This window comes from Streptomyces sp. S.PB5 (assembly GCF_030403745.1).
GTDB lineage: Bacteria > Actinomycetota > Actinomycetes > Streptomycetales > Streptomycetaceae > Streptomyces.
In genome coordinates this window covers 113017-169070 of sequence record NZ_JAQMWP010000004.1, presented here as the reverse complement: position 1 = coordinate 169070, position 56054 = coordinate 113017, and the positions used below count along the sequence as shown (strand labels likewise).

The following is a 56054-nucleotide window of genomic DNA, read 5'->3' as shown; positions in this document are numbered from 1 at the left end:
GAGTACCTGGCCCAGCAGTCCATCCGGACCTTCTTCAACAAGTCCAACCCCGAGAAGCACTACGTGAAGACGGCCCTGTCCGTCATCAACATGGGCTTCATGCGCGGCCTTTCGGCGGCGTACATGGAGGCGACCCCGGCCATCAACGACTGGCTCGCCCAACTCATCGACAACGACCCGGTGTTGAAGTCGACGGGCCTGTCGATCATCCGCGAGCGTGCCGCCGTCGGCTACCGCCACCTGGAGTACGAGGCCGCGACCGACCGCTACTCGCCGTACCGCAAGATGCTGGCGGCCCTGTGGCGCGAGAGTCCGGTGAACTCCCTCCAGGACGGCGAGTCGTTGGCGACGATGGCCTCCCTGGTCCACGTCGACCACGAGGGCAGGTCCTTCGCGGGCGCCCTGATCGAGCAGTCGGGCCTGGCCCCGAAGGAGTGGCTGCGCCGCTATCTGACGGCGTACTTCACCCCGCTGCTGCACAGCTTCTACGCCTACGACCTCGTCTACATGCCGCACGGCGAGAACGTGATCCTCGTCCTGAAGGACGGCGCCGTCGAGCGCGCGGTCTACAAGGACATCGCCGAGGAGATCGCGGTCATGGACGTCGACGCGGTACTGCCGCCGGCGGTCGAACGGCTCCGCGTGGACGTCCCGGAGGACAAGAAGCTCCTGTCCATTTTCACGGACGTCTTCGACTGCTTCTTCCGCTTCCTCGCCGCGAACCTCGCCGACGAGGGCATCCTCACGGAGGACGACTTCTGGGGCACGGTCGCGGACATCACCCGCGAGTACCAGGCTTCGATGCCCGAACTCGCGGACAAGTTCCGGCAGTACGACATGTTCGCCCCGGAGTTCGCGCTGTCCTGCCTCAACCGCCTCCAGCTGCGCAACAACAAGCAGATGGTGGACCTGTCGGACCCGGCGGGCGCGCTGCAGCTCGTCGGCAACCTGAAGAACCCCATCGCAGGGCTGTAGTACATCGCAGGGCGGTGGTACACGGCCCCACAGACAGACGGGCGCCCCGGGGTACGGTCCCCCGGGGCGCCCGTCCGCATCCGCGTCTACCGTGCGGGCCAGGGCACTTGAGGCGACCGGTAGTAGTCGATCCCCAGCGCCTCCCACCGCGGCCCCTGCGCCGCGAGCCGCACCTTGTAGGTGTCCCAGTCGTGCGTGGCGGCCGGCGACCACCCCAGCTCGGCCGCCCCCGCCAGCCTCGGGAAGGCCATGTACTCGATGTCGTCCGACTTGGTGATCGTCTCGGTCCACAGCGGCGCCTCGACACCCCGGACCGCCGAAGCGGGTACGCCCGGCAGGTAGTTGCCGGGATCCCAGTCGTAGGACCGCTCGACCTCGACCAGGCCCGCCCAGTCCAGCCCCAGCGGAGTGTCCGCCGTGTACTTCATGTCGAGGTAGATCCGGTCGGCGGGCGAGAGAACGATCCCCGTCCCGTTCCGGGCGGCGGCAGCGACCCGCTCCTTCTCCTCGGCGCTCGTGCCGTCGAGCCCCCAGTACTGGGCGACGGCCCCCTTCGCCGGGGTCGCCCCGGTCAGCTGATGCCAGCCGACCACGGTCTTGCCGTACTTGGCGACGACCGGCTGCACCCGTGCCATGAACGTCACATAGTCCTCGTGACTCGTGGAGTGTGCCTCGTCCCCGCCGATGTGGAGGTACCTGCCCGGTGTGAGCGCGGCCAGTTCCCGGATCACGTCGTCGACGAAGTCGTACGTGACGTCCTTGGACACGCACAGCGAGCTGAACCCGACGTCGGTGCCCGTGTACAACGGCGGTGCCACGCCGTCGCAGTTGAGCTCGGCGTACGAGGCGAGGGCCGCGTTGGTGTGTCCCGGCATGTCGATCTCGGGCACGACCTCCAGATAGCGCGAGGCCGCGTACCGCACGATCTCCTTGTAGTCGGCCTTGGTGTAGAAGCCACCGGGCCCGCCGCCGACCTGTGTGGAGCCGCCGTGGGTGGCGAGCCGCGGCCACGAGTCGACGGCGATCCGCCAGCCCTGGTCGTCGCTGAGGTGCAGATGCAGCTTGTTGACCTTGTACAGGGCGAGTTGGTCGACGTACCGCTTGACCTGGTCGACGGTGAAGAAGTGCCGCGAGACGTCGAGCATCGCGCCGCGCCAGCCGTAGCGCGGGGAGTCCTTGACGGTGCCGCCGGCGATCAGCCAGGGGCCGGGCTGCACCGAGTCCTTCTCGACGGCGGCGGGGAGGAGTTGGCGCAGGGTCTGGACACCGTGGAAGAGCCCGGCCGGCTTGGCGGCGGTGATGGTGACCCCCTTGGCTCCGCTGTCGAGCCGGTACCCCTCGGCACCGAACGCGCCCTTCGCCAGCCGCAGTCGGATGCCGTCCTGGCCGCCGGAGGCGGTGACCGGCAGCGGGTAGCCGGTCGAGGGCCGCAGCACCTTCGCGGCGTACTCGCCGATACGGCGGACCTCCTGGGAGGCGCCGACACGGATGCGGGTGTCACGGGTGATGCGGTACGGCGATCCGCCGGGCGCGACCGAGGCGGGCGCGGGGACGACCTCGCCGAGCGGCCGGGCCTTCCGCGCCGCCTCCTCCGCCGCGACCTCCGGCGTGGGCGCCGCTCCCGCGACGAAGGTGCCCGCGGCCGCGACGAGCAGCAACGAGCCGAGCAGTCGGGTCACACGGGGAGTTGGTCTGTGGTGCGGTCTCACATCTGGCTCCCTTCACCCTGGATTGGTAGAGACCACTCTGCCATGGTCCCGCGACGACGGACCGGCGAAGACGCTGTTCGGCTGGGTCCGGGGCCGGTGAGCAACTGGGCCTGGAATGACAGACTTTGCCCATGGCGGAAATCATCCAGAAGGACGGCACATGGGCCTTCGACGGCGACGCCCTGCGACTGACCCCCGGACGCGACAAGAACGTCAGCCTGCTCCGCAAGACACTGGGTGAACTCGTCGTCCCCCTGGGCGCGTTGGCGGGCATCTCGATCGAGCAGGGCCGCAAGGCGGGCCGGCTCAGACTGCGGCTGCGCGACGGCGCCGACCCGCTGCTGCACGCCACCGGCGGCCGGCTGACCGAACCCAACGACCCCTATCAGCTGATCGTGGAGTCCGACCGCTACGGCGTCGCCGAGTACTTCGTGGACGAGGTCCGCAACGCGCTCCTGCTGGACGAGGTGCCGTCCGCGCCGGTCGCCGAGTATCTGCTGCCGGGCCCGGCCGTCCCGCTGTCGGTCTCCGCCGGGGACGGCACCGCGAGCTTCGACGGCGAGCACATCCGGCTGGAGTGGAACTGGAAGACGGAGGACGCCAAGGCGGCCGCCGGTATCCGCACCCTCGCCCTCACCGATCTCTCCGCCGTGGAGTGGCACCCGGCGGTGGGCCTGGACAACGGCCATCTCCGCTTCACGGTGAAGCACGCGCCCACCAAGGCCCCGCCGAAGTACGACCCCAACTCGGTCGAGCTGTGGGGCTTCAAGAAGGACCCGTTGATGGCCCTGATAGCGGCGGCCGTCCAGGCCAGGCTTCCGCACCCGGCCAGGACGGCCACCTCGGACGTAAGAGAACCGCACGGCGTACGCGACGCCCGACCGGAAGTGCCCTCTCCCCCGGTCGCCCCCGCCGAGGACGACCACGACGCGCTCCTGCGCCGTCTGCGCGAGCTCGGTGAGCTGCGCCGCACGGGTGTGCTGACGGACGAGGAGTTCACCCTGGCCAAACAGGCGGTCCTCAAGCGGATGCAGTGACCCGCCCGGTGCGCTCTACCGGACCTTGCGGGCCACGGTGAAGCGGTCGATCTCGGCCCCGGTCTCGGCGATGCCCCGCACGGTCAGCGTGGCCGTGCGGCCCCCAGGCGCGGGGTGGACGTCCACACGCAGGAAGGAGTAGTCGAGGTAGCGCACCCGGGACCAGGCGACCGTCTCGTCGACCTTGCCGTCCTTGGTGTTGATGAAGGAGTCCACCGACTCGACGTCGTTCTCGTGCCCCTCGTACGTCTGCGGCGCGCTGAACGCGTACAGGCTGCGCCCCGCCGCCCCCGCCGTCACGTACACGACTCCGTCGGTCTCGGGATGGGCCGTGCCGCCGATGGGCAGCTTCCTGGTGACCTCGCCGCCCTTGATGACGTCGGTGCGCTCGTACTGGTGGTTGTGGCCGTTGATGACCAGGTCCACCGTGTACTTCTCGAACAGCGGCACCCACTCCTGGCGCACACCTCCCTCCGAGGCGTGCGCGGTGGAGGTGCAGTACGCGCAGTGGTGGAAGAAGACCACGATGAAGTCGACGTGCTTCGCCGCCCGGTACTTCTTCAGCTGGGCTTCCAGCCACTTGGTCTGGGTGCCGCCGGAGATCCCGAGGTTGGCGGGGATCTCGTACGAGATGTCGTTGGCGTCGAGCGAGATGACCGCTGTGTTGCCGTAGACGAAGGTGTAGACGCCCGGGAGGTTCTTGGCGTCGGGGCCGTTGGCGGGGAGGTTCCAGCGGGCCTCCTCGCCTCCGTAGCCGCCCGGCGAGTACCAGGCCTCCATGTCGTGGTTGCCGTACGAGACCATCCACGGCACGGACTTGGCGACCGACTCGGTCTGGGCGAGGAACTGGTCCCAGATCCGTGAGTCGAACCCGGTGTCGCCGCTCTTGCCCTGCCCTGCGGGGTCGGCGTACGCGATGTCGCCGGCGTGCAGATGGAAGGCCGGGTTCTGGCCGAGGACCAGGCTGTCGTTGGCGAGGCCGTGGTAGCCGACGCCCTCGTCACCGAAGGCCGTGAAGGTGAAGGGCTTTGCGGTCGCGGGGGCGGTGGTGAAGGTGCCGAGGGTGCCCAGCAGATGCGGTGCGGCGGGGTCGAAGCCCTGGTGGCCGACGCCGTAGTAGTACGTGCGGCCGGGCTTCAAGTGGGTCAGCTCGGCGTGGACGTAGTACTGCGTGTGATCGGCGCCGGCCCCGACACCGGCCGGGGTGTACAGGGTGCGCACCTCGGCCTCGATCTTCCGGGAGAGGTCCCAGGGGTGGGCGCCGACCCGGATGAAGGGCTTCTTGACGGCGACCGGGACCTGCCAGGAGACGCTGATCTCCGTACGCGGGTCGGCGCCGAAGGCGAGGTGGCGGCCGAAGGGGGCGACGAGCGAGCCGTCCACCGTCTCGGCGCTCGGGTAGGTCCGGGTGCTTGCGGGGGCCTGGGCCGGCGTGGCCGCCTGAGCGGTGCCGCCGGGCACGAAGACGCCGCCGGCGACGGCGCCGAGGGTCACGGCACCGCCTCTGATCATCGTGCGCCGGGAGAATCTGGCGCGCAGGTACTCGTGCTGCTCGGCCATGCTCATGCGCTCGGCGAGCTGCTCGGGTACGCCCATACGAGGAATGTCCATGGTCCACAAGCTGCTCGCCGGACACATCGCCCCGGGGAACGGCCGCCCAACGGACTCCCATGGCCGTCCCATAAGTGTTCTAAGAGAGGCGTTCCAAGAGCCTCCACCGGCCCTTGCCCGATATCGGGCAGGATTCTTGCGAAAGCCGACCTCATACCTCAGGATCTACCGAGTGCACGACGACCTTGTTGATCATCTGATGCGGTCCACGCCCCTGGGACGGGGCGAGGCGCTGCGGGTCATCCAGGACGTGCTCGCCTACTTCGACGAGACGACCGAGGACTACGTCCGTCGCCGCCACCGCGAACTCCAGGCCCAGGGCCTGGTCAACGCACAGATCTTCGAACGGATCGAGGCGGACCTGAAATACCGGGCGGTCGCGCCGCCGGAGCTTACGCTCAGGCAGCTGCGCCGCATCGTCTACGGCTGAGACGGCTGACCGTCGAGGCCGGGGAACGGAATACATATATATGTGCGGAATCGTCGGATACATCGGCAAGCGTGACGTGGCCCCCCTCCTCCTGGAGGGCCTGCAGCGCCTGGAGTACCGCGGCTACGACTCGGCGGGCATCGTCGTCACCTCCCCGAAGACGGCCGGCCTGAAGATGGTCAAGGCCAAGGGCCGGGTCCGTGACCTGGAGGCCAAGGTCCCGGCGCGCTTCAAGGGCACCACCGGCATCGCCCACACCCGCTGGGCCACCCACGGCGCCCCCTCCGACGTCAACGCCCACCCGCACATGTCGGCCGACCTCAAGGTCGCCGTCGTCCACAACGGCATCATCGACAACGCCTCCGACCTGCGCCGCAAGCTGGAGGCGGACGGCGTCGAGTTCCTCTCCGAGACCGACACCGAGGTCCTCGTCCACCTCATCGCCCGCTCCCAGGCCACCACCCTGGAGGAGAAGGTCCGCGACACCCTGCGGGTCATCGAGGGCACCTACGGCATCGCCGTGATGCACGCCGACTTCAACGACCGCATCGTCGTCGCCCGCAACGGCTCCCCGGTCGTCCTCGGCATCGGCGAGAAGGAGATGTTCGTCGCCTCGGACATCGCCGCGCTGGTCGCCCACACGCGGCAGATAGTCACTCTCGACGACGGCGAGATGGCCACCCTCAAGGCCGACGACTTCCGCACGTACACGACGGAGGGCACCCGTACGACGTCGGAGCCCACCACCGTCGAGTGGGAGGCCGCCTCCTACGACATGGGCGGCCACGACACGTACATGCACAAGGAGATCCACGAGCAGGCCGACGCCGTGGACCGCGTCCTGCGCGGCCGCATCGACGACCGCTTCTCCACCGTCCACCTCGGCGGCCTCAACCTGGACGCCCGCGAGGCCCGCCAGATCCGCCGGGTGAAGATCCTCGGCTGCGGCACCTCGTACCACGCCGGCATGATCGGCGCCCAGATGATCGAGGAGCTCGCCCGCATCCCCGCGGACGCCGAGCCGGCCTCGGAGTTCCGCTACCGCAACGCGGTCGTCGACCCCGACACCCTGTACGTGGCGGTCTCCCAGTCCGGTGAGACCTACGACGTCCTCGCCGCCGTCCAGGAGCTCAAGCGCAAGGGCGCCCGGGTCTTCGGCGTCGTGAACGTCGTCGGCTCGGCGATCGCCCGCGAGGCGGACGCCGGCATCTACGTGCACGCGGGCCCCGAGGTCTGCGTGGTCTCCACGAAGTGCTTCACCAACACCACGGTCGCCTTCGCCCTCCTCGCCCTCCACCTCGGCCGCACCCGCGACCTCTCGGTCCGCGACGGCAAGCGCATCATCGAGGGCCTGCGCAGGCTCCCCCAGCAGATCACCGAGATCCTCGACAACGAGGCCGAGATCAAGAAGCTGGCCGAGCAGTACGCCGACGCCCGCTCGATGCTCTTCATCGGCCGTGTCCGCGGCTACCCGGTGGCCCGCGAGGCCTCCCTGAAGCTGAAGGAGGTCTCCTACATCCACGCGGAGGCCTACCCGGCCTCGGAGCTCAAGCACGGCCCGCTGGCCCTGATCGAGCCCGCGCTCCCCACGGTCGCGATCGTCCCCGACGACGACCTCCTGGAGAAGAACCGCGCCGCCATGGAGGAGATCAAGGCCCGCAGCGGCAAGATCCTCGCGGTGGCCCACCAGAACCAGGAGAAGGCCGACCACACGATCGTCGTCCCGAAGAACGAGGACGAGCTGGACCCGATCCTGATGGGCATCCCGCTCCAACTCCTGGCGTACCACACGGCTTTGGCCCTGGGCCGGGACATCGACAAGCCGCGGAACCTCGCGAAGTCGGTGACGGTCGAGTAGTCATCACGGCATGAACGGACCCCTGCGTGTGCCACCCGCACGCAGGGGTCCGTTTTCATCGCCGGGGCCGCCCAATACCCCGGCGGCGGCTGCCAGTTAGCCGGTGGCCGTCACCCCCCGGCCGGCAGCACGTCGGGGAAGCACCGTGGGCCAGTGCGCCAGGGCCGCGGTCGCCGCGTACCAGGCCACCGCACCGGAGGCGACGGCGAACCAGCCGCCCACCTTGGCGAGTCCGTCGTTGTCGGCGAACTGGGCGATGGCCATCAGCACCAGCGCCACGAAGAACAACCCGTAGGTCGCCTGCCCGAGCTGGTCCCCTCCCGCGAGGGTCAGGGACAGCGCCACGAGGGCGAACAACAGCAGGAACAGCCCGGCCGCGTTGGCGGATCCGGCGTCGGAGACGGCCCAGGTGAACCACAGCGCACCCAGCGCCGCGAAGGCCGTACCACCTGCGGTGTCACGGTCGCGGAAGGCCATGAGCCCCGCGACGAAGAGGGCAATTCCGCCCACGTACTGGGCGATTGATACGGCGTCAGCGGCTGTCACACCGTCGATCACATCGGTGTGGCCGAGTCCGAATGCCAGGAGGGTGATCCCGAGAGCGAGTCGGCCGACGATCGTGGTGGTTGCTCCCGCAGAGACGTCGTTGTCCACGGCGGGCTCCCTTCATGCTGTGCAGTTGCGCGGTGAGCGATATATGCCCTTCACAAAGGCACAAACACCTCTACGCGCGAGTAGATTTATGCGCGGCACAAGGGAGTTCGAAAGGGGGCCGGGCCGTTCCCCCGGCGCATCTCACCAGGGACAACGCCGAGTCACGGAATCACAACGACAGGCCGCTTCGCCCGCTTCGCGAGCCGCCCCGCGACGGACCCGAAGATCCGCCCCACGATCCCGTGCGTCGAGCCGACGACGATCGCGTCCGCCTCGTACTCGCGCCCGACCTCTTCGAGTTCATGGCAGATGTCACCGCCGCGCTCGACGAGGATCCAGGGCACCTCCGCGAGATAGTCCGCGCAGGCGAGCTCGAGTCCGAGCACCTCGGTGCGATGATCCGGCACATCCACGAAGACCGGCGGCTCACAGCCGGCCCACACCGTGGTGGGCAGCCGGTTGGCGACATGGACGATGATCAGGCCCGAGCCGGAGCGGTGGGCCATGCCGATGGAGTACGCGAGGGCACGCTCGCTGGACGTGGAGCCGTCGAAGCCGACCACGACGCCGTGCTTGAAGGCGGGGTCGCAGGAATGGCGTGGCTCTTCCGCCGCGAGGGGCTCGGCCGCCGTGGGGTCGGCGACGGGCCGCTTGCGGTCCGCGGGTTCGAAGAATTCGTGACCGGCCATGGCTGTCTCGGCGTTGTGATCCTTGTGTGGGAGGGACGACAGTGTGCGGCGGAGCTGTGTCCGGGAATCATCTTCCCAACCCCATACCCCCAAGGGTACGGCGGCACGCCTCCTTAGCCCAGATCCCGCAGCACGGTCGGCAGGGATTCCAGGGAGCATGCACGAGTGCACGCCCGTAACGCAATGGTTGCTGCGCTGTACAGGCGGTTTGCACATGATTCACGCGCCCGTACGCCCCGCCTGGCCGCCCGCGCAGTGACCGACCGCTCGAACACGCGTTGAACCTGGACAGTCACCTCCCAGGGAGCACCGCATGTCCGGACACCGCCCGCCCTCCGAGGAATCCGCCACGGACGTGGTCCGCTGGGCGGCGTTCAGTTGCGTTCTCGTCCCCGTGGTCCTTGTCTGGTACGGCACCTCGCTCGCCGGCGCCGCGGGCACGGCCCTCGGCCTCGCGGCCGTCACGGCCGTCTGCTGGATCCTGCTGCGCCGGTCCGAGCGCGGTGCGGCCCGTCTGCCCGCCGAGGAACACTCCCCGCATCGTGGCCGTCATCACAGGACCGGGACCGGGGCACACCGAGGCGGTCGTCACACTGGTGGAAACTCACCGGTCGCTTGACCGGTTTCCGCGCACGGACCCGTATCTTTTCAGCCAACTTCTCGCCCCTGCGCATCACTTGCCCGGACCACCCCCCACCCCCCGTTCGACCTGCACGGAAAGGGTCCCAAAGACCCTGCGCACCCTACGTGGATTGGCCACTGCGACGAGGCGCACTTCCCTGCACGGCCCGCGAGTGCAACGCTTCGTGATCGAATGCTTCACGCCAAGTTGCCATGTCGACAATGTGCCGGTTGCCGAACTGGTCACCCCGGCACCACGGGACACAGTAGATTCGATCTTGACGTCTTACGGCGGGGGACTCGTGCAGGACCGAGGGGAAACGTGCAGGAGCGACACAACCGAGGAGCCGCGACCACCGAGGGGGGCTTAGCAGTATGAGCCACGACTCCACTGCCGCGCCGGAAGCCGCGGCCCGGAAGCTTTCCGGGCGACGCCGCAAGGAGATCGTCGCGGTGCTGCTGTTCAGCGGCGGCCCCATCTTCGAGAGTTCCATACCGCTGTCGGTGTTCGGGATCGACCGCCAGGACGCCGGCGTACCGCGCTACCGACTGCTGGTGTGCGGCGGCGAGGAAGGCCCACTGCGGACCACAGGGGGCCTGGAACTCACCGCGCCACATGGCCTGGAGGCGATCTCACGGGCGGGCACGGTCGTCGTGCCGGCCTGGCGTTCGATCACCTCACCGCCGCCGGAGGACGCGCTCGACGCACTGCGCCGGGCGCACGAGGAGGGCGCCCGCATCGTCGGGCTGTGCACAGGCGCCTTCGTCCTGGCCGCGGCGGGCCTGCTGGACGGCCGTCCCGCGACGACACACTGGATGTACGCACCGACGCTGGCCAAGCGCTACCCGTCGGTGCACGTGGATCCGAGAGAACTCTTCGTGGACGACGGAGACGTCCTCACCTCCGCAGGCACGGCGGCCGGAATCGACCTGTGCCTGCACATCGTGCGGACGGACCACGGCAACGAGGCGGCCGGCGCGCTGGCCCGCCGCCTGGTGGTCCCCCCGCGCCGATCGGGCGGCCAGGAGCGCTACCTCGATCGATCTTTACCGGAGGAGATCGGCGCCGACCCGCTCGCCGAGGTCGTCGCCTGGGCGCTGGAGCACCTCCACGAGCAGTTCGACGTGGAGACGCTGGCGGCGAGGGCGTACATGTCACGCCGCACCTTCGACCGCCGCTTCCGCTCGCTGACGGGTTCGGCCCCGCTCCAGTGGCTGATCACGCAGCGCGTGCTGCAGGCCCAGCGCCTGCTGGAGACATCGGACTACTCGGTGGACGAGGTCGCGGGCCGCTGCGGCTTCCGCTCACCGGTGGCGCTGCGCGGCCACTTCCGCCGCCAGCTCGGCTCGTCCCCCGCGGCGTACCGCGCGGCCTACCGCGCCCGCCGCCCCCAGGGCGACAAGCCGTCCGACAGCGACGGTGCGGGCCCGGTCGGCCCATCCCCGCTCCTCCCGGAAGGCGGCCCGGTCCCGTTCCAGACCCGCCGCACGGCAGCGGCAAGCGCGGTAGGCCCGGGCCCCCAGCTGTCGGCAAGCCTGCCGGGCCAGCGAAGCGGTTCGTAACAGCACCTGGGACGCCGGGCGGGTTGACCGACTCGACCCGCCCGGCGTCCGCCGAAGCGGTGGGGGCTGGGTGGCGGGATCGGCTGAGCAGGGGCGGCTGAGCCACGGGGTGGGCTGACCTACGGGATCGGCCAACCCACGGGATCGACTGAGCCACAGGGCAAGCCGAGCCTCTCCACGCCGGGCCGCATCACCCAGCCCGTCTGGGAGTGCCCCCTCTGGGGGAGTTTGAGGACGAGGCCCGTTCAGGGCCGACAGCGGGGGTCTGGGGGGCGGCAGCACCCAGGGAAGGGACGGGAAGGGGCGGCGGGGGCGATGAAGAGCCCGGCCCGCACCGACACCGGGCCTCCCAAAAGGCGACGCCAGCTTTAGGGTGGTCGCATGAACGATCGCATGGTGTGGATCGACTGCGAGATGACCGGCCTCTCGCTGTCCGACGACGCGCTCATCGAGGTTGCCGCCCTCGTCACCGACTCCGAGCTGAACGTACTCGGCGAAGGAGTGGACATCGTCATCCGCCCGCCGGACCGGGCGCTGGAGACGATGCCGGAGGTGGTGCGTCAGATGCACACCGCATCCGGCCTGCTCGACGAACTCGCCACCGGCACCACCCTGGTCGACGCCGAGGAGCAGGTCCTCTCCTACATCCGCGAGCACGTCAAGGAGCCCGGCAAGGCCCCCCTGTGCGGCAACTCCGTCGGCACGGACCGCGGCTTCCTCCTCCGCGACATGCCGACGCTGGAGGACTACCTCCACTACCGCATCGTCGACGTCTCCTCGGTGAAGGAACTGGCCCGCCGCTGGTACCCGCGGGCGTACTTCAACAGCCCCGAGAAGAACGGCAACCACCGCGCCCTCGCCGACATCCGCGAGTCCATCGCGGAGCTGCGCTACTACCGCGAGGCCATCTTCGTCCCCCAGCCCGGCCCCGACTCGGACACCGCGAGGACAATCGCCGCGAAGCACGTCCTGCCTGCTCAGTAGGTGTTTCAGGGTCCGTTCGAAGGGGCTGCACCCGGCACCGCAAAAGCCGTGCGCGAGCACCCCTTCGGACCCTGTACACTTTTTCTCGGCCGGGGGAAACCACGAAGCAAGTTCCCGGTCATGGTGGGTGTAGCTCAGCTGGTAGAGCACCTGGTTGTGGTCCAGGATGTCGCGGGTTCGAGTCCCGTCACTCACCCTGAGTAATCAGCCGGTGGCCTCGGTTCAGAGGTCACCGGCTGATTCATTTGCCTTCCCGGGAGCCCGCGTGCACGCCGACCCCATCCGCACGGCCCGTCTCGACCTGGTCCCCCTGCGCGTGGACCACGCCGAGGAGATGGCGGCCGTCCTCTCCGACCCCGCCCTGCACACGTTCATCGGCGGAACCCCTCTGACGCCCGCGCAGCTCCACACCCGCTACGAACGCCTGGTGGCCGGCTCCCCCGACCCCACCACCACCTGGCTCAACTGGGTCCTCGCCCTCCACACCGACGCCACCCTCATCGGTACCGTCCAGGCCACGATCACCGGCAAGCACGAGGCCGAGATCGCCTGGATCGTAGGCACCCCCTGGCAGGGCCAGGGCCTCGCCTCGGAAGCGGCCCGCGGCCTGGTGACCTGGCTGGTCCGCCACTACGTCCGCACCATCACCGCCCACATCCACCCGTCCCACACGGCATCCGCCGCGGTCGCCACAGCAGCGGGCCTGACCCGGACAGAGGAGGAGCACGACGGGGAGACGGTATGGAGGCTCTCACTGAGCGCGTGAGGCCGGCCGCCAACTCCGGGGATCAACTGGTGACCCCCGCCTACGACGAAGCCCGTCCCACCAGCTCCGTGGCCAGTACCACCTGTCGTGGTTCCAGGCCCCGGGACGCCGCCGGGCGCCGGTCCGCGATCTCCGTGAGCAGGAGGTCGATCATGTGGCGGCCCATCTCCGCGATGGGCTGGCGGACGCTGGTGAGGGGCGGCTCCATGTGGCGGGCGATGGCGGAGTCGTCGTAGCCGACGAGGGCGACGTCGTCGGGGATACGGCGGCCCGCCTCGCGGAGCGCCTGGCGGGCGCCGGCCGCGGTGACGTCGGAGGCGGCGAAGACGGCGTCCAGGTCGGGGGCCCGGGCGAGCAGCTTCGCCATGGCCCGGGTGCCGCCCTCCTCCGTGAAGTCACCGGGCTCGATCAGCGCCTCGTCCACACCGACGCCCGCGTCGCGCAACGCCGCCCGGTAGCCGTCGATACGGCGCTGGGCACCGTACACGTCGAGGCGTCCGGTGATGTGCGCTATGCGGGTGCGACCGCGGGAGAGCAGGTGCTCCACGGCCTGGCGGGCGCCGCCGTAGTTGTCGGAGTCGACCGAGGGGAGCGTTTCCGCGGCCGAGCGCGGGCCGCTGATCACGGCCGGTATCTCCAGCTGGGCCAGCAGATCCGGCAGCGGGTCGTCGGCGTGGACCGAGACCAGCAGGACGCCGTCCACGCGGTGCGCCGCCAGATACTGGGCCAGTCGCTGCCTCTCCCGGTCGCTGCCCGCGAAAATCAGCAGCAGCTGCATCTCCGTGTCGGAGAGCTCGGCCGCGACACCCTTGAGCATGTCCGAGAAGTACGGCTCCGCGAAGAAGCGGGTCTCCGGCTCGGGGACCACCAGCGCGATCGCGTCCGTACGGTTCGCGGCCAGCGCCCGCGCCGCCGTGTTCGGGACGTAGCCGAGCTCCGCGACCGCCGCCTCCACCGCCGCGCGGGTCGCGTCACTGACCCGGGGCGAGCCGTTGATCACCCGGGAGACCGTGCCGCGGCCGACTCCGGCACGCGCGGCCACCTCTTCGAGGGTCGGCCGGCCACCGCTCCGGCCCCGCGCTCCGTGGCTTGCCATGGGCTCCGCCTTCCCGCCGTATGTTCACGCTGGCCTGGAATCTAACAGTCCCGTAGGGCACGTGAACGCCTCCGGGGGCTGCCGCCCCCAGACCCCCGCTTCGGCCCGAGGGGCCTGCCCTCGAACTCCCCCACGCTCGACTTCGCTCGCGCGAGGGGGGACCCTCAGACGGGCTGAAACGCATCGGCCGGTCTTCGACCCCCGAGTTTGTTAACAGGCCGATAACCGAAGACATATCTCCTTGCCGACTCCCTTGACACCCCCGCCCGGACCCGCGAGTCTTCAACTCATCACTGGTGGGAGCGCTCCCACAGTACCTGACACATACACATCCCGCACGTTCCCCGCCCGAGCCGCCGCGAGAACTAACGGGCCCAACAATGCAGTTGGCCGGGGGGTCGGCACGTCAGGGCAACAGGAGGACGCAATGCGAGCACGTACCCGAACCGCCCGTCGCAGGGTGGTGGTCCTGGCGGCCGTGGCGTCGCTGGGCACCGGGCTGCTGGCCGGCTGTGCCGACGACGGCAAGGACAAGGACAACTCGTCGTCGGAGGGGGGCGGCGGCAAGACCAAGATCACCCTCGGGCTCTTCGGCACCGCCGGCTTCGAGGAGTCCGGGCTGTACAAGGAGTACGAGAAGCTCAACCCGGACATCGACATCCAGCAGACCGTCGTCGAGCGCAACGAGAACTACTACCCGGCGCTGCTGAACCACCTGACCACCAACAGCGGCCTCCAGGACATCCAGATGGTCGAGGTCGGCAACATCGCCGAGATCGTCCAGACCCAGTCCGACAAGCTGCTCGACCTGTCGAAGTACGGCAAGGAGAGCGACTACCTGGACTGGAAGTGGAAGCAGGCCACCACCTCCGACGGCCAGACCGTCGGCGTCGGCACCGACGTCGGCCCGATGGCCATCTGCTACCGCACCGATCTGTTCAAGGCGGCCGGTCTGCCCACCGACCGCGAGGAAGTCGCCAAGCTGTGGGCCGGCAGCTGGGACAAGTTCGTCGACGTCGGCAAGACGTACCAGAAGAAGGCCAAGGGCACGACGTTCCTGGACTCCCCCGGCGGTCTGCTGCAGGCGATCCTCAGCAGTGAGACCGAGCGGTTCTACGACTCCTCCGGCAAGGTCATCTACAAGACGAACCCGGCCGTGAAGTCCGCCTTCAACCTCACCGCCGACGCCGCCGAGGCCGGACTGGTCGGCAACCAGACGCAGTTCCAGCCCGCCTGGGACACCACCATCGCCAACAGCAAGTTCGCCGCGATGTCCTGCCCGCCGTGGATGCTCGGCTACATCAAGGGCAAGTCGAAGCCCGACGCGGCCGGCAAGTGGGACGTCGCCCAGGCGCCGAAGTCCGGCAACTGGGGCGGCTCCTTCCTGACCGTGCCCAAGTCCGGCAAGAACACCGAGGAAGCCGCCAAGCTGGCCGCCTGGTTGACCGCTCCCGAGCAGCAGGCCAAGCTCTTCGCCGTGCAGGGCAGCTTCCCGAGCACCCCGGCCGCGTACGACTCGACCGCGGTGAAGAACGCCAAGAACGACATGACCGGTGACGCGCCGATCGGCACGATCTTCGCCGAGGCCGCCAAGAACATCCCGGTCCAGACGATCGGCCCGAAGGACCAGATCATCCAGCAGGGTCTGACCGACAACGGCGTGGTCCTGGTGACCCAGGGCAAGTCCGCCAAGGACGCCTGGGACAACGCCGTCAAGACCATCGACAACAACCTGGACCAGTGACCCGTATGACCACTGGGCACGACACCGCCGCCGCGTCCCCCGCCAAGGGGGGCGCGGCCCCGGCCCGCCCGTCCGCGGCGCCCCCGGACGACGAGCGCCGCCGCGCGCGGCTGTCCCGCCGCTGGCAGCGGGACGTGCGCTGGAGCCCGTACGCCTTCGTCTCGCCGTTCTTCCTGCTGTTCCTGGCGTTCGGCCTGTTTCCGCTGATCTACACCGGCTGGGCCTCGCTGCATCAGGTGGAGCTGACCGCGCCCACCGACATGAGCTGGGTGGGCTTCCGGAACTACACCCGGATCTTCGACGACGACTTCTTCTGGAACGCGGCGAGGAACACGCTGACCATCGGGATCATCTCGACGGTCCCGCAGCTGCTGATGGCGATGGGCCTCGCGCACATCCTCAACTACAAGCTGCGCGCCTCGACCTTCTACCGGGTCGCGATGCTCGCCCCGTACGCGACGTCGATCGCCGCCGCCTCGCTCGTCTTCGTCCTGCTCTTCGGCCGTGACTACGGCATGATCAACTGGGCGTTGAACCAGGTCGGCATCGACAACATCGACTGGCAGAACGACAAGTGGGCCTCGCAGATCGCGATCTCCTCGATCGTCATCTGGCGCTGGACCGGCTACAACGCGCTGATCTATCTGGCGGCGATGCAGGCGATCCCGCAGGATCTGTACGAGTCCGCGGCCCTGGACGGGGCCAACCGCTGGCAGCAGTTCTTCCATGTGACCCTGCCGTCGCTGCGGCCGACGATCCTGTTCACGGTGGTCGTCTCGACCATCGGCGCCTCCCAGCTCTTCGGCGAACCACTGCTGTTCGACGCGAACAAGGGGGCCTCCGGCGGATCCCAGCACCAGTTCCAGACGCTCGGCCTGTATCTGTACGAGCAGGGCTGGGTCAACCAGCACCTGGGCCGTGCCTCCGCGATCGCCTGGACGATGTTCCTGATCCTCATCGTCATCGGGATCGTCAACTACGTCATCTCGCGCCGGCTGCGCGCCAGTAGTTAGGAGAACCGGCCGTGACGACGACACTGACCCCGCCGGACGACGAGAAGAGCACGAAGAAGACGCCGCGCGTACGACGCCCCAAGGCCGCCCGCGCCGGTGGCACCCTGCACGCCGGTCCGATCGCGTATCTCATCCTCGCGCTGTTCACCATCGGCTCGCTGTTCCCGCTGGTGTGGACGGCGATCGCCGCCTCGCGCGACAACCAGCGGCTCGCCCAGACCCCGCCGCCGTTCTGGTTCGGCTCGGGCCTGTTCGACAAGCTGGAGATCGCCTGGAACGACGCCAACCTGGGCGAGGCGTTCCTCAACACCACGATCGTCGCGGGTGTTTCTGCGCTGACGATCGTCGTGCTGTCGACGATCGCCGGGTTCGCCTTCGCCAAGCTGCGGTTCAAGGGCCGCAACGCCCTGATGCTGATCGTCATCGGCACGATGATGGTGCCGCCACAGCTGAGTGTGATCCCGCTGTACATGATGGTCGCCAAGCTCGACTGGTCCGACCAGCTGCAGGCGGTGATCCTGCCCTCGCTGGTCAGCGCGTTCGGGGTGTTCTTCATGCGGCAGTACCTGCTGCAGGCGCTGCCGGACGAACTCATCGAGGCGGCCCGGGTCGACGGCGCGAGCAGCTGGCGGGTGATCTGGCACATCGTGTTCCCGGCGGCCCGCCCCGCGATGGCCGTCCTCGGCATGCTGATGTTCGTGCAGACATGGAACGACTTCCTGTGGCCGTTCCTGGTCCTGACCCAGAACGGCAATCCGACCGTGCAGGTCGCGGTCGCGGGTCTGGGCCGCGGCTACACCCCGGACCAGTCCCTCATCATGGCGGGCGCGCTGCTCGGCACGCTGCCGCTGCTGGTGGTCTTCGCGATCTTCGGCAAGCAGATCGTCGGCGGCATCATGCAGGGCGCCGTCAAGGGCTGAACCCGTGCTTTCCCAGGGGCCGGGTCACCGCCGCCTCGGCCCCTTTCCTTCCCCCATCTCTACGTCGGTCTCCACGACCTCCAATGGGAGCGCTTCCATGCCTGAACCCGCAACGCCGGCGACCCCGGTGACCTTTCCTCCCGCCTTCCTCTGGGGCGCCGCCACCTCCGCGTACCAGATCGAGGGGGCGGTGCGGGAGGACGGCCGCACCCCCTCGATCTGGGACACCTTCAGCCATACGCCGGGCAAGACGGCCGGTGGTGAGACCGGTGACATCGCTGTCGACCACTACCACCGGTTCCGGGACGACGTGGCGCTGATGGCCGAGCTGGGCCTCAGCGCGTACCGCTTCTCGATCTCCTGGTCCCGGGTCCAGCCCACCGGCCGGGGCCCCGCGGTCCAGCGCGGTCTGGACTTCTACCGCAATCTCGTGGACGAGCTGCTCTCGCACGGCATCAAGCCCGCCGTCACGCTCTACCACTGGGATCTGCCGCAGGAGCTGGAGGACGCGGGCGGCTGGCCGGAGCGCGACACGGCGTACCGGTTCGCGGAGTACGCGCAGATCGTCGGCGAGGCGCTCGGCGACCGGGTGGAGCAGTGGATCACGCTCAACGAGCCGTGGTGCAGCGCGTTCCTGGGCTACGGCTCCGGTGTGCACGCCCCCGGCCGCACGGACCCGCTGGCCTCGCTGAAGGCCGCGCACCACCTCAACCTCGCGCACGGGCTCGGCACTTCGGCGCTGCGCTCGGTGATGCCGGCCCGCAACTCGGTGGCACTGAGCCTCAACTCCTCGGTGGTGCGCCCCGTTTCGCAGGACCCGGCGGACCTGGCGGCGGCCAGGAAGATCGACGACCTGGCCAACGGGGTCTTCCACGGCCCGATCCTGCACGGGGCGTACCCGGAGTCGCTGTTCTCGGCGACGGAGTTGATCACCGACTGGGCGTACGTCCAGGACGGCGACCTCGCCGCGATCAACCAGCCGCTGGACGCGCTGGGCCTCAACTACTACACGCCCACGCTGGTCTCGGCCGCCGACACCGAGCTGAGCGGTCCGCGCGCGGACGGCCACGGGGCGAGCGAGCACTCGCCCTGGCCGGGCGCCGACGACGTGGAGTTCCACCAGACCCCGGGCGAGCGCACGGAGATGGGCTGGTCCATCGACCCGAGCGGACTGCACGAGCTGATCATGCGCTACACCCGCGAGGCCCCGGGCCTGCCGCTCTACATCACCGAGAACGGCGCCGCCTATGACGACAAGCCCGACCCCGACGGCCGCGTCCACGACCCGGAGCGCATCTCCTACCTCCACGGCCACCTCGCCGCCGTGCGCCGCGCGGTCACCGACGGCGCGGACGTCCGCGGCTACTACCTGTGGTCCCTGCTGGACAACTTCGAGTGGGCGTACGGCTACGAGAAGCGCTTCGGCGCGGTCTACGTCGACTACACGACCCTCGCCCGTACGCCGAAGTCGAGCGCCCTGTGGTACGCGCAGGCGGCACGGACGGGGACGCTGCCTCCGGTGCCGGAGGTGTAACGGGAAGGACTGGACCACCGCAGCACGGGGGTCGGGGGAGGGGCGGGGCATCCGAGGGGGATGCCCCGCCCCGGCCCGTGGGGGGCGTCAGTTGCAGGCCGGTCAGTTGTAGGCCCCGAAGGCCTTCGAGAAGGCGAACTCGCTCTGGAGGATCGAGCTGCAGGTGGCGTCGGCGTAGTTCTTCGCCCCGCCGGAGCACTGCTTGTCGCGGGTGGCGGACCACATGGACAGCCAGCCGAGGCCCTTGGACCTGGCGAAGTTCACCAGCTGGGTGGCGTCGTCGACCTTGAAGATCTCGGTGGTGACGTCGTTGACGCCGATCATGGGCGTCACGGCGACGGCCTTCCAGGCGGCGGTGTCGGAGAGCCCGAGGACGCTCTTGATCTGGGCCTGGGTGGCGGTGGCGGCCTGCTCGGCGTAGGTGCCCATGTCGCCGCTGTACGCCGGGCCGTAGTCCATCGCCATGATGTTGACGGTGTCGATCGCGACGCCGTTGGCCTTGGCGTTCGACAGGAGGTTCACACCGTCCTGGGTCAGGCCCTCGGGCATCACCGGGAGGGTGAAGGAGACGTCCAGGTCCGGGTGGTTGCGCTGGAGCTCGGCTATGGCCTTGGCGCGGATGGTGTTCGCCGAGGCGTTGGGCAGCGCGCCGCCCTCGACGTCGAAGTCGACCTTGGTGAGGTCGTAGGCGGCCACGACCTTCTCGTACGCCGCCGCCAGCGCGTCCGCGGAGGAGCAGGTGGTCGCGAGCTCGGAGCCCGCCGCGCCGCCGAACGACACCCGGACGTCACCGCCCTTGGCCCGCAGGGCGCCGATCTGTGCGGCCACCGCGTCGCTCCCGAGGTCGGTCACCCCGCCCCACTTCGGGGTGCAGCCGCCGCCGTCCGTGACGAAGGCGAGGTTGTAGTCCTTGACGCCGGTGGCCGCGGCACTGGCGACCAGGTCGAAGGCGGGGTAGAGGGAGGTGTCGACGTAGGGGGCGAAGCCGGCGCCGGTGGTGGTGCCGGTGCCGGTGCTGCTGGTCGCGGTCGGGGTGGCGGTGGGAGTGCTGGTCGCCGGCCCCGTGGGGGTCGGAGTGGGGGTCGCGGTGGCGGTCGGTGCCGCGGTAGCCGTCTCGGTCGGGCGTCCGCTGGGCTCCGGTGTGGCGGTCCCGTCCGCGCAGGCGGCGCCGTCGATGAGACAGCCGGCCGGATCGCCGGTGCCGTTGACGACGAAGCCGACGGTGACGGACTCGCCGGCCGCGAGGCCGTCGGTGTCCCACTTGGCGGAGGTCACGGTCACGTGCGAGCCGCTGACGCTCGACTCGGCGTTCCACAGCGAGCTCAGTTTCGCGCCCGACGGCAGGTCGAACTCCAGCTTCCAGCCGGTCTTGGCCGCGCCGCTGTTGTTGGTGACGACGTACTGGGCGGTGTATCCGGTCGACCAGTCGCTGGTCCTCGTGTACGCGGCGCCGACCCCGGCCGCCTGCGCGGTCCCGCCGAGCAGCACCGCGCCGCCCCCGATCACGGCCGCGGCGACGGCCCCGGCGATCACCTTGTTCCTGCCGCTCACCTTGCGCCGATGCGTGCTCATGACGTGCCTGCCTTCACAGTCCGGAGGTGGGGTGCGGCAGCACGCTAGCGACGCGGAATCGGGCAAAGTGCCTGATCCGGACGGCGGTTGGTGATCTTAGGGTGCGCTTAAGGAAGGGATCGGGGCCGGTTAAAGGTAGAGACCAATCGGCCGGTACGGCGCCTGCGCACCCGGTGCCCCCGGCGCACCGGCTCCCGCCCGTCCAGCTGGATCCAGATCCGCACCTCGGTGCCGCCCAGCACCGACGAGCCGATCCGTACGTCCCCGCCGGTCTCCTCCGCGAGCCGGCGCACGATGTCGAGGCCGAGCCCGGTCGACCCGGCGCTGCCGGACCCGCGCCCGCGGGCCATCGCCGCCTCGGGGTCGGGTATGCCGGGCCCCGCGTCGGAGACCAGCACGATCACCGCGTCCTCGCCGTTGTGCACGTCGACCGCGAAGGCGGTGCCCTCTGCGGTGTGCCGGAAGACGTTCCCGAGCAGGGCGTCCAGGGCCGCCGCGAGATCCGCGCGGGCCACGGGTATCCGCACCGGTCGGTCCACGCCGGCCACCCGTACCTTGCGGCCCTCGTCCTCGGCGAGCGCCGACCAGAACGCCATCCGCTCCCGGACCACCTCGGCGGCATCGCATCCGGCGCCGGGCCCGGCGGCCGCGGTCTGCGGCTTGGCCTCCCGCGCGGTCCGGATGATGGTGTCGACCTCGCGCTCCAACTGGGCGACCGCGGCCCGGGTCTGCTCGGCGGCGGGCCCGTCACCGAGCGAGGCCGCGTTGAGCCGCAGCACGGTCAGCGGGGTACGCAGCCGGTGGGAGAGGTCGGCCGCCAGCTCCCGCTCGTTCGCGAGCAGTTGGACGACCTGGTCGGCCATGGAGTTGAACGCGACCGCCGCGAGCCGCAGTTCGGTCGGTCCCTCCTCCGGCACCCGCGCCCCCAGCTTCCCCTCCCCCAGCTCATGCGCGCTCTCGACAAGGCGCTGGGCGGGCTGCACCATCCGTACGCCCAGCCGGTCGGCGACCGCGACGGACCCCACGATCAGGGCGACGCCGACCCCGGCGAGCACCGCCCAGGCGGTCGCTACCCCGTTGCTGACCTCGGACTCCGGGACGTACACCTCGACCACCGCGATCTCGCCGGAGCTCAGCGCGACGGGCTGGAGCAGCGTGGACCCGCCGGCCACCTCGGTGGTGGAGGCCCGGCCCAGTTTCCGTACGGTCGCGATGTCCTTGTCGGCGGCCCGCTGCCGCCCGATGTCGAGCGCCGCGCCGGTGTCGCCCGACGGGATGTGCACGGCCATCTCCCCCTCCGAGCTGGCGGAGGCGACGACCCGCTCCAGCTGGTCCCGGTCGGTGGTGATGGACAGGGCGGGGGCGACGGCCGCGGCCTCCCGCTCGGCGTTGGAGAAGGCGCGGTCGCGGGCCATCTCCTTGATGACGAGCCCGAGCGGGATGGCGAAGGCGATCACGACCATGGCGGTGACCGCGAGGCAGACCTTGACGAGTGCCCATCTCATCGCAGCGGCTCCCCACCGGGCGGCTCCAGCTTCACGCCGACGCCCCGCAGGGTGTGCAGATACCGCGGCCGCGCGGCGGTCTCACCGAGCTTGCGGCGCAGCCAGGACAGATGGACGTCGATGGTCTGGTCGTCGCCGTAGGACTGCTGCCACACCTCGGCGAGCAGCTCCTTGCGGGCTACGACGACACCGGGCCGGCCGGCGAGGAAGGCGAGCAGGTCGAACTCGCGGCGGGTGAGGTCCAGGCGCACACCGTCCAGTTCGGCCTGGCGGCGCAGGGGATCGACGGTGAGGCCGCCGACGCGGATCACGGACTCGGGGGGCGCCTCGCCGACGACGGCTCTGGACCGTCGCAGGACGGCGGCCATCCGCGCGGACAGGTGCTCGACGGAGAACGGCTTGGTCAGGTAGTCGTCCGCGCCCGCGTTCAGCAGCCGGACGATCTCCGTCTCGTCGTCCCTGGCCGTGGCGATGATCACAGGGACGTCGGTGATCCCGCGCAGCATCTTCAGCGCCTCGGACCCGTCGAGATCGGGCAGACCGAGATCCAGGATGACCACGTCGAAACGGAAATGGGCGACCTCGCGCAGCGCCTCCAGTGCCGTCCCCACACTGCGCACCGTGTGCGCGGCGTCGGTGAGATGCCGGATGAGCGCCGAGCGTACGAACTGGTCGTCCTCGACCACGAGCACACTTGCCATGCGCCGCACCGTACGCCATGCGGAGGACCCGGTCCGGGGCCTGTGGACAACTCTGCCCTTGTGGACAACTCCTGGGACCGGTGAGGCAGTATGGCCCGCGATGCGCAGAGGACTCGTACACGTACTGGCTTGGTCGCTCGCCACGGGCGCGGCGGTCACGCTGTCGTGGTGGGGCGTCCACACGGTGATGGCCGGCACGGCCTACGACCCTCCGCGCGCCCTCCCCATCACGGCGGCCGACGCGACCACGCAGGAGTCGAAACCCCTCGCGTCCTCGACGGCGAGGGCGACTCCGTCGCGGACTCCGTCGAGCAAGCCGTCCCCCACACGCACACCGGCTCCCTCGAAGACCCCGACGCGGACCCCCACCCCCTCCCCCACCACATCCGGCCAGGTCAAGAGCTACGACACCGACGGCGGCCGAGTCGTCTTCGACCTCGGCAAGACGTCCGCGACGCTGGTGTCGGCGACGCCGGCCGCGGGCTGGTCGATGCAGGTGTGGAAGACGGAGACGTGGATCCGGGTGGAGTTCGCCTCGGGGGCGGACCGGGTGTCGGTGTTCTGCACATGGCACGACAGCGCGCCACGGGTGGAGATCGGTAACTACTAGCAGGAGCTACTGGCAGGAGCTGCTGGAGGGCCCTGCTGGAGGCCCTTGCTAGCGGAACACCGAGGGCGGGGGCGCCGGTGATGCCACCGCCGCCGCGTCCGTCACCGGTACGGCCCCTCCCGTGAAGTCGGTGAGGGGCTTGCCGTGTTCGAGGCGGCCCGGGTGGGGGTCGGAGGCGGCTCGGCGGGTCAGTTCAGCGATCGGGAGCGGGGCGTCGGAGGCGACCAGCACCGCGTTGCCGAAGCGTTTGCCGCGCAGGACCGTCGGGTCGGCGATGAGGGCGAGGTGCTCGAAGCGGGCGGCGGCCGTCGCGATCTGACCGCGGAGGTGGGCGAGGGGCGGGCCGTCGGCGAGGTTGGCGGCGTACACGGCACCGGGCTTCAGCGCCCGCCGGACCTCGTCGAGGAATTCGACGGACGTCAGATGGGCCGGCGTCCGCGCCCCGCTGAACACATCGGCGATGACGAGATCTGCCCAGCCGTCGGCGATCTTGGCGAGCCCTTCGCGCGCGTCCGTCGCACGCACCCTGATCCGGGCGTTCGGGTCCAACGGCAGCTCCCGCCGGACCAGTTGGACAAGGGCGGCGTCCCGCTCGACGACCTGCTGGGTGGAGCGGGGCCGGGTGGCGGCGGCGTATCGCGCGAGCGTGAACGCCCCTCCCCCCAGATGCACGGCGTGCACGGGTTTCCCGGCCGGGGCGACGAGGTCGATGACATGTCCGAGCCGCCGCTGGTACTCGAACGACAGATACGCCGGATCGTCCAGGTCCACATGCGACTGCGGCGCCCCGTCGATCAGCAACGTCCAGGCACGCGCGCGTTCCCGGTCGGGCATGAGTTCGGCGAGCCCACCGTCGACGGCCTCCACGACGGCTTCGACGGTGGCGGCGGAGCGCCGGGAGTTCTTGGACCGTGCCATGGAGACATTGTCGCAAGCGGAGGGGAGTCGGGCGCGTCCGGTCTCACCGGCAGTTGTCCGCCGCCTCGATCAACCGCGCCGCCTCGCCCAGGGCCGCCCGCAGCACCGCCGGATCGGTCGCCAGATCCCCGTCGCCCGGTGGCACCAGCCAGTCCGACCCTTCCACCGGCGGCTCGGGGTTCAGCCGCAGCCCCCGCCCATTGGTCCCCGTGCACGTGCTCCCCGGCACGTCCCACCCGGCAGCCGTCCCCGGCGGCACCAGGAACCCCAGGGTGTCCCCGCCGTCGTCGTGCAGTACGGGCCCCACTCCGTCCCCCGCCGCACCCCGCCGCAGGATGTCGACCGCCTCCAGCCCCTGCCGGGTCGGCACCGTGACGAGATCACACCCGGCCTCCGTGGCCGGCGGCTCGCTGCACTCCGTCAGCGGCATACACGCTTCGATGCTCCGGCTGGTCTCCATCCCGGCCTCCACCACGGAACCCCTCCTCGGATCCTCGGACGAGCGGGTCGGGAGTCGGGCGGCTCCCGGTCCTGTGGGGTTCAACGCGCGGCGGCGTCAACGGCTACGGCACAAGTCAGCCGCAAAGGATGGCAGTTCATGGCAGATCCTGGATGAGATATCCGGTTTGTAGCCAAACCCTGCGTGGCGGGTCCGGCACAGCAGGTACGTTCTTGCCCGCCGGAAACAGGGTGCCACACGTACAACTCACCATGAATCCGGCATGGTTCGACGGTTCGCACGAGAGGACCCGGCCATGGCGTCGTCAAAGGTGACACCTTCTCAGCCGGCTCAGCACCACAGGCCACCGCGGCCGAATCTCGCGTTCCGGGAGTTGCGCGGGCAGCGCTCCCCGGCCGAGTTCGCCGCGGCGGTACGGCGGGCCGCCCGCGAGATCGGCGAGCGGGTCAGCTGTGACGCGCGCTATGTGGGCCGGGTCGAGGCGGGCGAGATCCGCTGCCCCAACTACGCGTACGAGCGGGTGTTCCTGCACATGTTCCCCGGCCGCACGCTCACCGACCTGGGGTTCGCACCCCGCTCGTCGGTACGCGGACGCGGGGCGCGCGCCACCGAGGTCACGCCCCCCGCACGCATCACGAGCCCGGCATATGCCGCAGTTGAGACGTGGGGGGCGTACGAGCCGTATGACACGCAGGACCCCTACGAGACGTACGACCACGAGGAGAGCGACGTGCTACGTCGCGCATTCATGACCGGCGGGGGCGCCACGGTGGCCGCCGCCTCACTGGGCCCCATCGGGCTCGCCTTCGACGCCGCGGCGGCGGGACGCCCCGTCCGCCGGGTCGGGGCGGGCGATGCGGACGCGCTGGAAGAAGCGGTCCGCAGGATCCGGCTGCTGGACGACCGGCACGGCGCGGACGGACTGTACCGGCGCGCGGCGGCCCCGCTGCGCGCCGCGTACGCGCTGCTCGACGCCGGCGCGACCCGGCAGACGACCGCCGACCGGCTGCACTCGGGCGCGGGCGAACTCGCCATCTCGGTGGGCTGGCTGGCGCACGACTCGGGCCGGTTCGACGACGCCCGCTCGCACTACGCCGAGGCGCTCGCGGCCGCGCGCATGACCGGCGACTCCGCCCTGGAGTCGCACGCCTTCTGCAACACGGCGTTCCTCGCGCGCGACGCGGGCCGCCCCCGGGAGGCGTTGCGCGCCGCGCAGGCCGCCCAGCGCGTCGGACGGTCCCTCGGCTCCGCCCGCCTCATGTCGCTGCTCGCCCTGCGCGAGGCGGGCGGCTGGGCGGGGCTCGCCGACCGCACCGGCTGCGAACAGGCGCTCGCCCGCGCCCAGGCCCTCTACGAGCGAGGCCCCTCGGACGCCGACCCCGAGTGGATGAGCTTCTACGGCGAGGCCGAGCTGGAGGGCCTGGAGGCGCAGTGCTGGTCCACCCTGGGCGACTGGCCGCGAGCCGCACGGCACGCGTTGCGGGCGGCGCAGCTCCAGGATCCGCACTTCACCCGCAACATCGCCCTCTACACGGCGGAACTGGCGGACGACCTGGCGCGCGGCGGGCGCCCCGACGAGGCGGCATCGGCGGGCATGCGGGTACTGGACCTGCTCGGCCAGGTCCAGTCGTCACGGGTGCAGTCGATGCTGGCGGGGACGGCAAGGGTGCTGCTGCCGCATCGCCGGGCGTCGGGCGTATCGACGTTCCTGGAACGCCACGCGGGCCTACCGAGATCGGCCTAGTCGGCGGGCGTCCTGCCGAGATCCGCCCAGCCCGCGGGCAGCCGTGCCACTGCCCAGCCCGTAGGCAGTCCTGCCGCCGCCCAGCCTGCGGGCAGTCGTGCCGCTTGGGGCGGCACGGGTGGGCGCTGGGCCCCCCTCTGGGGGAGGCACCCCGCCAGCGCCGGGCCGCGCGACCCACCCCCGGGCGCGCATCCCAACCTCGCTAGCCGGCCAGGTGCCCCAGATCGTTCCAGCTCTCGACAGCCGGTTCCCCGTACGCCCACCCCAGCACCGACAGCGAAGTCGGGTTCAGCCGGATCCGCGCCGCGAAGTCCAGCGGCAGCCCCAGCCAGCGTGCGCCTATGGACCGCAGGATGTGCCCGTGCGCGAAGACCAGCACGTCCCGGTCCTCCGCGCGGGCCCAGGCGACCACCTCGTCCGCCCGAGCCGTCACCTCGGCGAGGCTCTCCCCCTCGGGAACCCCGTCGCGCCAGATGAGCCACCCGGGCCGGATCGCCTGGATCTCCGCCGGGGTCATCCCCTCGTACGCCCCGTAGTCCCACTCGAGAAGCGCGTCCCATTCGCTCGCGCGCTCCTTGAAGCCGGCGAGTTCGCACGTCTCACGCGCGCGTGCCAGCGGACTGGTCCGCACCTCGACACCGGGGAGGCCGTCGAGCGGCGCCCGGTGCAGCCGCTCGCCGAGCAGCTTGGCGCCGCGCCGGCCCTCCTCCAGGAGGGGCACATCGGTCCTGCCGGTGTGTTTCCCGGCCAGCGACCATTCGGTCTGTCCGTGCCGGGCCAGCAGGATGCGCGGTGCCATGAGCCGTGAAACCTTTCGGGGGAAAAACTGAGCGAACCACATCCATCATCCCGCACCCTGTGCGGGGGCAACCCGTCGGGCGATCTATGCGTCCTAGAGGGCCGGGGGCCCCGAGCAGGGGCGAACACATACACCGTAAAGTGGTAAGACCGGGCAACCGGACGCCGCAACGAGAAGGGGGAGGCGATCGGATGCCGCACGCCGAGACACCGGGCAGCATCGAGGCGGCCCCACGGACCCGGCTGCGCTGGTGGACCGAGCTGCCGCTGATCCTCCTGGTGTACGCCTGCTACTCGGCGGGCCGGCTCCTCGCGCGGGGCGACGTCACGACCGCCGTCGACCACGGCCTGGCGATCCTGAAGGTGGAGAAGTTCCTCCACATCAACGCCGAGCACCCGCTCAACCGTCTGTTCACCCGTGAGGCCTGGATCGGCGTACCGGCCGACTTCTGGTACGCGTCGCTGCACTACCTGGTCACCCCGGTGATCCTGGTCTGGCTCTTCAGATCACGCACCGTGCACTACCGCGCGGCCCGCACCTGGCTGATGACGTCCACGTTCCTCGGCCTGATCGGCTTCACCCTGCTGCCCACCTGCCCGCCCCGGCTCCTCTCGGCGAGCCACGGCTTCGTCGACACGATGGCCCAGTACAGCTCGTACGGCTGGTGGGGCGGTGAGGCGAGCGCGCCTCGGGGCATGGGCGGAATGACGAACCAGTACGCGGCCATGCCGAGCCTGCATGTGGGCTGGGCGCTGTGGTGCGGGGTCATGCTGTGGAAGTACGGCAGGACGCGTACGACGAAGGCGGCCGCGATCGCCTATCCGCTGATCACCACGATCGTGGTCATGGGCACCGCCAACCACTACTTCCTCGACGCCGTCGCGGGCGCCGCCGTGATGGGCGCCGGCCTGCTGCTGGCCCCGCTGGTGATGCGCGGCGCGGACCGGTTCAAGGCGCGCGCGGCGGTGGTCCTCGCGCCTGCCACGGCGGGCACTCCGGGCACTCCGACCTCAATTGTCAGTGGCGGATGCCAGACTTCCGCGGGTGAGCGAATTCCACGGCAGCGCGAGTCGCGGCTCGGAGCCGGAGCCGAGCCGAGTGCCTCTCCCACGGACGCGGGGGACAGCGCTCCGGCAACAGCTCGCTGAGCTGCGCGGTCCCGACGTACCGGCCAAGGCGCTGGATGCCCGCGCCTTGGCCGCCCTCGCCGCGAACCCGGGCTGCAGACGGCGCGCCATCCTCGATGGCGCCGGGGTGAACAAGACGGCGCTGGCCAGTGCGCTGGGCTCGCCCTCCGCCTTCGGCCAGTCGCAGTTCGCGCTCACCCGGGGCAACGCCTTCGAGGCGAAGGTCAAGGCGGACGGCGGTGCGGAGCTGCTGCGGCTGGTCCACGAGAAGCTGGACCGCTCCGCCGAGCCCCCCGCCCACGCGCGCGTGGCGGAGCTGACCGCGATCGGCCCCGAGGGGCGCACGGCCCGTACCGCGCTGGCGTTGCGCGAGGCCTGTGCGGCGCGCGGTGAGTGGACCCTGCTCGACCACCCCATGCTCGCCCTCGACGTGGCGGGCTCCCCCGCGTTCCTGGAGCCGGACGCGGTGGTCGTGCACCCCGACGGCAGCTGGACGGTCGTCGAGATCAAGTCCTTCCCGATGCTGGACGGCTCGGCGGACCCCTCGAAGGTGGGCGCGGCCGCGCGCCAGGCGGCGGTGTACGTACTGGCGCTGGAGCAGGTCGCGGCCCGCCTCACCCAGGAGAGCGCCCCCGCCCCGAAGGTCCGCGACCGGGTCCTCCTGGTCTGCCCCAAGGACTTCTCCAACCTGCCCACCGCCTCCGCCGTGGACATCCGCAAGCAGCGCGCGGTCACCGACCGCCAGCTGGCCCGCCTCACCCGTATCCAGGACATCGCCGACACCCTCCCCGAGGGCATCTGCTTCGACCCGTCCCGCCCCGCCGCCGAACTGACGGCCGCCGTCGAATCGGTCCCGGCGACCTACGCCCCCGAGTGCCTGGCCGCCTGCGAACTGGCCTTCCACTGCCGCAGCCGCTCCCGCGAGTCGGGCGCGGTGACGACCCTGGGCCGTTCGGTCCGCGCCGAGCTCGGCGGCCTGACCACGGTGGCGGACGTCCTCGCGGCGGCCCGCGGAGAGGCCGGGGACCCGCAGGACCCGACGGTGGCGGCCCTGCGCAGAGCGGCGGAACTGCGGGCGGAGGCACTGGCGGCGATGCCGCGGGCCGCGACGGCGCCACCGGAAGCGACGGCGGCGGTATCGGAGGCCGCGGCCGCGGGAGGTGCGGTCCGGTGAGCGCCGCCCGCGCCAAGAGGCCCGCCCCAGGCACCCCCCGCCCGACGAGGCACACCGGCCGCCCGGCGAAGGCGAGGGCCACGCGGACCATCACCGCCCGCCCGGAGAGGAACGCCCCGGACGCCCCGTATGCCCCGTACGCCCCGCACGCCGCCCGGCCCGAGGCCACCGCCCCGCTCACCCCCCACCCGAAGGCGACCGCATGTCCCTGATCGCCACCCTCGCCCGCCTCGAAGCCGTCACCACCGGCCGGGCCCAGCCCTCCGCCACCGTCCGGCACCGGCACCTCTCCGAGCACCCCCTCGTCCTCGTGCCGCTCACCACCGCCGGTGAGGCCGGGGCCCCGCTCGGCGCGCTCGTCGGCACCGACCGGGACGCGCCGCGCCTGCTCGTCGTAGCGCAGCCGCGCGACCGTGATCTCAGGTTCGCGTTCCTGGCCGAGCTGGCGGATGTCGTGCTGCCGTATGTCGACGCGTACGCGGAGGCGGTGGAGGCCGCCGAGCGCAATGAGACCGACCCGGAGACCGGCAAGCGGGTCAAGGTCGAGGTCGAGCTGTGCGCGGACGCCGCGCAGCTGATCGTGCCGAGCCGCGCGGGCATCGAGTTCGTACGGCTGCTGGGGCGCTCGATGCGTTTCCGGCGTACGGCCGAACAGGACCCGGAGGCCCCGCATCCGGCGCCGCCGCGCGTGCCGTTGCTGGGGCGTTGGCTGACCCACTTCGGGGAGCGGACCCGCGTCCCGGGCTCCTCGCTCCTGCTCGCCATGACGGACGTGCTCGCCCGGCACTGGGCGACCGGCCAGTCCACCCTGGAGGACCAGCACCTGGGCGCGCTGCTCGCCTGGATCGACCCCCCGAAGGGGGCGACCGGTGCCGAGGCCGCCCTGGAGGCCGAGCTCGGCCGGGACGCCAAGGGCCAGTTGCTGCACCCACCGGCCGGCCCGGCGACCGACCCGGCGTTCGACAACAAGCTGCTCGCCCCCGCCATCGAGCGCTACAACCGCGCGCGTACCGCCCTCGCCGCCGCCGAGGACGGCCTGGAGGCGGACGACCGGCTCGGTGAACTCACCGCGGCCGAGCAGGCGATCAGGGACCTGGTCGAGAGCCGGACCCGCCCCACCTGGGACGCGGTGTGGCGCGGCCTGGACCTGCTGCGTGAACTGCCCGAGGGCGCGCGCGTGGAGGAGCGCTGGACGCGTGACCGCTGGTCCTTCACCAGCCACCGCGACCGCATCCTGGCCGGCGAGCCCCCGCAGCCGCGCCGCGACGACGCGGTGACCGCCGCGAACAAGCTCGCCACGCGCGAGCGCGAACAGGCCCGTCTGGAGGCCCAGGAGGCCCTGGACGATCCGCTGGTGATGGCCGGGCGGCGGCTGTCCGGAGAAGCCTTCGTGGGCGAGGTCACGGACGTCGTGATGACCCACAGCGAGGGCAAGCGTCCGAGCCCCCGCCCCCTCCTCACCCTCCGCACGGACGACCGCCCGCACCTCGGCGAGCGCGCCAAGGTCTACCGCTCCCTGAGCGGCAAACCGCAGTCGGCCGAGTTCGTCGGATACGAGGACGAGGGTTCCTCGGTCGTCCTGCGCATCCTCGACAAGATGGGCCGCGGCAAGGAGCCCGAGGCCGGTTCCGTGCCGGAGAAGGGCGACCGGCTCTGCTTCACGCTCTTCGAGCACGAGCAGCGCGGCGGCGCGAAGCTCCCCGACCCGGAGAACACGCCCTGGACGCATGGCGGCCCGCCCGGCGAGGCCGTCCAGGAGGCCGCCGATCCCACGACCGAGGAGGACGTCCTGTGACCACGGTCTTCGACCCCGGCGCGGCCGCCGCCCAAGCGACGGAGGAGATCCTCCACAACACCCTGCACAGCGACCGGCGCGGTGTCGTGGTCGACTCCCCGCCGGGCGCGGGCAAGTCCACGCTGGTCGTCCGCGCGGCCCTCGAACTCGCCGACGCCGGGCGCCCGCTGATGGTCGTGGCGCAGACGAACGCCCAGGTCGACGACCTGGTCCTGAGGCTCGCCGAGAAGAACCCGGACCTGCCGGTGGGGCGCCTGCACAGCAGTGACGCCGACGCGTACGACAAAGCGCTGGACGACCTGCCGAACGTACGGAAGTCGGCGAAACCGGCGGAACTGACCGGACTGCCGATCACCCTGTCCACGGCCGCGAAGTGGGCGCACGTCAAGGTCGACGAGCCGTGGCAGCACGCCATCGTCGACGAGGCGTACCAGATGCGCTCGGACTCGCTCCTCGCCGTGGCCGGCCTCTTCGAGCGGGCGCTGTTCGTGGGCGACCCCGGGCAGCTGGACCCGTTCGCGATCGTGGGCAGCGAGCAGTGGGCGGGGCTGTCGTACGACCCGTCGGCCTCGGCGGTGACGACGCTGCTGGCGCACAACCCCGAGCTCCCGCAGCACCGTCTGCCCGTGTCCTGGCGGCTCCCGGCGTCGGCGGCGCAGCTGGTGTCGGACGCGTTCTACCCGTTCACGCCGTTCCGCAGCGGCACGGACCACGGCGACCGCAGCCTCGCCTTCGCCGTCCCGTCGGACGGTTCGGGTCCCGACCGGGTCATCGACGAGGCGGCGGAGTCGGGCTGGGGTCTGCTGGAGCTGCCCGCCCGGCACACCCCGCGCACGGACCCGGAGGCGGTACGGGCGGTGGCCACGGTCGTACGGCGCCTGCTGGACCGCGGCGGCGCGGCGACCTCGGAGCGCTCCCCCGACCCGTCCCCCCTCACCGCCGACCGCATCGCCGTCGGCACGGCCCACCGCGACCAGGCGGCGGCGGTCCGAGCGGCGCTGGCCGAGATGGGCGTGCCGGAGGTGACCGTGGACACGGCGAACCGTCTCCAGGGCCGCGAGTACGACGTCACGGTCGTCCTGCACCCCCTCTCCGGCCGCCCCGACGCCACCGCCTTCCACCTGGAGACCGGCCGCCTCTGCGTCCTCGCCTCCCGCCACCGGCACGCGTGCATCGTGGTGTGCCGGGCGGGGGTGAGCGAGCTGCTGGACGACTATCCGTCGACGGAGCCGGTGCAGCTGGGGACGCTGGTGAAGTTTCCCGATGGGTGGGAGGCGAATCACGCGGTGCTTGCGCGTCTCGCCGAACACAAAGTCGTCTGGAGCCCGTGAGGTGCCCTTCACCGCGTCCTTGCGCGGCCGCGAGACAATGGACGACGGCCCACTTCCCGACAGGCGGGTCTTCGGCGACGTACGAGGAGGAGAAGACATGGCGGAGCCCACGCCGCGTCGGAACGAACCGCGGCTACGCCCCGCGCCCCTGCTTTTCGAGCCCGCGGAGGCGGCCGCAGATCCGGAGCACTTCTTCGACCTGGAGTCCATAGACGATCCCAGGGCCCTGCTGGCCCGGGCGACGGAGCTGGCGCACGCCTTCCGGGCCGCGGCGGACCGTGCGGTGGAGTTCCAGGCGATGGCGGCGGCCCAGCTGGCGGATCCGCGGCGGTTCGACCGGCTGACGCCGGCGGACATCGGGGAGCGGGCCGAGTGGACCGAGGACTACGCGAAGAAGATGGTCGAGTTCGGCCGGGACCTGATGCGGGGCGCCGAGGGCAAGGGCACCGTCGACCCCGCGTAAAGCTTTGGCATATGCCAGGTGGGCAAGATACTCCCTGCTGGCCTGCCGTGTCCCGGTTTCCGGCAACCCTCGGGAACGGAACGCTCACAGCCGGTACATCTGGATGCATGAGCAACACATCCAAGGAGTTCTTCTCCGACCGCTCCGACGTCAGCGGGGTCACCGCGGACGGAGCGGCGTGGCTCGCCTCGGCAGGAACGTATCCGCGGAGCACGCTGGCCCTCTGGGAGGACCGGCCCGACGCCCCGGTCGTGCTGCCCTGCGGTACCGCCTTCGACGTCGTCAGCGCGCCCGCGATCTTCGGGCGCCGGATGCTGGACCGGCTGTGGGACGAGGGCCCGGGCTCCGGGCCGGTCGCCGCCTTCCGGGGCCGGATGCTGCTGTTCGCGGCGCCGGGGACGGCGTACCGGCTGCCCTCGCTGCTGCGGTGGGAGGAGTTCGGCCGGACGGGAGCGGTTCCGCCGCTGCTGTGCCACGGCAACGGCGACGCGGTGACCGTCCCCGCACCCCGGCCCACGACCACCGCCCCGACCCCCTTCGACAGCCGCTGGCTGGTGGCCCCCGACACCCGTCACCCCTGGTTGCCGGGCGCCGAGACCCTCGTCTGGGCGGCCGTACGGGCGGCGCGCACGGCGGTGCGGATATCGATTTTTCCCCCAGCGGATCAGGATGCTAAGGTCTACGACGTCAGCAGGCGCCGCTAGCTCAGTTGGTTAGAGCAGCTGACTCTTAATCAGCGGGTCCGGGGTTCGAGTCCCTGGCGGCGCACCGACAACGAAGGCCCTCCGCGCGAGCGGGGGGCCTTTCGTGTGTCTGTTATCCGGCCGCCGCGATCCGTACCGTCCACTGCCCGGAAGCCGTCCGTCCCTCCACCTCCACCCGTACGCCCTCCCCCGGCACCGTGAAGCTCTCGCCCAGGTCCACGGGGGCGTCCGCCAGGGGTGGGTAGACCGAGGCCTGCCAGCAGGCGTCGGTGTGGGGGTGGGCGTCGATGACCTGGATCGGGCCGCCGCCGGAGGGGGAGCCGGCGTGGACGCGGTAGACGAGGATGCCTTCGCGGCAGGTGGCGGTGTCGTTGCCGACGGGGCCGCGGGCCTCGAAGGCGAGCGCGGTGTCGGCCCCGGTCCGGACGACCGCGAGCTTGGTGCCCCGGCCCATGCCGAAGCCGGCCCCTCCCCGCGCCGGGCCTCCCGCACCCAGCGGCTCCAGCGTCAGCCGCGCCGAGCCCTGGACGCACGCCACCTGCCGCGGCTCCAGCCAGCCCAGCTTCCACTTGTGCCAGGCGAACAGGTCCGGCGCGAGCCCGAACTGGCTGCCCATCAGGTCCCAGTCCCCGACATAGGTGTCCCAGTCGCCCTTGCCGTCCACCGGCCGGTGATAGAGGTCGGGGAGGTCGAAGACGTGGCCGGTCTCGTGGGCGAGGACCAGGCGGTCCGGCGGGTGCTGCTCGAAGACCGTGACGACCCGCCGGATGTCCGTCCCGTCGGCCCGCAGCGGAACGTCCAGGTTGACGACCTTGGTCGCGTCCGAGTCCACGCCGGGCGCGTCCGGGTCGGCGACGAGGTAGACGATGTCGTACTGCGAGAAGTCCACCCGCCCGTCCGCCACCGAGAGCGCGTCACGCAGATACGCGGCGCGGTGGGCGGCGCTCCAGTCCCGCTGTATGGCGTACGCCGTGGAGGGCTGCGGCATCCGGATCCAGTTCCGGAGCGGATGCGGGCGCAGGGCGAACCTGCCGTAGGAGGCCCGCTCGAAGAAGCGGCTGGTGGCCGGGAAGTGGTCGGCGGCGAGTTCGTCCGGGGTGGTGCGCGGGGTCGCGTCCGGGAAGGACAGGAACACCATCACCGCGTCCAGGGTGCGGGTCGGGCGCGGATAGGCGGCGTTCCAGGTGTCCAGGCCCTCGGAGTGGTGCGCCTGAGTGCGGGTCAGGGCACAGGGTTCGGCCGAGAAGGGTTCGGCGACCGACGGACCGGAGATGAGGGAGGTGGCGGCCAGTGCCGACAAGGTGGTGAACACGGCCGCGGTGCTGCGCAGTTTGGGGCGCGGGAAAGGGCGCGGCACAGGGACCTCCGGGTGCGGTTCGCGGGACACCGCACCCAGCCTGTGGGAAATTGTCGTACTACGCCCTGTTTGTCTGCACCAGATGAGTGAGTACGCAGAAGAAGCGTCAGAAGCGACACCCCGAATCGCTCACGGAACGTCACACCTGGTCGGGAGCGCGGACAAGCCGTCCAGGTGCGGGCAGAAACGATCTGCCAGAAGGGCTGGTTGTTCCGGGACACTGGATGGTGGCTGGAAGGGGTGGGGGCCAGCCTCTATGATCGGCACACTTTCCTGCACGACAGAGATCGAGTGCACTGCGGGAGCGAACGGTGAGCGGAACCTCCGAAGGGCCGACGCCCGCGGCAGATCTCGACCGGGCGGCCGTCACAGAGAGTGACTTCAGCACGTCTCCTCGTGCGGAATCCCCGACGTCGCTGACGTCCTCGGCGTCCCCGACGTACCGGTCGGCGTTCGCGGCTGCGCCGCTGGCCATGGCGGTCGTGGACCGCGAGGGCGTGGTCGTCGGCGCCAACGGTGTGCTCGGCGAACTCCTGGGCGCCGAGCCCGCGTCGCTGGCCGGGCAGGTCGCCTCCGACCTGGTGGATCTGGCCTCGGACGCGCGGACCTGGCACGCGTACCAGGAAGTGCTGCGCGGCCGGCAGGCCAGACTGCGCTGCACGCGCCGCCTGAAGCACCCCGACGGCCAGTCCCTGTGGGTGCAGATCACGGTCACGCCGCTCGGCAAGGACGAGCCCGGTGTCCTGCTGTCCATCGCCGACATCAGTTCCCAGCGTGAACTCCAGGCCCGGCTGCGGCACTTGCAGATGCACGACCCGGTGACCCGGCTGCCCAACCGCACACTCTTCTTCGAACGCCTCTCGGCCGCGCTGGAGGTGGAGTCGTACGCGCAGGGCGGCACCGGGCGGATCGGGCTCTGCTATCTCGACCTCGACGGCTTCAAGGCCATCAACGACACCCTCGGCCACCGCGTCGGCGACCGGCTGCTCGCCGCCGTGGCCGAGCGCCTGACGCGCTGCGCGGACGAGGCGGGCCTCACCCGGGGCAGCGCTCCGCTGGTGGCCAGACTCGGCGGCGACGAATTCGCCCTGCTCGTCGAGGACTCGACCGGCACCGACCAGCTGGCGGACCTCGCCGAGGCCGTACTGAAGGCGGTCCAGGCGCCCTTCGACATCTCCGGCCGCCGTCTGTCGGTCTCGGCGTCGATCGGGGTCGTGGAACGCCACGCCGCGGGCACCACCCCCACCGCGCTCGTCCAGGCGGCCGATACGACCCTGTACTGGGCGAAGGCCGACGGAAAGGCCCGCTGGACCCTCTTCGACCCCGAGCGCAACGCCCACCGCATGACCCGTCAGGCCCTCGCCTCCACGCTCCGGCCGGCCATCGAGCGGGGCGAGTTCACCCTGGAGTACCAGCCGCTGGTCGGCATGGAGGACGGCCGGCTGCGCGGCGTCGAGGCGCTGGTCCGCTGGAACCATCCCCAGTTCGGCATGCTGACGCCGAATCGGTTCATCGGACTGGCCGAGGAGGACGGCTCGATCGTCCAGCTCGGCCGCTGGGTCCTCGCCACCGCCTGCCGCCAGGCCCGCCGGTGGCAGCTGGACCACCCCGACGAACCGCCGATCTTCGTCAGCGTCAACGTCGCCGTCCGCCAGGTGTGGGACTCCGACCTGGTCGAGGACGTGGCGGACATCCTCGCGGAGACGGGCCTGGCCCCGGGACTGCTGCAACTGGAGCTGACGGAGTCGGCGGTCATGGGCTCGGCCGGCCGCCCCCTCCAGGCGTTGCAGGCCCTCAGCGACATGGGCGTCCACATCGCCATCGACGACTTCGGCACCGGCTACTCCAACCTCGCCTACCTCAGCCGCCTGCCCGTCGCGGTCCTCAAGCTGGACGGCTCGTTCGTACGAGGCTTCCAGTACGAGGGGACGGGCGCCTCCCCCAACCCCGCGGACGAGGTCGTGGTCGAGGCGATGATCCAGCTGGCCCATCGGCTGGGGCTGACGGTCACGGCGGAGTGCGTGGAGACGTCGGCCCAGGCGTCCCGGCTGCGGCGGATCGGCTGCGACACCGGCCAGGGGTGGCTGTACTCGCGGCCGGTGGCGCCGGATCGTATCTCCGAGCTACTGCGGACGCCGGGGAATCCGGCGGTCGTCCGCAACAACTCCTGACCCGTCGGTCTCTCAGCTCGTCGGCAACCCGTAGGCGTCCGCGATGAGTTCGTACGAGCGCAGCCGCAGCTCTCCGCTGTGGGCGTGGGACGTGATCATCAACTCGTCGGCGCCGGTGCGCTTCTGGAGGTCGTCGAGGCCGGAGCGGACCTCGTCGGCGGTGCCGTGGATGACGTTGGCGTTCCAGGACGTGATGAAGTCGCGTTCCATGGGGCTGAATTCGTAGGCCTCGGCCTCCTCGGGGGTGGGGACGAGACCGGGGCGGCCGGTGCGCAGCCGGACCATGTTGAGGCTGGCGGCGAGGACCTGGCGGCGGGCCTCGTTCTCGTCGTCCGTGGCGAGGGCGGAGACGCCGATCAGGGCGTAGGGCTCCTGCAGGACCTCGCTGGGGCGGAACTGCTCGCGGTAGAGGTCGAGGGCCGGGACGGTGTACTGCGCCGAGAAGTGGTGGGCGAAGGCGAAGGGCAGGCCGAGGGTGGCGGCCAGGCGGGCACTGAAGCCGGAGGAGCCGAGGAGCCAGATCGGGGGCCGGTGCGGGGACTGGACCCCGCCGGGGGACGTCGACTGAATGGGGCCGGGGACCGCGTGGATACGGCGGTAGGGGTGGCCGTCGGGGAAGTCGTCGTCCAGGAAGCGGGTCAGCTCGACCAGCTGTTCCGGGAAGTCGTCGGCGCCCTCGTGGAGCGTCTGGGTGCGGCGGAGGGCGGCCGCCGTGGCACCGTCGGTGCCGGGGGCGCGGCCGAGTCCCAGGTCGATGCGGCCCGGTGCCATCGCCTCCAGCGTGCCGAACTGTTCCGCGATCACCAGCGGGGCGTGGTTGGGCAGCATGACGCCGCCGGAGCCGAGGCGGATGCGGTCGGTGTGGGCGGCGAGGTGGGCGAGGATCACGGCGGGGGACGAGGAGGCGACGCCCGGCATGGAGTGGTGCTCGGCGACCCAGTAGCGGTGGAAGCCGCGGGACTCCGTCAGCTTGGCGAGCTCGACGCTGGTGCGCAGGGCGTCGGTGGCGGTGCGGCCGGCGCCGACGGTGACCAGGTCCAGTACCGAGAGGGTGGCTGGGGCGGTGCCCTGTGCGGTGCCTCGGATCTCTTCTGCCGGCACGTGTTCCTCCTGCGGTGTCGCCCTGTGGTGTCTGGTGGGCGTTAACAGGAGGGGGGCTCCGGTTATTCCTTCGCCCCCGCCGCCCCTTCCCGTCCCGTACCTGGGGGCTGCCGCCCCCAGACGGGCTGGTTGGTCAGCCCGTCCGGCGTTCGTGGAGCGCAGGCCCCCTACACCTGCACGATCGGCTCCTTCGTGAACAGCGCCCCCAGGCTCGGTGCGTTCACCCTGCGGTCCGCCAGCCGCAGGCCCTCCCACACCGTGACCTGGTTCGCCGTGAGGACCGGCTTGCCCAGGTCCTTCTCCAGGGCCGGGAGGTGGGCCGCGGTGTGCAGGGCCGTGTCCGGGAGGAGGACCGCGTCCGCGTCCGCCGTGTCCGCGTCCCGGGCCAGCGCGAAGACCTCCGCCTCGCCCCAGGCGCCGACCTCGGCGGCCGTGACGACACCGGCGTCCTTCACGCCCGTGACCTCCAGGCCGCCCGCCCGCAGGAACTCCGCGAACAGGCCCGCCACGTCGTCCGGGTACGTCGCCCCGACCGCGACCCGCCGCAGCCCGAGCTCGCGCGCCGCGTGCACGAAGGCGAAGGACGTCGAGGAGGCCGGCATGCCCGCCGCCCGGGCGAGGGCGCGGACCTGGTCGTGGGCGCCCTCCCAGCCGTACACGAAACTGCCGCTGGTGCAGGCCCACACCACGGACTCGGCGCCCGCCATGCGCAGCCGCTCGACGCCGGCGGCGAGGCGTTCGGCGGAGCCCATCTCCAGGAGGGCGTCCACGCGGTGCGCGTCCGTGCCGATGTCGGTGTGCACCAGGTCCAGCCGGATGTCGCTGCCCAGAAGCTGCTCGATGCGCGGATAGTCGTCCTCTGCGGAGTGGCCCGGGTAGAGAAATCCCAGTGCGGTCATGTCCAGCCTTCCTGCTGCTGCTCTTCGTCGGGCAGTACGGGTCGCACGGGGCCGATCCTCGCCGCCGGATCGATCAGCGCCTGGTACGGCCCCACCGCCCGGGTACCCAGCCGGCGCAGCGCCGCCCACATCGTCACCTGGTTGGCCGAGAGCACCGGTATGCGCAGTTCCGCTTCCAGTTGGGGGATGACGTCGTACGTCGGGAGGTTGGTGCAGCTGATGAACAGCGCGTCGGCGTGGCCGCGGACCGCCTGGTGGGCCATGGCGACGACCTCGCGGTACGGCACCTTCCAGATGTGCCTGGTCAGTCCCATGAAGGCGCAGCCGCTGACCGTGACGCCCGCCTCCGCCACGTACTCCTCCAGGGACCGGGTCACCGAGACCGTGTACGGCGTCACCAGGGCCACCCGGCGTACGCCGAGGTCGGTCAGCGCCTCCAGGAGGGCGCCGGAGGTCGTCACGGACGGGACCGCGCCCGCCCTCGTCATCGCCTCGCACATCGCCCGCTCCCCGACGATCCCGCCGACGAAGCTGCCGGAGGTGCAGGCGTAGGCGACGACCTCGGGGGCGATGGCGTGCAGGGTGCGGACCGCGTCGTGCAGGGTCTCGTGCTCGCTGACGAGACGGGCGAGATCGAGGCTGACCTCCACGGGGACGTAGGGCGTCCTGGTGAGGTGCAGCGAGATGTCGTCGGGTACCCAGCGCCACAGCTCACGGTCCAGGGCGAAGTCGAAGGGGGCGACGACACCGATGCCGCGCTGCGGGCGTGGTCCGCCCAGAAAGGAGACGTCCATGGCCGGCACCGCCTCACGGTGAGAGACAGGGGGACGACGGACCGTACGCACGCCCGTGTTGACGAAGGTAGGTTCGGGTGCGAGCGTGGTCAATCCGCGCATGTCAGACGCCTGTGGAGGTACGGCCTCGGATGACCTCCCCCACCCTGCTCGTCCTGGACGCCGACCCCCTCCCCCGCCTCGGCAGTCTCACCGGACGCGCCCGTGTCGAGCACGCGGACGCGTCGACGCTGGCCGAGCGGCTGCCGTACGCCGATGTCCTGCTCGTCTGGGACTTCACCTCCCGCGCGGTCCGCGCCGCCTGGCCCGGCGAGGGCCCGCGGCCGCGCTGGGTGCACACCGCGAGCGCGGGCGTGGACCATCTGATGTGCCCCGAACTCGCCACGTCCGACACGGTGGTGACCAACGCGCGCGGCATCTTCGACCAGCCCATCGCGGAGTACGTCGCCGCCCTGGTCCTCGCGATGGCGAAGGATCTGCCCCGCACCCTCGACCTGCAGCGGGAGGGCGTGTGGCGGCACCGGGAGTCGCGGCGGGTGTCCGGGACGCGGGCCGTGATCGTCGGGTCGGGGCCCATCGGACGGACCATCGCCCGCACCCTCAAGGCACTTGAGATCACCCCGGCGATCGTCGGCCGCACCCCCCGCACCGGCATCCACGGCCCAGGCGACCTCGACCGCCTCATCGCCCGCGCCGACTGGATCATCGCGGCGGCACCGCTCACCGAGCAGACGTACGGCATGTTCGACGCCCGGCGTTTCGGGGTGATGCAGCCGTCGGCCCGGTTCGTGAACGTCGGCCGGGGGCAGCTCGTGGTCGAGGACGCGCTGGCGGACGCGCTGCGCAAGCGGTGGATCGCGGGGGCGGCCCTGGATGTCTTCGAGCACGAACCCCTCGGCCCCGACAGCCCGTTGTGGCAGGTGCCCGATCTGATCGTGTCCCCGCACATGAGCGGCGACACGGTCGGCTGGCGGGACGAACTCGGCTCGCAGTTCCTGGAGTTGTACGACCGCTGGGCTGCGGGGAAGCCGCTGCTGAACGTGGTCGACAAGAAGCGTGGGTACGTACCGGGGCACTGAACGTTCTGCGCAGGGAGGGCAGCGGCGGATGGCGGATCTCACCGAACTGACCGCGGTACAACTCGTCGACGGCTACCGCAAGGGCGAGTTCAGCCCTGTGGAGGCCACCCGGGCGGCCCTGGAACGGGCCGAGCGGATCCAGCCGGAGGTCAACGCCTTCGTACGGCTGACGGCGGAGGCCGCGCTGGAACAGGCGCGGGCCGCCACCGACCGCTGGCGGCGCGGCGAACCGGCCGGTCTCGTCGACGGTGTCCCGGTCACGGTGAAGGACATCCTGCTGATGCGCGGGGCGCCCACCCTGAAGGGCTCCAAAGCCCTGTCGGAGAAGGGCCCTTGGGACGAGGACGCCCCCTCCGTCGCCCGCCTGCGCGAGCACGGCGCGGTGTTCCTGGGCAAGACGACGACCCCGGAGTTCGGCTGGAAGGGCGTCACCGACTCCCCCCTGTCCGGCGTCACCCGCAATCCGCACGACCCTTCCCGGACGGCGGGCGGTTCGAGCGGTGGCGCGGCGGCGGCCGTGGCGCTCGGCGCGGGTCCGCTGGCGCTGGGCACGGACGGGGGCGGCAGCGTCCGCATCCCGGCGGCCTTCTGCGGGATCTTCGCCCTGAAGCCGACGTACGGCCGGGTGCCGCTGTACCCGGCCAGCGCGTTCGGCACGCTGGCCCATGTCGGCCCGATGACCCGGGACGCGGCGGACGCGGCCCTGATGCTGGACGTCATCGGGGCGCCGGACGCCCGGGACTGGTCGGGGCTGGGTCCAAGTGACTTGTCCTACACGGACGTTCTCCGGGAAGGCGTACGAGGCTTGCGGGTCGCCTACTCCCCCACCCTCGGCGGACAGGTACGGGTGCAGCCCGGCGTCGCGGCGGCGGTGCGGCGGGGGGTCGAGCGGCTGGCGCGGCTCGGTGCGTACGTCGAGGAGACCGACCCCGACTTCACCGATCCGGTGGACGCCTTCCACACCCTGTGGTTCAGCGGGGCGGCCCGGGTGACCCAGCAATTCGGGCCGCATCAGCGGGAGTTGCTCGACCCCGGGCTGCGGGAGATCTGCGGCCTGGGCGCGCGGTACTCCGCGCTGGACTATCTCGCCGCCGTGGACGTCCGCATGGACCTCGGCCGCCGTATGGGCCGCTTCCACGAGTCCTACGACCTCCTGGTCACCCCGACCCTCCCCGTCACCGCGTTCGAGGCGGGCGCGGAGGTGCCGAAGGGGTCGGGGCATCGGCGGTGGACGGGGTGGACGCCCTTCACGTATCCCTTCAACCTGACGCAGCAGCCCGCGGCTTCCGTCCCGGTCGGGGTCGACGGGGACGGGCTGCCGGTGGGGTTGCAGATCGTGGCGGCCCGGCATCGGGACGATCTGGTGTTGCGGGCGGCGCATGCGCTGTACGGCGTGAGCTGACCCACCCGGCTCCCATCCGGTCTCACCCAAGAGGGTGTATCCGCGCCGAAGTCCCGCGCAGGAGTGCCCCGCGCCCCAAGGATCGGTCACCGTGAGCGAGATGACCGAGGTGCGCGCGAGCGCGGAGACTCCGGCGCCCGAAAGGCCGTCGAAATGGCGGATGTTGAGAGACCGGGGGCAGTGGTCGGTCGTCGTGGTGCTGCCGTTGACGCTGGCGGTGGCGACGATGGCCGTCGAGGATCTGCGGGACGCCGTGAAGGGGCTGTTCGCCACGCCGGTCTCCGCGCCCGCCCCCGCACCGGCCCCCGAGCCGCCCGGGCTCGCCGTCACCGCGGTGGGCGAGTTAGGAGGCTGCTCCAACACGTACTACCCGATGTCCCGGGAGGTGCTCCGCCGTGCCGACCGGCGCTCGCTCAGCGGTGCCGAGCCGCTTCCGCCCGGGGTCGCCGTGGTGCGCAGGGCCGGGGACACGATCCAGGAGGATCCCGTGCTCGGGGTCACCCTCCAGGCGCCCTCCGCCACCGCGATCGTGGTGACCGGGGTGACGGCGGAGCTCATGTCGAGCCGGCCCCTGCCGACGAGCGGAACCTTGCGGGAACCCTTCGGATGCGGTGCGGCGATGGCCCAGCGCGCGTTCGACGTGCGGCTCGACGGGCGGGGCAGCACGGTGCGGGCCGCCGAGGGCAGCGCCGACTTCCCGTTCAAGGTGGCCGGGGCCGACCCGGAGTACCTGGAGTTCCAGGTGCGCACCGAACTGCCCCGGGAGGTGCGCTTCCGGCTGCGGGTGTCGTGGGTGACGCAGGGCGAGGCGCGGGAGAGCGTCCTCGACGACGGCGGCAAGGGGTACCGGCTCATGGGTCCGAACCGGCTGCCGTCCTTCAGGCCCGGCGGAAACTGAGCGTCTCCCCCGCCGCTCCGGAGCGCCACAGGTCGTTGCAGGCCTGCGCCATCCGCTCCAGGCCGTCCGTCACCTGCCCCCAGACGGTGCCGGGGACCCAGCCCACATCACCGTTGAGAAGCAGGTTGTTGCGCTCGTAGAACAGCGCGAGGTCGACCAGGGTGGTGCCGGGGCGGACCTCGCGGTCGTAGCCGTAGGCCTTGGTGCCCAGTTCCGCGCCCGCGAAGGCGAAGTAGCAAAGGTCGCCGGGGATCGGGGTGACGGTCGGATTCTCCAGGGGCGGCTCGGTTTCGGCGAAGGGCGGGAAGAGGGCGTAGATCTCGTTGCGGGCGTATTTGGCGTGGTAGACGTCCCCGCTGAGGGGGAGGGCGTCCCAGACCGCCGCGCAGGTGACCGGTGCGCGGTCGTCCAGGAGTTTCGCCGTGCAGTGGATGTCCCGCTTCAGGAGCGAGACCTCGATGAACCGATCAGTCATGCAAACCAGGGTGCATACATCCAGTCCCGCGAACCAGGGCGCATACATCGCATGCCTTCGGGTAGCCGCGCCGCCATGGCTCCACCAAGGGAACATGGCGAACACACATCCGGAACCACACGCCGATCGCTGCTCGCGGGGGTGGCGGCGCTCGGTGCGCTGGGGGCCGCCGGCTGCTCGCGGGTGGCCACGGCTTCGACCGAGGACGGCGGTGATCTGCTCGAACGCCTCAGGGCGGCGGGTGTCGTACGGCTGGGAATCGCCGGCGAGATCCCCTTCGGGTACATCGACAAGGACGGCGAGCTGACCGGTGAGGCTCCGGAGCTGGCCAAGGCGATCTTCAAGCGGCTCGGGGTCGACCGGGTACAGCCCGTGCCGACCGAGTTCGGGTCCCTCATACCGGGGCTGAACTCGCAGCAGTTCGATGTCGTCGCCGCCGGGATGTATGTCAACCCCGAGCGCTGTGAGCAGGTCATCTTCGCCGACCCCGACTACCAGATGCTCGATTCGTTCATCGTGCGGAAGGGCAATCCCAAGGGGCTGCACGACTACAAGGACGTCGTCGAGAAGAAGGCCAAGTTCGCGACCGGGACCGGGTACGCGGAGATCCAGTACGCCGTGGACGCGGGGTACGCGGAGAGCGACATCCTGATCGTGCCGGACCAGGTCGCGGGGCTGAACGCCGTGGAGGCGGGGCGGGCCGACGTGTTCGCCGGTACGGCGCTCACCACCCGCGAAGTCGTCAAGAAGTCAGCCAAGGCCGAGGCCACCAAGGCCTTCGCGCCCCTGGTGGACGGCAAGCCGCATGTCGACGGCGGCGCGTTCGCGTTCCGGCCGACCGAGACCGGGCTGCGGGACGCCTTCAACGTGGAGCTGCGGAAGCTGAAGAAGAGCGGGGAGCTGTTCCGGATCCTGAGGCCCTTCGGGTTCACGGAGGCGGAGATGACCGACCTCACCGCGAAGGACCTCTGCGGCGAAGGGGCGGGCGGATGACCGGCGGACTGTGGGAACTCGTACTCAAGGGCGTCTGGGTCACCGTCCAGCTGCTGGTGTGCAGTGCGCTGCTGGCGGCCGCCGTGTCGTTCGTCGTCGGTGTCGCGCGCACCCACCGGCTGTGGATCGTCCGGTTCCTCGCCGGCTTCTACACCGAGGTGTTCCGCGGGACCTCGGCGCTCATCATGATCTTCTGGGTGTACTTCGTGCTGCCGCTCTCCTTCGGCTGGCAGCTGGTGCCGCTGTGGGCGGGCACGCTGGCGCTGGGGCTGACGTACGGCGCGTACGGCTCGGAGATCGTGCGCGGGGCGCTGAACTCGGTCGACCCGGCGCAGCAGGAGGGCGGGATCGCGCTCAGCTTCACGCCCTGGCAGCGGCTGAGGCTGATCCTGCTGCCGCAGGCGGTGCCGGAGATGATCCCGTCGTTCTCCAACCTGCTCATCGAACTGCTGAAGGGCACCGCGCTGGTGTCGATCATCGGCATGGGCGACCTGGCGTTCAGCGGGAACCTGGTGCGGCTCGCCCTGCAGGAGAGCCAGGAGATCTACACGTATCTGCTGGTCATCTACTTCGTGATCGCCTTCGCCCTCACCCGCGTGATGCGCGGCCTGGAGAAGAAGCTGAAGGCGGGGGTCGGGAAGGCCCCGGCGAGCACGGTCTCCGCACATGAACTCAAGCGCGCCGAGACGACCGGTGTCGGCGCCTCCTCCTCGGGTGGTGGTCTCGGATGAAGTGGGACTGGGGCGCGGTCGGCGACTTCATGCCGCAGTTCTGGGACGGGCTGCTCGTCACCCTGCAGGCGCTGGCGCTGGGCTCGGTGATCTCGTTCGCGCTCGGCCTGGTGTGGGCGCTGCTGATGCGGGCGCCGACCATGGGGGTCCCCCCGGGCGAGCGAAGCCGAGCCTGGGGGAGGGTGACCTGGCCGGTGGGCGCGGTCACCGAGTTCGTACGGAACACCCCGCTGCTGGTGCAGCTGTTCTTCCTCTTCTACGTGCTGCCCGAGTGGGGTCTGACCTTCTCCGCGCTGACCACCGGTGTCTTCGCGATCGGCCTGCACTACTCGACGTACACGATGCAGGTCTACCGGGCCGGTATCGAGGCGGTGCCGGTCGGCCAGTGGGAGGCCGCGACGGCGCTGAACCTGCCGGTGGCGCGGACGTGGCGGGTGGTGATCCTGCCGCAGGCGATCCGACGGGTCGTGCCCGCGCTCGGCAACTACGTCATCGCCATGCTCAAGGACACGCCGCTGCTGATGGCGATCACCGTCCTCGACATGCTCGGCCAGGCGCGGCTCTTCTCCCAGGAGCACTTCCAGTTCACCGAGCCCCTGACCGTGATCGGCGTGGCCTTCATCCTCATCTCCTATCTGGCCTCCCTCCTCATGCGAGCCCTGGAGCGACGTCTTGTCCACTGACATCCAGCAGACCCCTGACATGAACCCCGCCGACAAGCGGGGCAACGGCGAGCTGATCCGTCTGGAGCAGGTCACCAAGCGGTTCGGGGACAACACCGTCCTCGACCACCTCGACTTCTCCGTGTCGGCCGGCAAGCACGTCACCCTCATCGGGCCGTCCGGGTCGGGCAAGACCACGATCCTGCGGCTGCTGATGACGCTGACCAAGCCCGACGAGGGGATCATCACCGTCGACGGGCAGCGGCTGTTCCCGGCGCCGGAGAAGCAGGTCCGCGAGGTCCGCAAGCAGATCGGGATGGTGTTCCAGCAGTTCAACCTGTTCCCGAACATGTCGGCCCTCAGGAACATCACCGAGGCCCCGGTCACCGTGCTCGGCCTGTCCAAGGACGAGGCGGAGGCCCGCGCCCGTGAGCTCCTCGACCTCGTGGGCCTCGCCGACAAGTGCGACGCCCGGCCCTCGCAGCTCTCCGGCGGCCAGCAGCAGCGGGTGGCGATCGCACGGGCGCTGGCGATGCGCCCGAAGGTCCTGCTGCTGGACGAGGTGACCTCCGCGCTCGACCCCGAGCTGGTCGCGGGCGTCCTCGACGTGCTGCGGGACATCGCCCGCACCACCGACATCACGATGCTCTGTGTGACCCACGAGATGAATTTCGCCCGGGACATCTCGGACCAGGTCCTGATGTTCGACTCCGGCCGGATCATCGAGGCCGGGCCGCCGGAGAAGATCTTCAGTGAGCCGGAGAAAGACCGGACGCGGGAATTTCTCAGCGCGGTGCTGTGACGGCGGGGTCGCCTACAAGAAGTGAATCCGCCGATGTACGAGGTCTGGTGACCGGGTCCTGACTCTGGCATATGCCAGCAGGTCAGCACCCCAGCTGAGAGGTATGGAATCTCGTCAACAGGCCCTCACTTCACGCCTCTTGCCCGTTATCGTGGAGAGGATTCGCTGTCCGGATTACGGCCCAGTTGTAGAGCGACTTAAGCGAGCGCAGGGGGAACACCGTGGCGCTGAAGCACGAGCCGACCGCGCCGTACCACTCGGCCCAGGACGCCCTGCGCGTCCTGGAGACCGTGGCACGGCACACCACCGGAGTCACCGACGCGACCCTCGCCAAGCAGACCGGCATCGAACCGGAGCGACTGACCACGCTCCTGAGGATGCTGCGCCGCGAGGGATACGTCGAGCAGGTCACCGACGGCGCGTACGTCACCGGCGACGCGCTGTCCCGACTCGGCTCCGCCCATGACCGTGAGCAGGCACTGCGCGAGACACTCCAGCGCACCCTCGACCGGCTGCGCGACTCGGTCGGCGCGGCGGTGTATCTCAGCCGGTACGTCGACGGAGAGATCAAGATCGCCCAGTACGCCGACGGCCCGACCATGCCGGTGGTCAACGAGTGGGTCGATTTCCGCTACTCCGCCCACGCCACCGCGATCGGCAAGAGCCTGCTGGGTCAGCTCGACCACAACGGCCGGCGCGACCATCTCTCCCGGCACAAGATGGCCCGCCTCACCTCCCGGACCATCACCAACGACAAGCTCCTGCTCTCCCGTCTGGAGTCCCAGCCGCCGACGGTTCCCCACCTCGACCTCCAGGAGTACGCGGTGGGCACGGTCTGCGCGGCGGTCCCGGTCACGGCCGGGTCCTCCGTGGGCTGCCTCGCCCTCTCCCTCCCGGTCGAACACGCCCACCGCCTCCGCCAGGCCGCGGACGCCCTGAACCGGAACGCGGCACCGGTACTGCTGAGCCTCGCGATCTAGCCCGCCGCCCCGTCGCCCGAGGGCCACCCATCGGTGGTCAAAAGCACCCCTGGAGACCAGGTAGTATTTTCTTCGTCGCCAGCCGCGAAGCAGGAAAGCGCAGCTGGCGAGGGTTATGCGCCGCTAGCTCAGTTGGTTAGAGCAGCTGACTCTTAATCAGCGGGTCCGGGGTTCGAGTCCCTGGCGGCGCACTCCGGAAGGGCCTCTCGTGGGAGCGAGGGGCCCTTCGGCGTTGTCGGCGCCACGCGGACCGGCTGGGCGCCCGACGCCCGCGTATCGCCCCGCACCCACACCGGATCGTCGCACTCCAGGCCCTGTTTCCTCAGCAGTGCCCGGTTGATCTTGTTGGTTGCCGTGACCGGCATGTGCTTCACGACCCGTACGAACCGGGGTGCCATCTTGGTCCCGAGGTCGGGCTGTGCGGCCAGGAAGTCATCGAACTCCGCCGGGTCGAATCGGCCCGCGATCGTGGCCATCACCTGGTCCCCGGTCACGGGGTCGGGGACCGCGTACACGGCGACGGCCTCGGCCCCCTCGTAGCGCGCGAGGATGTTCTCGATCATCGCCGCGGCCAGGTTCTCGCTGTCGACCCGGATCCGGTCGTCGGTGCGACCGGCGAAGTAGAGGTAGCCGTCCCGGTCCCGGTAGAAGAGGTCCCCGGTCCAGTACCAGCCGTCCCGCCGCCGCTCGGCCTCCGCCGCCGGATTGCGCCAGTACCCCTCGAACGGGTTCGGCGCCTTGTTCACCAGCTCCCCGATCGCCGCGTCCCCGTTCAGCAGCCGTCCGGCCGGGTCGAAGACGGCCGGCGGACACTCCTCACGCGTCTCCTGGTCCACCACGGCAAGCCCCGGCCCCGCCCGCCCCACCGCCCCGGCCGGAGTCCCCGGCGACCACTGCACGGCCGCCCCGCCCTCGGAGGACCCGTACCCCTCCACCAGCCGTACCCCGAACCGCCGCTCGAAGGCGGCCGCGTCCACCGCACCGGCCTCCGTGCCGAAGCCCGTGCGCAGCGGGTTGTCCCGGTCGTCGGGCCGCGGCTCCGTGGCGAGCAGGTACTGCACGGCGCGCCCCACATACGTGAAGTACGTCGCCCCGTACCGCCGCACGTCCCCCAGGAACCCCGACGCCGAGAACCGCCGCCGCAGCGCCACCCCCGCCCCGGCCACCAGCGCGGGCGCCCAGTCGGCGATCACCGCGTTGCCGTGGAACATCGGCATGCAGATGTAGTGGACGTCGTCGGGGCGGACGCCGAACTGGCCGGCCAGCGAACGTCCGGCGGCGGCCAGCCGGCCCTGCGTGCAGATCGCGGCCTTGGGGGCGCCGGTCGAGCCCGAGGTGAAGTAGAGGAGGAGACGGTCGCGCGGGGTGGCCCCGGCGGGGTCCGGCCGCGCCTGCACATAGGGCGCCAGCAGGGCGTCGTACTCCTCGGTGCCGGTCACCAGCAGCCGGATACCGGGGAGTTCGAGATCTCGCAGGAGGCCGAGATGGGCCGGCTCGGTGATCAGGATCCGGCATTCGGTGTGCAGGATGTCGCGGGCCAGTTCAGGGCCGCGGCGGGTGGGGTTGATGCCGGCGACGGCCTTGCGGGCGAGAGCGGCGGCGCTCAACCACAGGGGGTACTCAGGGGTGTTGTCGAGGAGGACGCCGATGTGCGCGCCCGGCGGAAGCACATCGGTCAGCAGGGCCGCCCGGGTCGCGGCGGCCGCCGCGACCTGGTGGTGGGTGAGCACCTGCTCCTCGAACCACAGCCCCGGCCGGTGGTCGCCCCACCGGGAGGCGACGAGCTCCGCGACCGTGCGCCCTTTGGACTCCATGGCGGCGCACGGTAGTTGGTGGAGCGTCAGATGTGGAGCCCCAGGGACCCTCAGGGACTCTCAGGGAGTCTCACGGATTCTCAAGCGGTCGGGAACGTCACGGCATGAGGGTCTCTCCGTCGACGACGACCACTTCGCCGGTGTTACCGGAGTCGTCGCCGAAGCCGAACTCGTCGGACATCTGGCTGTACGTGACCATGAAGCCGATGCAGAACACCACGGCCACCCCGAGGAACGCCAGGACGAAGACGGTGGACGCCGCCAGCTTGCCGTGGCTCGGCGACTTGGCCGTCGCGACGACACTGGCGCCCTCGGCGTAGTGGATGGTGACGAAGTCGCCCTCGACGACCGTCCTCGGGCCGTCTTCCTCCTCGAAGCGGACCGTGCGGCCGTCGCGGGCGGTGAACTCGTAGACGTGGTGCAGCGTGGTCCGCACCGAGGTGTCGTGGCCGCCGCCGTGCGTGGTCGTGAACACCCGCAGACAGCGCCCCTCCGCCGTCAGCCCGCTGTTCCAGGCGGTGCGCAGCTGCAGCGAGCGGTGCACCACGCGGTAGCCGATGAAGGCGACCACCACCAGGATGAGGCTGGGTGCGGCGTAGAAGATCAGGTCCATGGCGCTTCCCCCGAGGTCAGGTACTGGTCAGGTACCGGTCAGTACTGCTGTGGGGGGAACCTACCCCCGGGGGAAGCGCGCCTGTCTCAAGTAACGCTCAGAGATCCGCGGGTGGGTCAGAAGGTCACGTCCGAGCAGGCGTAGAACGCGTTGCCCGTGTCCGCGATCGTCCACACCGCGAGGATCACGTGCCGGCCGCTCAGCCCCGACGGCAGGGTGCCGCTGTGGGAGAGGGTGGCCGGGGGCTGGGCGTTGTTGTAGGGGACCGTCAGGAACGGGGTCAGGTTGAGGTCGGAGCGGGCGAGGTTGTGGTTCTGGTTCCACCCCGGCTTCGTGACGTAGTACTTGAAGTCGGTGGTGGCGTGGCGGGCGGTGAACTGCCAGCGGAAGGTGTAGCTCTGCCCGCCGGTCACCCTGGTGGCGGGCCAGGTGCCGCCCGAGGGGGTCCGCGGCGAGCTGAGCTGGCTGAACCTGCTCAGGCCGCCGCTGCATATCGTGCCGTCGGCCGGACCGGAGCCCGGGAAGCCCTTCGGTCCCTCGACGCTCTGCGGCTCCCACTGGATGTCGCCGCAGCCCGTCACGGTGCCGTTCTGACAGAGCTTCTGCCGGCTGATGGGCAGGTCGGTGTAGCCGTGGCCGCTGGCGCCGCCGGAGGAGAGCACGAGGGCTCCGGCCGTGCTGAGGCCCAGCACGGCGGCGTACCACTTGGTCTTTTTGCGCATGCTGCCGCTCCCTGGAGAACGTGGGGGAAGTTCAGTGAGGCGTGCAGGTCTAGACCAAGTCCCAGATTATTGCCGTTACTTGAGCATGTCCAGACCAATCACTGGTCCGGTCACCGGTCCCGTCACTGGTCCCATCACCGGTCCGTCACTGACCCGTCTCCCCGCGCCCCGCGCAGAACGCCACCGTCAAGTCCTTCACCAGCGCCTTGCGTTCGTAGTCGTCCAGCTCCACCAGCCCCCGCATGGTCAGCCGGGTCACCGTGTCCTCCACCGAGTCCACGACCGACGTCAGCACGCTCGCCCGGTGCTGGGCGTCCAGCGCGGCGATCCGCCGGCGGTGCATCGCGGCGGCGACCTCGGGGGCGTACTCCACCCGGACCGGCTGCACGGAGAACACCTCAAGACCGACCGGCCCCGCGTCCGCCGCGACCAGCCGGGTCAGCGCTTCAGCCGCCGAGTCCACCGACGCCCTCGCCGACCCCGGCAGCTCCACCGGCACCCGCACCAGCGCCGCCTCCACGCACTCGCGCAGATACGTCTCGTGGTCCTCCACCCCCAGCGTGGCCCGCGCGGTGTCCCGCACCCGCCACACCACGAGTACGACGACCCGCAGCGCGACCCCGCCTGCGTCGGCGGCCGGCATCGGCTCGCTGCGCCAGTGCCGCAGCCGGACATCGACCCGGCGGCGCAGCAGCAGCGGGTTGACCCACATCAGGCCGGTACGCCGGACCGTGCCCCGGTAGCGTCCGAAGAGGCCCAGCACCCAGGCCCTGCCGGTCCGCCCGCGCGCCAGCCCGCCGAAGCCGAACAGGCTCAGCGCCCCGGCCCCGGCGTACGCCGCCCACTGCACGGGACCGAGCCCGGCACCCGCGTACTCCGGCAGCCGCAGCGCCTCCACCGCGAGCGGCGACAACACGCCCGCCCACCACGAGGTCGCCACGCAGCCGGCCATCCCGCAGGCACCGGCCAGCACCCCCGCCGAACCGGGCAGCACCCGCGCGGGCCGCTCCACCAGCGCCGGATCGACCTGCGGCGCGGGCCGCGGGCCGGCCGGGACCGGGCGGCGGAAGCGGGGCTGCTCGCCGGTGCCCTGGCGGCGGCCGACGACGGCGGGGCTCAGCGGCACGGCGCCCGTCTCGGGGTCGTCGCGGAAGAGCAGATGGACGGGGATCTCGGTGGTCGCCTCGTTCTGGATCAGCCGGGCGGGCCGGGTCGGCGCCGCCGTGGTCTCGGTCGGCCCCTCGGGCTCTTCCGTGGACGGTGTGGTCGTGCTCATGCGTGCCTCCAGCCTCCGCGCCAGAAACTTCATGACAGTGAGTGGGTCGTGAGCGAGCAGGTCCTGTGAGCCGGGCTCGCGGTTACGTGAACAGGCGCCGCCAGGTCTCCGGCCCCGGATAACCGTCCGCCGCGCCGCCCCGCCAGCCCTGGGAGCGCTGGAAGGCCTCGACGGCACGCCGGTCCGCCGCGCCCCAGCGGGGACCGGGGCCGGTCTCGTAGTACTTGCCGAACCCCTTCTTCACCAGCTGCTTTCCGAGCAGGGTGACGTAGGTGTTGGTCGCCCCCGGGCGGAACATCGCCCGCCCCGGGTAGCCGGGAACCCCGCGGGAGGACGACTCCGAGGGCGCCGGGGGTCCGGCCGCACGGGTCCGGATGTCCTTGCCCTCGCCCGTCACCAGCAGCACCCAGGTCTGCCGCCCCGGCAGCCCGTCCGCGTCCCGGCCCCGCCAGCCCTGCGCCTGCTGGAAGGCCCGGGTGGCCCGGCGGTCGGTGTCCGTCCAGCGCGGTCCGGGGCCGGAGGTGTAGAGGCGTCCGGCGCCGCGCTCGATGAGCATGCGGCCCAGCTGGGTGACGTACTTGTTGTTGGCGCCGGGACCGAAGTAGGCGGCGCCGGGATACGGGATGGCGAGCGGCTCGGCCGGCTTGTCGCCGCCCGCGCCCGCCGTGCCCGCCATCAGCCCCTTGTAGCGGTAGGCGGTGTAGCGGGCCGAGTTGCTCCAGTACGCGTACGGGGTGGCCTGCTTGCGGGCGCCCGGGCGGGCCTCCTCGTAGGCGATGTAGTAGGTGTGCGTGTAGTCCGTCCAGCCGCCGAAGATGACGACGTGCGAGCCCTGCTGGGGGTCGGCCGGGTTGTGGAACAGCAGAATGTCGCCGGGCCGGAGATCGTCCTTGGGAATCTTCACGCCGTACTGGTCGAGGCTGCCCGTCCATTCGTTCCCGGGCAGGTTCCAGGCCATCGAGACGAAGCCCGAGCAGTCCTGACGGTAACCGTCGGACCAGTACTCCGTCATGCTGTACGGCACCTGCGCGGCGACCCATTTCTTGGCCCGCTTGATGATCTCGGCCCGGGTGGTGGCCGGCGTCTTGACCGTCGCCGACTCGCCGCCGGGGCCGTGCAGCGGGACCTTGCCGCCCTGGGGGGTGTCGGGCTCGTCACCTGCGGGAACGCCGGCGTGGTGGTCGGGGGCGTGGGGGGCGGCGAAGGCGGGGGCGGTGTGGCCGACGAGGGCGGTGGAGGCGGCTGCGGCGAGAACGACCGCCCGGTGCGCCGCCGGGTGCCGGCCGGTACGGGAGTGCGGCAGGACGCCCCGCCAGTGGACACATCCGGGGCAGTCGCAGTCGCTCGCGGGATCGATTTCCTCGAATACCGGTTCCTTGAATCCCGAGGCATTGGATCCCGAGGCGTTGAATCCTGGAGCCTCCATGCGATTCCCCTCACACTCCAGCTTGAAATGTCCGCGACTGTACACATTCGCCAGTTTCTCAACTGTCTTCCGGACGCGCATGTTGACGGTCCGAATGATGTACGACACCCCCTTCCGCCCCTGGTGAGGTGGTCCGGAGCACCCCTGGAGGTCGGGTAGAGTTCTCCAGGTCAGCAGGCGCCGCTAGCTCAGTTGGTTAGAGCAGCTGACTCTTAATCAGCGGGTCCGGGGTTCGAGTCCCTGGCGGCGCACAGACAACGATGGCCCTCCGTGGAAGCGGGGGGCCTTCGCTTTTCGAACGAGCGGGCTTCGGCGGCTCGGGGTGTTCCCCGGCACGACAGAGGCGGCCGGGGGTCCGGGGGTTGCCCCCGGGAGATGCAGCATCAGCGGGTCCGGGGTTCGAGTCCCTGGCGGCGCACAGACAACGAAGGCCCTCCGCGAGAACGGGGGGCCTTCGTCGTGTCATGCACCTCGTGCAAACGGGGGGCTTCCTCGTTGTTTGGCCGGATACCCTCTCGCCATGGCGGCGCGTGACCTCCAGGAGCGGATCAAGAGGCTCATCCTCGACCAGCGGCCGGCGTCCGGGGCGCCGCTGCCGACCGAGCCCGAGCCGATGGAGTATCTGGGGGCGAGCCGGAACTCGGTGCGGGAGGCGTTGAAGGCGCTTCAGGCGATGGGGATCGTGGAGATCCGGCACGGGTTCGGGACGTATGTCGGGCCGATGTCGATGGCGCCGATGGTCGAAGGGCTCGCTTTCCGTATCGTCGCCGGGCACTTCCGGGGCGAGGACTCGCTGCTCCAGCTGCTGGAGCTGAGGGAGGCCGTCGAGACGGGGCTCGTGTCGCGGCTCGCGGGGCGGCCGCCCGAGGCCGATCTCGTTGAACTGGACGGGCTCGTGGCCCGTATGGAACAGCAGGCCGCGCACGGAGGCGACGGTCTGGCCGACACCGACCGAGCGTTTCACGCCACCCTGTACCGGGGGCTGGACAACGTGTTGCTGAGCGAGGTGCTGGAGGCGTTCTGGGACGCCTTCCATCGGGTTCGCACCGATCTCGGGGGCGTGCCGCAGGATCCGCGCATCACCTGTAGGCAGCACCGGGAGATCTTGGACACGGTAAGGTCCGGGGATGCGATACGGGCAGAGGGGGCTATAAGGGAGCACTTCGGCAACATCCGTGCCCGATTGTCCACAGCCTCCCCACAAGGCCCCCACAGGGGCCACAATGAACGCGTATGACCGGTAAACACCGCGTTTCGCATCTTGCGATCATGCTGGACACCGTAGAAACCTGGTTTTCAAGATGCTGCGGATACGCGGCAGTTGGGGGGCACGGAGCCGGTTGCCGGTGCGGACGGGGAGAGGGGCCCCGTTCATAGGGCGATGCCGAGGGGGGCATCATGCAACCGGAAGGTCGCAGTTCCATGTCTATGACGTGGAGGATGTGGTGACTGCGGCCCACCACTGATACGTCTGTGAAGGTCGAGGGGGACCAGAGCAGACGTAAGGAACCGACAAAGCACGCGATGGCTCGCGTGTGGGGGGATGACTCATGACGTCGACGCCGACGGGCGCCCGGCAGAATTTCGACCCGTCTCAGACCACCCAGCTCAGGGTGCCGTCACAGACTCGGACGGGCACTTTCCGCCGGATCAAGAAGACGCTGCCGAAGTACGACTACGAGCACTACAGCCGGCTGGCCGGCCCCCTCACCCAGCCCGATCCGACGAAGCCGTACAAGGTGCAGTACCGCT

At 70.8% G+C, this 56054-nt stretch carries 53 protein-coding genes and 4 tRNA genes (2 of these 57 only partly in view); 36 read left to right on the top strand and 21 right to left on the bottom strand.

Going from position 1 to position 56054, the window contains the following annotated elements; genetic code table 11:
* On the top strand, positions 1 to 975 hold the 3' portion of the coding sequence (locus tag PH203_RS12330) for an IucA/IucC family siderophore biosynthesis protein (protein ID WP_289919782.1). 798 nt of this gene lie to the left of the window's left edge; only the last 975 of its 1773 coding nucleotides appear in the window; the start codon falls outside the window, past its left edge; the stop codon is at positions 973 to 975.
* 86 nt (positions 976 to 1061) lie between these two features.
* Here PH203_RS12330 and PH203_RS12325 read toward each other — a convergent pair whose 3' ends face one another.
* Positions 1062 to 2684, bottom strand: coding sequence for a beta-N-acetylhexosaminidase (locus tag PH203_RS12325; protein ID WP_289919780.1), 1623 nt, complete (start codon positions 2682 to 2684; stop codon positions 1062 to 1064).
* A 131-nt stretch (positions 2685 to 2815) separates the two neighbouring features.
* Here PH203_RS12325 and PH203_RS12320 point away from each other — a divergent pair, with 131 nt between their 5' ends.
* A complete protein-coding gene (locus PH203_RS12320) occupies positions 2816 to 3721 on the top strand; it encodes a DUF4429 domain-containing protein (RefSeq protein WP_289919778.1) in 906 nt (301 codons plus the stop codon).
* Between the two features lie 15 nt (positions 3722 to 3736).
* Here the strand turns inward: PH203_RS12320 and PH203_RS12315 are convergent, their stop codons facing one another.
* The gene (locus PH203_RS12315) at positions 3737 to 5317 is read right to left on the bottom strand and encodes a metallophosphoesterase family protein (protein ID WP_289920211.1); all 1581 of its coding nucleotides are present in this window, start codon (positions 5315 to 5317) and stop codon (positions 3737 to 3739) included.
* A 187-nt stretch (positions 5318 to 5504) separates the two neighbouring features.
* Here PH203_RS12315 and PH203_RS12310 point away from each other — a divergent pair, with 187 nt between their 5' ends.
* Both PH203_RS12310 and glmS read left to right on the top strand, forming a co-directional pair.
* A complete protein-coding gene (locus PH203_RS12310; RefSeq protein ID WP_289919775.1) occupies positions 5505 to 5762 on the top strand; it encodes a hypothetical protein in 258 nt (85 codons plus the stop codon).
* Positions 5763 to 5802: 40 nt separating this feature from the next.
* A complete protein-coding gene (gene glmS / locus PH203_RS12305; protein ID WP_289919774.1) occupies positions 5803 to 7620 on the top strand; it encodes a glutamine--fructose-6-phosphate transaminase (isomerizing) in 1818 nt (605 codons plus the stop codon).
* 96 nt (positions 7621 to 7716) lie between these two features.
* Here glmS and PH203_RS12300 read toward each other — a convergent pair whose 3' ends face one another.
* Both PH203_RS12300 and PH203_RS12295 read right to left on the bottom strand, forming a co-directional pair.
* Positions 7717 to 8274: a GPR1/FUN34/YaaH family transporter gene (locus PH203_RS12300; RefSeq protein WP_289919770.1), complete on the bottom strand. Its 558-nt coding sequence runs from the start codon at positions 8272 to 8274 to the stop codon at positions 7717 to 7719.
* Between the two features lie 161 nt (positions 8275 to 8435).
* Entirely contained in the window at positions 8436 to 8963 is a 528-nt protein-coding gene (locus PH203_RS12295) for a universal stress protein (RefSeq protein WP_093908257.1), read from the bottom strand.
* A gap of 313 nt (positions 8964 to 9276) precedes the next feature.
* On the opposite strand from PH203_RS12295, the gene PH203_RS12290 reads away from it, so the two are divergent.
* The 5 genes from PH203_RS12290 to PH203_RS12270 all read left to right on the top strand — a co-directional run bounded on the left by PH203_RS12290 (position 9277) and on the right by PH203_RS12270 (position 12897).
* Positions 9277 to 9582, top strand: a complete 306-nt coding sequence (locus PH203_RS12290; protein WP_289919762.1) for a hypothetical protein — start codon at positions 9277 to 9279, stop codon at positions 9580 to 9582.
* A gap of 377 nt (positions 9583 to 9959) precedes the next feature.
* Positions 9960 to 11147 (top strand): helix-turn-helix domain-containing protein, encoded by a 1188-nt coding sequence (locus PH203_RS12285; RefSeq protein ID WP_289919761.1) that lies wholly within the window; start codon positions 9960 to 9962, stop codon positions 11145 to 11147.
* Between the two features lie 381 nt (positions 11148 to 11528).
* A complete protein-coding gene (gene orn, locus PH203_RS12280) occupies positions 11529 to 12131 on the top strand; it encodes an oligoribonuclease (protein ID WP_289919760.1) in 603 nt (200 codons plus the stop codon).
* Positions 12132 to 12254: 123 nt separating this feature from the next.
* Positions 12255 to 12327 (top strand) — tRNA-His (locus PH203_RS12275).
* Positions 12328 to 12396: 69 nt separating this feature from the next.
* Positions 12397 to 12897, top strand: coding sequence for a GNAT family N-acetyltransferase (locus PH203_RS12270; protein WP_289919757.1), 501 nt, complete (start codon positions 12397 to 12399; stop codon positions 12895 to 12897).
* Positions 12898 to 12937: 40 nt separating this feature from the next.
* On the opposite strand, the gene PH203_RS12265 is transcribed toward PH203_RS12270, so the two are convergent.
* Complete coding sequence (locus PH203_RS12265) at positions 12938 to 13993, bottom strand: LacI family DNA-binding transcriptional regulator (RefSeq protein ID WP_289919755.1); 1056 nt, start codon at positions 13991 to 13993, stop codon at positions 12938 to 12940.
* Positions 13994 to 14420: 427 nt separating this feature from the next.
* On the opposite strand from PH203_RS12265, the gene PH203_RS12260 reads away from it, so the two are divergent.
* From PH203_RS12260 to PH203_RS12245, 4 genes are all read left to right on the top strand, one after another.
* Positions 14421 to 15737: an extracellular solute-binding protein gene (locus tag PH203_RS12260; protein ID WP_289919752.1), complete on the top strand. Its 1317-nt coding sequence runs from the start codon at positions 14421 to 14423 to the stop codon at positions 15735 to 15737.
* 5 nt (positions 15738 to 15742) lie between these two features.
* Entirely contained in the window at positions 15743 to 16750 is a 1008-nt protein-coding gene (locus tag PH203_RS12255; protein ID WP_289919751.1) for a sugar ABC transporter permease, read from the top strand.
* 11 nt (positions 16751 to 16761) lie between these two features.
* A complete protein-coding gene (locus tag PH203_RS12250) occupies positions 16762 to 17670 on the top strand; it encodes a carbohydrate ABC transporter permease (protein ID WP_289919748.1) in 909 nt (302 codons plus the stop codon).
* A gap of 97 nt (positions 17671 to 17767) precedes the next feature.
* Positions 17768 to 19204, top strand: a complete 1437-nt coding sequence (locus tag PH203_RS12245; RefSeq protein ID WP_289919747.1) for a GH1 family beta-glucosidase — start codon at positions 17768 to 17770, stop codon at positions 19202 to 19204.
* 102 nt (positions 19205 to 19306) lie between these two features.
* Here the strand turns inward: PH203_RS12245 and PH203_RS12240 are convergent, their stop codons facing one another.
* The 3 genes from PH203_RS12240 to PH203_RS12230 form a co-directional block, all read right to left on the bottom strand.
* Positions 19307 to 20776 (bottom strand): cellulose binding domain-containing protein, encoded by a 1470-nt coding sequence (locus tag PH203_RS12240; RefSeq protein ID WP_289919745.1) that lies wholly within the window; start codon positions 20774 to 20776, stop codon positions 19307 to 19309.
* Positions 20777 to 20883: 107 nt separating this feature from the next.
* On the bottom strand, positions 20884 to 22281 hold the full coding sequence (locus PH203_RS12235) for a HAMP domain-containing sensor histidine kinase (protein WP_289919744.1): 1398 nt from the start codon (positions 22279 to 22281) through the stop codon (positions 20884 to 20886).
* Entirely contained in the window at positions 22278 to 22982 is a 705-nt protein-coding gene (locus tag PH203_RS12230; RefSeq protein ID WP_289919742.1) for a response regulator transcription factor, read from the bottom strand. The genes PH203_RS12235 and PH203_RS12230 overlap by 4 nt, the downstream gene beginning before the upstream one ends.
* A gap of 100 nt (positions 22983 to 23082) precedes the next feature.
* Between PH203_RS12230 and PH203_RS12225 the strand changes: the two genes are divergently transcribed.
* On the top strand, positions 23083 to 23592 hold the full coding sequence (locus tag PH203_RS12225) for a hypothetical protein (protein WP_289919739.1): 510 nt from the start codon (positions 23083 to 23085) through the stop codon (positions 23590 to 23592).
* Positions 23593 to 23640: 48 nt separating this feature from the next.
* On the opposite strand, the gene PH203_RS12220 is transcribed toward PH203_RS12225, so the two are convergent.
* Both PH203_RS12220 and PH203_RS12215 read right to left on the bottom strand, forming a co-directional pair.
* The gene (locus PH203_RS12220) at positions 23641 to 24510 is read right to left on the bottom strand and encodes a fused MFS/spermidine synthase (protein ID WP_289919738.1); all 870 of its coding nucleotides are present in this window, start codon (positions 24508 to 24510) and stop codon (positions 23641 to 23643) included.
* A 43-nt stretch (positions 24511 to 24553) separates the two neighbouring features.
* A complete protein-coding gene (locus PH203_RS12215) occupies positions 24554 to 24940 on the bottom strand; it encodes a hypothetical protein (protein WP_289920209.1) in 387 nt (128 codons plus the stop codon).
* Between the two features lie 325 nt (positions 24941 to 25265).
* Between PH203_RS12215 and PH203_RS12210 the strand changes: the two genes are divergently transcribed.
* Positions 25266 to 26714 (top strand): hypothetical protein, encoded by a 1449-nt coding sequence (locus PH203_RS12210; RefSeq protein ID WP_289919736.1) that lies wholly within the window; start codon positions 25266 to 25268, stop codon positions 26712 to 26714.
* A 202-nt stretch (positions 26715 to 26916) separates the two neighbouring features.
* On the opposite strand, the gene PH203_RS12205 is transcribed toward PH203_RS12210, so the two are convergent.
* A complete protein-coding gene (locus PH203_RS12205; protein WP_289919735.1) occupies positions 26917 to 27513 on the bottom strand; it encodes a histidine phosphatase family protein in 597 nt (198 codons plus the stop codon).
* A 191-nt stretch (positions 27514 to 27704) separates the two neighbouring features.
* Here PH203_RS12205 and PH203_RS12200 point away from each other — a divergent pair, with 191 nt between their 5' ends.
* The 8 genes from PH203_RS12200 to PH203_RS12165 all read left to right on the top strand — a co-directional run bounded on the left by PH203_RS12200 (position 27705) and on the right by PH203_RS12165 (position 34171).
* Entirely contained in the window at positions 27705 to 28661 is a 957-nt protein-coding gene (locus PH203_RS12200; RefSeq protein WP_289919734.1) for a phosphatase PAP2 family protein, read from the top strand.
* A complete protein-coding gene (locus PH203_RS12195; RefSeq protein WP_289919732.1) occupies positions 28612 to 29814 on the top strand; it encodes a hypothetical protein in 1203 nt (400 codons plus the stop codon). The genes PH203_RS12200 and PH203_RS12195 overlap by 50 nt, the downstream gene beginning before the upstream one ends.
* Entirely contained in the window at positions 29811 to 30026 is a 216-nt protein-coding gene (locus tag PH203_RS12190) for a hypothetical protein (protein WP_289919730.1), read from the top strand. The genes PH203_RS12195 and PH203_RS12190 overlap by 4 nt, the downstream gene beginning before the upstream one ends.
* Entirely contained in the window at positions 30017 to 31609 is a 1593-nt protein-coding gene (locus PH203_RS12185) for a hypothetical protein (RefSeq protein ID WP_289919727.1), read from the top strand. The genes PH203_RS12190 and PH203_RS12185 overlap by 10 nt, the downstream gene beginning before the upstream one ends.
* Positions 31606 to 32940, top strand: a complete 1335-nt coding sequence (locus PH203_RS12180) for an AAA domain-containing protein (RefSeq protein ID WP_289919725.1) — start codon at positions 31606 to 31608, stop codon at positions 32938 to 32940. Before PH203_RS12185 ends, PH203_RS12180 begins: the two co-directional genes overlap by 4 nt.
* A 97-nt stretch (positions 32941 to 33037) precedes the next feature.
* A complete protein-coding gene (locus tag PH203_RS12175; RefSeq protein WP_289919723.1) occupies positions 33038 to 33403 on the top strand; it encodes a hypothetical protein in 366 nt (121 codons plus the stop codon).
* Between the two features lie 107 nt (positions 33404 to 33510).
* Positions 33511 to 34107, top strand: coding sequence for a bifunctional DNA primase/polymerase (locus PH203_RS12170; protein WP_289919721.1), 597 nt, complete (start codon positions 33511 to 33513; stop codon positions 34105 to 34107).
* A tRNA-Lys gene (locus tag PH203_RS12165) sits at positions 34098 to 34171 on the top strand. Before PH203_RS12170 ends, PH203_RS12165 begins: the two co-directional genes overlap by 10 nt.
* A 48-nt stretch (positions 34172 to 34219) precedes the next feature.
* On the opposite strand, the gene PH203_RS12160 is transcribed toward PH203_RS12165, so the two are convergent.
* Entirely contained in the window at positions 34220 to 35494 is a 1275-nt protein-coding gene (locus PH203_RS12160) for a M6 family metalloprotease domain-containing protein (protein ID WP_289919719.1), read from the bottom strand.
* A gap of 281 nt (positions 35495 to 35775) precedes the next feature.
* Between PH203_RS12160 and PH203_RS12155 the strand changes: the two genes are divergently transcribed.
* Positions 35776 to 37635, top strand: a complete 1860-nt coding sequence (locus PH203_RS12155) for an EAL domain-containing protein (protein ID WP_289919716.1) — start codon at positions 35776 to 35778, stop codon at positions 37633 to 37635.
* A gap of 12 nt (positions 37636 to 37647) precedes the next feature.
* Here PH203_RS12155 and PH203_RS12150 read toward each other — a convergent pair whose 3' ends face one another.
* The 3 genes from PH203_RS12150 to PH203_RS12140 form a co-directional block, all read right to left on the bottom strand.
* Entirely contained in the window at positions 37648 to 38736 is a 1089-nt protein-coding gene (locus PH203_RS12150) for an LLM class flavin-dependent oxidoreductase (RefSeq protein ID WP_289919714.1), read from the bottom strand.
* Between the two features lie 167 nt (positions 38737 to 38903).
* On the bottom strand, positions 38904 to 39635 hold the full coding sequence (locus PH203_RS12145) for a decarboxylase (protein WP_289919713.1): 732 nt from the start codon (positions 39633 to 39635) through the stop codon (positions 38904 to 38906).
* Positions 39632 to 40429: an aspartate/glutamate racemase family protein gene (locus PH203_RS12140; protein WP_289919712.1), complete on the bottom strand. Its 798-nt coding sequence runs from the start codon at positions 40427 to 40429 to the stop codon at positions 39632 to 39634. The genes PH203_RS12145 and PH203_RS12140 overlap by 4 nt, the downstream gene beginning before the upstream one ends.
* A gap of 131 nt (positions 40430 to 40560) precedes the next feature.
* On the opposite strand from PH203_RS12140, the gene PH203_RS12135 reads away from it, so the two are divergent.
* The 3 genes from PH203_RS12135 to PH203_RS12125 all read left to right on the top strand — a co-directional run bounded on the left by PH203_RS12135 (position 40561) and on the right by PH203_RS12125 (position 43808).
* Entirely contained in the window at positions 40561 to 41508 is a 948-nt protein-coding gene (locus tag PH203_RS12135; protein WP_289919710.1) for a D-2-hydroxyacid dehydrogenase, read from the top strand.
* A 28-nt stretch (positions 41509 to 41536) separates the two neighbouring features.
* Positions 41537 to 42910, top strand: coding sequence for an amidase (locus tag PH203_RS12130; RefSeq protein ID WP_289919708.1), 1374 nt, complete (start codon positions 41537 to 41539; stop codon positions 42908 to 42910).
* A gap of 91 nt (positions 42911 to 43001) precedes the next feature.
* Positions 43002 to 43808 (top strand): hypothetical protein, encoded by an 807-nt coding sequence (locus PH203_RS12125; RefSeq protein ID WP_289919705.1) that lies wholly within the window; start codon positions 43002 to 43004, stop codon positions 43806 to 43808.
* Here PH203_RS12125 and PH203_RS12120 read toward each other — a convergent pair.
* Complete coding sequence (locus tag PH203_RS12120) at positions 43789 to 44283, bottom strand: DUF3830 family protein (RefSeq protein ID WP_289919704.1); 495 nt, start codon at positions 44281 to 44283, stop codon at positions 43789 to 43791. The two genes, PH203_RS12125 and PH203_RS12120, sit on opposite strands and share 20 nt — an antisense overlap.
* 75 nt (positions 44284 to 44358) lie before the next feature.
* Between PH203_RS12120 and ehuB the strand changes: the two genes are divergently transcribed.
* The 6 genes from ehuB to PH203_RS12090 all read left to right on the top strand — a co-directional run bounded on the left by ehuB (position 44359) and on the right by PH203_RS12090 (position 48642).
* Positions 44359 to 45276 (top strand): ectoine/hydroxyectoine ABC transporter substrate-binding protein EhuB, encoded by a 918-nt coding sequence (gene ehuB / locus PH203_RS12115; RefSeq protein ID WP_289919702.1) that lies wholly within the window; start codon positions 44359 to 44361, stop codon positions 45274 to 45276.
* A complete protein-coding gene (gene ehuC / locus PH203_RS12110; RefSeq protein WP_289919701.1) occupies positions 45273 to 46007 on the top strand; it encodes an ectoine/hydroxyectoine ABC transporter permease subunit EhuC in 735 nt (244 codons plus the stop codon). The genes ehuB and ehuC overlap by 4 nt, the downstream gene beginning before the upstream one ends.
* Positions 46004 to 46690, top strand: coding sequence for an ectoine/hydroxyectoine ABC transporter permease subunit EhuD (gene ehuD / locus PH203_RS12105; protein WP_289919700.1), 687 nt, complete (start codon positions 46004 to 46006; stop codon positions 46688 to 46690). The genes ehuC and ehuD overlap by 4 nt, the downstream gene beginning before the upstream one ends.
* Before the next feature lie 19 nt (positions 46691 to 46709).
* Positions 46710 to 47471, top strand: coding sequence for an ectoine/hydroxyectoine ABC transporter ATP-binding protein EhuA (gene ehuA / locus PH203_RS12100; protein ID WP_289920207.1), 762 nt, complete (start codon positions 46710 to 46712; stop codon positions 47469 to 47471).
* 221 nt (positions 47472 to 47692) lie between these two features.
* Positions 47693 to 48451: an IclR family transcriptional regulator C-terminal domain-containing protein gene (locus tag PH203_RS12095; RefSeq protein WP_289919698.1), complete on the top strand. Its 759-nt coding sequence runs from the start codon at positions 47693 to 47695 to the stop codon at positions 48449 to 48451.
* Between the two features lie 117 nt (positions 48452 to 48568).
* A tRNA-Lys gene (locus PH203_RS12090) sits at positions 48569 to 48642 on the top strand.
* Here the strand turns inward: PH203_RS12090 and PH203_RS12085 are convergent.
* From PH203_RS12085 to PH203_RS12065, 5 genes are all read right to left on the bottom strand, one after another.
* Positions 48604 to 50265: a long-chain-fatty-acid--CoA ligase gene (locus tag PH203_RS12085; protein ID WP_289920206.1), complete on the bottom strand. Its 1662-nt coding sequence runs from the start codon at positions 50263 to 50265 to the stop codon at positions 48604 to 48606. The genes PH203_RS12090 and PH203_RS12085 overlap by 39 nt on opposite strands.
* Before the next feature lie 97 nt (positions 50266 to 50362).
* Positions 50363 to 50878: a hypothetical protein gene (locus PH203_RS12080; RefSeq protein ID WP_289919695.1), complete on the bottom strand. Its 516-nt coding sequence runs from the start codon at positions 50876 to 50878 to the stop codon at positions 50363 to 50365.
* A gap of 116 nt (positions 50879 to 50994) precedes the next feature.
* Complete coding sequence (locus PH203_RS12075; protein ID WP_289919694.1) at positions 50995 to 51600, bottom strand: lytic polysaccharide monooxygenase; 606 nt, start codon at positions 51598 to 51600, stop codon at positions 50995 to 50997.
* 145 nt (positions 51601 to 51745) lie between these two features.
* The gene (locus PH203_RS12070; protein WP_289919693.1) at positions 51746 to 52876 is read right to left on the bottom strand and encodes an SPFH domain-containing protein; all 1131 of its coding nucleotides are present in this window, start codon (positions 52874 to 52876) and stop codon (positions 51746 to 51748) included.
* A gap of 82 nt (positions 52877 to 52958) precedes the next feature.
* Positions 52959 to 54302, bottom strand: a complete 1344-nt coding sequence (locus PH203_RS12065) for a peptidoglycan-binding protein (RefSeq protein WP_289919692.1) — start codon at positions 54300 to 54302, stop codon at positions 52959 to 52961.
* Positions 54303 to 54479: 177 nt separating this feature from the next.
* Here PH203_RS12065 and PH203_RS12060 point away from each other — a divergent pair.
* The 3 genes from PH203_RS12060 to PH203_RS12050 all read left to right on the top strand — a co-directional run.
* A tRNA-Lys gene (locus PH203_RS12060) sits at positions 54480 to 54553 on the top strand.
* 269 nt (positions 54554 to 54822) lie between these two features.
* Entirely contained in the window at positions 54823 to 55539 is a 717-nt protein-coding gene (locus tag PH203_RS12055) for a FadR/GntR family transcriptional regulator (protein WP_289919691.1), read from the top strand.
* 313 nt (positions 55540 to 55852) lie between these two features.
* On the top strand, positions 55853 to 56054 hold the 5' portion of the coding sequence (locus PH203_RS12050; RefSeq protein ID WP_289919688.1) for a glycosyltransferase family 2 protein. The gene runs 1772 nt beyond the window's last position; only the first 202 of its 1974 coding nucleotides appear in the window; the start codon lies at positions 55853 to 55855; its stop codon lies off the right edge, out of view.

Coding starts and splice junctions, on each gene's coding strand:
- PH203_RS12240 (WP_289919745.1), bottom strand. CDS start 20,776: ATGAGCACGCATCGGCGCAAGGTGAGCGGCAGGAACAAGGTGATCGCC.
- ehuC (WP_289919701.1), top strand. CDS start 45,273: ATGACCGGCGGACTGTGGGAACTCGTACTCAAGGGCGTCTGGGTCACC.
- PH203_RS12145 (WP_289919713.1), bottom strand. CDS start 39,635: ATGACCGCACTGGGATTTCTCTACCCGGGCCACTCCGCAGAGGACGAC.
- PH203_RS12140 (WP_289919712.1), bottom strand. CDS start 40,429: ATGGACGTCTCCTTTCTGGGCGGACCACGCCCGCAGCGCGGCATCGGT.
- PH203_RS12130 (WP_289919708.1), top strand. CDS start 41,537: ATGGCGGATCTCACCGAACTGACCGCGGTACAACTCGTCGACGGCTAC.
- PH203_RS12315 (WP_289920211.1), bottom strand. CDS start 5,317: ATGGGCGTACCCGAGCAGCTCGCCGAGCGCATGAGCATGGCCGAGCAG.
- orn (WP_289919760.1), top strand. CDS start 11,529: ATGAACGATCGCATGGTGTGGATCGACTGCGAGATGACCGGCCTCTCG.
- PH203_RS12285 (WP_289919761.1), top strand. CDS start 9,960: ATGAGCCACGACTCCACTGCCGCGCCGGAAGCCGCGGCCCGGAAGCTT.
- ehuA (WP_289920207.1), top strand. CDS start 46,710: ATGAACCCCGCCGACAAGCGGGGCAACGGCGAGCTGATCCGTCTGGAG.
- PH203_RS12265 (WP_289919755.1), bottom strand. CDS start 13,993: ATGGCAAGCCACGGAGCGCGGGGCCGGAGCGGTGGCCGGCCGACCCTC.
- PH203_RS12170 (WP_289919721.1), top strand. CDS start 33,511: ATGAGCAACACATCCAAGGAGTTCTTCTCCGACCGCTCCGACGTCAGC.
- PH203_RS12205 (WP_289919735.1), bottom strand. CDS start 27,513: ATGGCACCGCGCATCCTGCTGGCCCGGCACGGACAGACCGAATGGTCG.
- PH203_RS12245 (WP_289919747.1), top strand. CDS start 17,768: ATGCCTGAACCCGCAACGCCGGCGACCCCGGTGACCTTTCCTCCCGCC.
- PH203_RS12075 (WP_289919694.1), bottom strand. CDS start 51,600: ATGCGCAAAAAGACCAAGTGGTACGCCGCCGTGCTGGGCCTCAGCACG.
- PH203_RS12230 (WP_289919742.1), bottom strand. CDS start 22,982: ATGGCAAGTGTGCTCGTGGTCGAGGACGACCAGTTCGTACGCTCGGCG.
- PH203_RS12070 (WP_289919693.1), bottom strand. CDS start 52,876: ATGAGCACGACCACACCGTCCACGGAAGAGCCCGAGGGGCCGACCGAG.
- PH203_RS12200 (WP_289919734.1), top strand. CDS start 27,705: ATGCCGCACGCCGAGACACCGGGCAGCATCGAGGCGGCCCCACGGACC.
- PH203_RS12085 (WP_289920206.1), bottom strand. CDS start 50,265: ATGGAGTCCAAAGGGCGCACGGTCGCGGAGCTCGTCGCCTCCCGGTGG.
- PH203_RS12135 (WP_289919710.1), top strand. CDS start 40,561: ATGACCTCCCCCACCCTGCTCGTCCTGGACGCCGACCCCCTCCCCCGC.
- PH203_RS12225 (WP_289919739.1), top strand. CDS start 23,083: ATGCGCAGAGGACTCGTACACGTACTGGCTTGGTCGCTCGCCACGGGC.
- PH203_RS12080 (WP_289919695.1), bottom strand. CDS start 50,878: ATGGACCTGATCTTCTACGCCGCACCCAGCCTCATCCTGGTGGTGGTC.
- PH203_RS12220 (WP_289919738.1), bottom strand. CDS start 24,510: ATGGCACGGTCCAAGAACTCCCGGCGCTCCGCCGCCACCGTCGAAGCC.
- PH203_RS12260 (WP_289919752.1), top strand. CDS start 14,421: ATGCGAGCACGTACCCGAACCGCCCGTCGCAGGGTGGTGGTCCTGGCG.
- PH203_RS12295 (WP_093908257.1), bottom strand. CDS start 8,963: ATGGCCGGTCACGAATTCTTCGAACCCGCGGACCGCAAGCGGCCCGTC.
- PH203_RS12185 (WP_289919727.1), top strand. CDS start 30,017: ATGTCCCTGATCGCCACCCTCGCCCGCCTCGAAGCCGTCACCACCGGC.
- PH203_RS12255 (WP_289919751.1), top strand. CDS start 15,743: ATGACCACTGGGCACGACACCGCCGCCGCGTCCCCCGCCAAGGGGGGC.
- PH203_RS12235 (WP_289919744.1), bottom strand. CDS start 22,281: ATGAGATGGGCACTCGTCAAGGTCTGCCTCGCGGTCACCGCCATGGTC.
- ehuD (WP_289919700.1), top strand. CDS start 46,004: ATGAAGTGGGACTGGGGCGCGGTCGGCGACTTCATGCCGCAGTTCTGG.
- PH203_RS12055 (WP_289919691.1), top strand. CDS start 54,823: ATGGCGGCGCGTGACCTCCAGGAGCGGATCAAGAGGCTCATCCTCGAC.
- ehuB (WP_289919702.1), top strand. CDS start 44,359: ATGGCTCCACCAAGGGAACATGGCGAACACACATCCGGAACCACACGC.
- PH203_RS12210 (WP_289919736.1), top strand. CDS start 25,266: ATGGCGTCGTCAAAGGTGACACCTTCTCAGCCGGCTCAGCACCACAGG.
- PH203_RS12215 (WP_289920209.1), bottom strand. CDS start 24,940: ATGCCGCTGACGGAGTGCAGCGAGCCGCCGGCCACGGAGGCCGGGTGT.
- glmS (WP_289919774.1), top strand. CDS start 5,803: ATGTGCGGAATCGTCGGATACATCGGCAAGCGTGACGTGGCCCCCCTC.
- PH203_RS12175 (WP_289919723.1), top strand. CDS start 33,038: ATGGCGGAGCCCACGCCGCGTCGGAACGAACCGCGGCTACGCCCCGCG.
- PH203_RS12065 (WP_289919692.1), bottom strand. CDS start 54,302: ATGGAGGCTCCAGGATTCAACGCCTCGGGATCCAATGCCTCGGGATTC.
- PH203_RS12120 (WP_289919704.1), bottom strand. CDS start 44,283: ATGACTGATCGGTTCATCGAGGTCTCGCTCCTGAAGCGGGACATCCAC.
- PH203_RS12320 (WP_289919778.1), top strand. CDS start 2,816: ATGGCGGAAATCATCCAGAAGGACGGCACATGGGCCTTCGACGGCGAC.
- PH203_RS12290 (WP_289919762.1), top strand. CDS start 9,277: ATGTCCGGACACCGCCCGCCCTCCGAGGAATCCGCCACGGACGTGGTC.